At 58.9% G+C, this 57081-nt stretch carries 54 protein-coding genes (2 of these 54 running past the window's edge); 34 read left to right on the top strand and 20 right to left on the bottom strand.

All coding sequences use genetic code 11. From position 1 onward, the window contains the following. Positions 1–595, top strand: partial view of a Na+/H+ antiporter gene (locus G9Q84_RS00520; RefSeq protein WP_181642732.1) — the 3' end only. The gene continues 1049 nt to the left of window position 1, outside the view; 595 of the gene's 1644 nt are visible here — the last part of the coding sequence; the start codon falls outside the window, past its left edge; its stop codon occupies positions 593–595. A 9-nt stretch (positions 596–604) separates the two neighbouring features. Here G9Q84_RS00520 and dapC read toward each other — a convergent pair whose 3' ends face one another. The 3 genes from dapC to map all read right to left on the bottom strand — a co-directional run bounded on the left by dapC (position 605) and on the right by map (position 5508). Further along, positions 605–1804 (bottom strand): succinyldiaminopimelate transaminase, encoded by a 1200-nt coding sequence (dapC, locus tag G9Q84_RS00515; RefSeq protein ID WP_099601271.1) that lies wholly within the window; start codon positions 1802–1804, stop codon positions 605–607. Between the two features lie 154 nt (positions 1805–1958). Beyond that, a complete protein-coding gene (locus tag G9Q84_RS00510) occupies positions 1959–4661 on the bottom strand; it encodes a [protein-PII] uridylyltransferase (RefSeq protein WP_032891658.1) in 2703 nt (900 codons plus the stop codon). Between the two features lie 64 nt (positions 4662–4725). Further along, positions 4726–5508 carry a type I methionyl aminopeptidase gene (gene map / locus G9Q84_RS00505; protein ID WP_032891656.1) on the bottom strand — a complete coding sequence of 261 codons (783 nt, stop codon included), beginning with the start codon at positions 5506–5508 and terminating at the stop codon, positions 4726–4728. Between the two features lie 387 nt (positions 5509–5895). Here map and rpsB point away from each other — a divergent pair, with 387 nt between their 5' ends. From rpsB to ispD, 23 genes are all read left to right on the top strand, one after another. Beyond that, on the top strand, positions 5896–6633 hold the full coding sequence (rpsB, locus tag G9Q84_RS00500; RefSeq protein ID WP_003189158.1) for a 30S ribosomal protein S2: 738 nt from the start codon (positions 5896–5898) through the stop codon (positions 6631–6633). 192 nt (positions 6634–6825) lie between these two features. Beyond that, the gene (gene tsf / locus G9Q84_RS00495) at positions 6826–7689 is read left to right on the top strand and encodes a translation elongation factor Ts (RefSeq protein WP_032891654.1); all 864 of its coding nucleotides are present in this window, start codon (positions 6826–6828) and stop codon (positions 7687–7689) included. 211 nt (positions 7690–7900) lie between these two features. After that, positions 7901–8644, top strand: a complete 744-nt coding sequence (pyrH, locus tag G9Q84_RS00490; RefSeq protein ID WP_003189161.1) for a UMP kinase — start codon at positions 7901–7903, stop codon at positions 8642–8644. Next, a complete protein-coding gene (frr, locus tag G9Q84_RS00485; RefSeq protein ID WP_016974404.1) occupies positions 8641–9198 on the top strand; it encodes a ribosome recycling factor in 558 nt (185 codons plus the stop codon). Before pyrH ends, frr begins: the two co-directional genes overlap by 4 nt. A gap of 16 nt (positions 9199–9214) precedes the next feature. Next, positions 9215–9970, top strand: coding sequence for a polyprenyl diphosphate synthase (gene uppS, locus G9Q84_RS00480; protein WP_032891653.1), 756 nt, complete (start codon positions 9215–9217; stop codon positions 9968–9970). Beyond that, positions 9971–10780: a phosphatidate cytidylyltransferase gene (locus tag G9Q84_RS00475; protein WP_032891652.1), complete on the top strand. Its 810-nt coding sequence runs from the start codon at positions 9971–9973 to the stop codon at positions 10778–10780. Continuing rightward, entirely contained in the window at positions 10777–11967 is a 1191-nt protein-coding gene (gene ispC, locus G9Q84_RS00470; RefSeq protein WP_095184007.1) for a 1-deoxy-D-xylulose-5-phosphate reductoisomerase, read from the top strand. The genes G9Q84_RS00475 and ispC overlap by 4 nt, the downstream gene beginning before the upstream one ends. 53 nt (positions 11968–12020) lie before the next feature. Further along, the gene (gene rseP, locus G9Q84_RS00465; protein WP_095184008.1) at positions 12021–13373 is read left to right on the top strand and encodes a sigma E protease regulator RseP; all 1353 of its coding nucleotides are present in this window, start codon (positions 12021–12023) and stop codon (positions 13371–13373) included. 74 nt (positions 13374–13447) lie between these two features. Beyond that, positions 13448–15835, top strand: a complete 2388-nt coding sequence (gene bamA / locus G9Q84_RS00460) for an outer membrane protein assembly factor BamA (RefSeq protein ID WP_095184009.1) — start codon at positions 13448–13450, stop codon at positions 15833–15835. Positions 15836–15880: 45 nt separating this feature from the next. Next, positions 15881–16384 carry an OmpH/Skp family outer membrane protein gene (locus G9Q84_RS00455; protein WP_003172279.1) on the top strand — a complete coding sequence of 168 codons (504 nt, stop codon included), beginning with the start codon at positions 15881–15883 and terminating at the stop codon, positions 16382–16384. Between the two features lie 3 nt (positions 16385–16387). Next, entirely contained in the window at positions 16388–17443 is a 1056-nt protein-coding gene (gene lpxD, locus G9Q84_RS00450) for a UDP-3-O-(3-hydroxymyristoyl)glucosamine N-acyltransferase (protein WP_122680263.1), read from the top strand. 110 nt (positions 17444–17553) lie between these two features. After that, positions 17554–17994, top strand: a complete 441-nt coding sequence (fabZ, locus tag G9Q84_RS00445) for a 3-hydroxyacyl-ACP dehydratase FabZ (protein ID WP_003172281.1) — start codon at positions 17554–17556, stop codon at positions 17992–17994. Then, a complete protein-coding gene (gene lpxA, locus G9Q84_RS00440; RefSeq protein ID WP_032891646.1) occupies positions 17991–18767 on the top strand; it encodes an acyl-ACP--UDP-N-acetylglucosamine O-acyltransferase in 777 nt (258 codons plus the stop codon). Before fabZ ends, lpxA begins: the two co-directional genes overlap by 4 nt. A 2-nt stretch (positions 18768–18769) precedes the next feature. After that, a complete protein-coding gene (lpxB, locus tag G9Q84_RS00435) occupies positions 18770–19909 on the top strand; it encodes a lipid-A-disaccharide synthase (protein WP_032891645.1) in 1140 nt (379 codons plus the stop codon). Continuing rightward, the gene (gene rnhB, locus G9Q84_RS00430; RefSeq protein WP_122755691.1) at positions 19906–20538 is read left to right on the top strand and encodes a ribonuclease HII; all 633 of its coding nucleotides are present in this window, start codon (positions 19906–19908) and stop codon (positions 20536–20538) included. The genes lpxB and rnhB overlap by 4 nt, the downstream gene beginning before the upstream one ends. Before the next feature lie 75 nt (positions 20539–20613). Then, the gene (dnaE, locus tag G9Q84_RS00425; RefSeq protein ID WP_032891643.1) at positions 20614–24135 is read left to right on the top strand and encodes a DNA polymerase III subunit alpha; all 3522 of its coding nucleotides are present in this window, start codon (positions 20614–20616) and stop codon (positions 24133–24135) included. 128 nt (positions 24136–24263) lie between these two features. Further along, the gene (locus tag G9Q84_RS00420; protein ID WP_003172288.1) at positions 24264–25211 is read left to right on the top strand and encodes an acetyl-CoA carboxylase carboxyltransferase subunit alpha; all 948 of its coding nucleotides are present in this window, start codon (positions 24264–24266) and stop codon (positions 25209–25211) included. 161 nt (positions 25212–25372) lie between these two features. After that, positions 25373–26683, top strand: coding sequence for a tRNA lysidine(34) synthetase TilS (gene tilS / locus G9Q84_RS00415; protein ID WP_181642731.1), 1311 nt, complete (start codon positions 25373–25375; stop codon positions 26681–26683). A gap of 273 nt (positions 26684–26956) precedes the next feature. After that, positions 26957–28588, top strand: coding sequence for a CTP synthase (locus G9Q84_RS00410; protein ID WP_032891641.1), 1632 nt, complete (start codon positions 26957–26959; stop codon positions 28586–28588). Between the two features lie 5 nt (positions 28589–28593). Then, positions 28594–29439 (top strand): 3-deoxy-8-phosphooctulonate synthase, encoded by an 846-nt coding sequence (gene kdsA / locus G9Q84_RS00405; RefSeq protein WP_010563535.1) that lies wholly within the window; start codon positions 28594–28596, stop codon positions 29437–29439. 157 nt (positions 29440–29596) lie between these two features. Then, the gene (eno, locus tag G9Q84_RS00400; protein WP_032891640.1) at positions 29597–30886 is read left to right on the top strand and encodes a phosphopyruvate hydratase; all 1290 of its coding nucleotides are present in this window, start codon (positions 29597–29599) and stop codon (positions 30884–30886) included. A gap of 171 nt (positions 30887–31057) precedes the next feature. Beyond that, complete coding sequence (gene ftsB, locus G9Q84_RS00395) at positions 31058–31336, top strand: cell division protein FtsB (protein WP_003231201.1); 279 nt, start codon at positions 31058–31060, stop codon at positions 31334–31336. Next, positions 31333–32040 (top strand): 2-C-methyl-D-erythritol 4-phosphate cytidylyltransferase, encoded by a 708-nt coding sequence (gene ispD, locus G9Q84_RS00390; protein ID WP_181642730.1) that lies wholly within the window; start codon positions 31333–31335, stop codon positions 32038–32040. Before ftsB ends, ispD begins: the two co-directional genes overlap by 4 nt. A gap of 138 nt (positions 32041–32178) precedes the next feature. Here ispD and G9Q84_RS00385 read toward each other — a convergent pair whose 3' ends face one another. Then, entirely contained in the window at positions 32179–32634 is a 456-nt protein-coding gene (locus tag G9Q84_RS00385; RefSeq protein WP_181642729.1) for a hypothetical protein, read from the bottom strand. A gap of 138 nt (positions 32635–32772) precedes the next feature. After that, complete coding sequence (locus G9Q84_RS00380; protein ID WP_181642896.1) at positions 32773–33699, bottom strand: LysR substrate-binding domain-containing protein; 927 nt, start codon at positions 33697–33699, stop codon at positions 32773–32775. Positions 33700–33809: 110 nt separating this feature from the next. Between G9Q84_RS00380 and G9Q84_RS00375 the strand changes: the two genes are divergently transcribed. The 8 genes from G9Q84_RS00375 (at position 33810) to rpoS (ending at position 40927) form a co-directional block, all read left to right on the top strand. Next, positions 33810–34922, top strand: a complete 1113-nt coding sequence (locus G9Q84_RS00375) for an S-(hydroxymethyl)glutathione dehydrogenase/class III alcohol dehydrogenase (RefSeq protein ID WP_032891635.1) — start codon at positions 33810–33812, stop codon at positions 34920–34922. An 8-nt stretch (positions 34923–34930) separates the two neighbouring features. Beyond that, positions 34931–35776 (top strand): S-formylglutathione hydrolase, encoded by an 846-nt coding sequence (fghA, locus tag G9Q84_RS00370; RefSeq protein ID WP_032891634.1) that lies wholly within the window; start codon positions 34931–34933, stop codon positions 35774–35776. A gap of 54 nt (positions 35777–35830) precedes the next feature. Continuing rightward, on the top strand, positions 35831–36304 hold the full coding sequence (gene ispF / locus G9Q84_RS00365; RefSeq protein WP_181642728.1) for a 2-C-methyl-D-erythritol 2,4-cyclodiphosphate synthase: 474 nt from the start codon (positions 35831–35833) through the stop codon (positions 36302–36304). Next, on the top strand, positions 36301–37359 hold the full coding sequence (truD, locus tag G9Q84_RS00360; protein WP_032891632.1) for a tRNA pseudouridine(13) synthase TruD: 1059 nt from the start codon (positions 36301–36303) through the stop codon (positions 37357–37359). The genes ispF and truD overlap by 4 nt, the downstream gene beginning before the upstream one ends. Then, positions 37347–38096: a 5'/3'-nucleotidase SurE gene (gene surE / locus G9Q84_RS00355; RefSeq protein WP_032891631.1), complete on the top strand. Its 750-nt coding sequence runs from the start codon at positions 37347–37349 to the stop codon at positions 38094–38096. Before truD ends, surE begins: the two co-directional genes overlap by 13 nt. Before the next feature lie 41 nt (positions 38097–38137). Beyond that, on the top strand, positions 38138–38773 hold the full coding sequence (locus G9Q84_RS00350) for a protein-L-isoaspartate(D-aspartate) O-methyltransferase (RefSeq protein ID WP_169899534.1): 636 nt from the start codon (positions 38138–38140) through the stop codon (positions 38771–38773). A 207-nt stretch (positions 38774–38980) separates the two neighbouring features. Further along, positions 38981–39817, top strand: coding sequence for a peptidoglycan DD-metalloendopeptidase family protein (locus tag G9Q84_RS00345; RefSeq protein ID WP_032891630.1), 837 nt, complete (start codon positions 38981–38983; stop codon positions 39815–39817). Positions 39818–39922: 105 nt separating this feature from the next. After that, complete coding sequence (rpoS, locus tag G9Q84_RS00340) at positions 39923–40927, top strand: RNA polymerase sigma factor RpoS (protein ID WP_032891629.1); 1005 nt, start codon at positions 39923–39925, stop codon at positions 40925–40927. A gap of 211 nt (positions 40928–41138) precedes the next feature. Here the strand turns inward: rpoS and G9Q84_RS00335 are convergent, their stop codons facing one another. After that, positions 41139–41348: a cold-shock protein gene (locus G9Q84_RS00335; RefSeq protein ID WP_002554837.1), complete on the bottom strand. Its 210-nt coding sequence runs from the start codon at positions 41346–41348 to the stop codon at positions 41139–41141. 388 nt (positions 41349–41736) lie between these two features. Between G9Q84_RS00335 and dcd the strand changes: the two genes are divergently transcribed. Next, positions 41737–42303 carry a dCTP deaminase gene (gene dcd / locus G9Q84_RS00330; protein WP_003172320.1) on the top strand — a complete coding sequence of 189 codons (567 nt, stop codon included), beginning with the start codon at positions 41737–41739 and terminating at the stop codon, positions 42301–42303. A 107-nt stretch (positions 42304–42410) separates the two neighbouring features. Next, complete coding sequence (locus tag G9Q84_RS00325; RefSeq protein WP_181642727.1) at positions 42411–42608, top strand: hypothetical protein; 198 nt, start codon at positions 42411–42413, stop codon at positions 42606–42608. A 23-nt stretch (positions 42609–42631) separates the two neighbouring features. Here G9Q84_RS00325 and pdeM read toward each other — a convergent pair whose 3' ends face one another. The 14 genes from pdeM to G9Q84_RS00255 all read right to left on the bottom strand — a co-directional run. Next, positions 42632–43285 (bottom strand): ligase-associated DNA damage response endonuclease PdeM, encoded by a 654-nt coding sequence (gene pdeM, locus G9Q84_RS00320; RefSeq protein ID WP_181642726.1) that lies wholly within the window; start codon positions 43283–43285, stop codon positions 42632–42634. After that, on the bottom strand, positions 43282–45756 hold the full coding sequence (locus G9Q84_RS00315; protein ID WP_181642725.1) for a ligase-associated DNA damage response DEXH box helicase: 2475 nt from the start codon (positions 45754–45756) through the stop codon (positions 43282–43284). The genes pdeM and G9Q84_RS00315 overlap by 4 nt, the downstream gene beginning before the upstream one ends. A 58-nt stretch (positions 45757–45814) precedes the next feature. Then, a complete protein-coding gene (locus G9Q84_RS00310; RefSeq protein WP_032891624.1) occupies positions 45815–46579 on the bottom strand; it encodes an ABC transporter ATP-binding protein in 765 nt (254 codons plus the stop codon). Positions 46580–46592: 13 nt separating this feature from the next. Next, entirely contained in the window at positions 46593–47711 is a 1119-nt protein-coding gene (locus tag G9Q84_RS00305) for a succinylglutamate desuccinylase/aspartoacylase family protein (RefSeq protein WP_032891623.1), read from the bottom strand. A gap of 9 nt (positions 47712–47720) precedes the next feature. Beyond that, positions 47721–48431 carry an ABC transporter permease gene (locus G9Q84_RS00300; RefSeq protein WP_032891620.1) on the bottom strand — a complete coding sequence of 237 codons (711 nt, stop codon included), beginning with the start codon at positions 48429–48431 and terminating at the stop codon, positions 47721–47723. Then, complete coding sequence (locus tag G9Q84_RS00295; RefSeq protein ID WP_032891617.1) at positions 48428–49156, bottom strand: ABC transporter permease; 729 nt, start codon at positions 49154–49156, stop codon at positions 48428–48430. The genes G9Q84_RS00300 and G9Q84_RS00295 overlap by 4 nt, the downstream gene beginning before the upstream one ends. A 57-nt stretch (positions 49157–49213) precedes the next feature. Further along, entirely contained in the window at positions 49214–49993 is a 780-nt protein-coding gene (locus G9Q84_RS00290; protein WP_032891615.1) for a transporter substrate-binding domain-containing protein, read from the bottom strand. A gap of 229 nt (positions 49994–50222) precedes the next feature. Continuing rightward, positions 50223–51857 (bottom strand): ATP-dependent DNA ligase, encoded by a 1635-nt coding sequence (locus G9Q84_RS00285; protein ID WP_181642724.1) that lies wholly within the window; start codon positions 51855–51857, stop codon positions 50223–50225. After that, entirely contained in the window at positions 51854–52858 is a 1005-nt protein-coding gene (locus G9Q84_RS00280) for a ligase-associated DNA damage response exonuclease (RefSeq protein ID WP_181642723.1), read from the bottom strand. The genes G9Q84_RS00285 and G9Q84_RS00280 overlap by 4 nt, the downstream gene beginning before the upstream one ends. Positions 52859–53059: 201 nt before the next feature. Further along, positions 53060–55501, bottom strand: a complete 2442-nt coding sequence (locus G9Q84_RS00275; RefSeq protein WP_181642722.1) for a penicillin acylase family protein — start codon at positions 55499–55501, stop codon at positions 53060–53062. Between the two features lie 180 nt (positions 55502–55681). Next, positions 55682–55894, bottom strand: a complete 213-nt coding sequence (locus G9Q84_RS00270) for an SEC-C metal-binding domain-containing protein (RefSeq protein ID WP_099601284.1) — start codon at positions 55892–55894, stop codon at positions 55682–55684. After that, a complete protein-coding gene (locus G9Q84_RS00265) occupies positions 55891–56373 on the bottom strand; it encodes an LEA/WHy family protein (protein WP_032891606.1) in 483 nt (160 codons plus the stop codon). The genes G9Q84_RS00270 and G9Q84_RS00265 overlap by 4 nt, the downstream gene beginning before the upstream one ends. A 19-nt stretch (positions 56374–56392) precedes the next feature. Beyond that, on the bottom strand, positions 56393–56863 hold the full coding sequence (locus G9Q84_RS00260; protein WP_179179434.1) for a YchJ family protein: 471 nt from the start codon (positions 56861–56863) through the stop codon (positions 56393–56395). Between the two features lie 4 nt (positions 56864–56867). After that, positions 56868–57081, bottom strand: the final stretch of a protein-coding gene (locus G9Q84_RS00255) for a DUF6231 family protein (RefSeq protein ID WP_181642721.1). The gene runs 284 nt beyond the window's last position; the window shows 214 of its 498 coding nt (coding positions 285–498); its start codon lies beyond the right edge, outside the window; the stop codon is at positions 56868–56870.

The raw sequence follows: 57081 nt of genomic DNA, 5'->3' as shown, positions 1-57081 counted from the left end.
GGTGCCAACCGCCCGATCCTGTTGGCTCTTGACGGTCGGCGGTGTGCGCGGTGCTGTGACCCTGGCGGGTGTGATGTCGGTGCCTTTGCTGTTGGCGCCAGGCAAAGATTTTCCTGAGCGTGATTTGCTGATCTTTATCGCGGCCGGGGTGATCCTGCTATCACTGGTCGCCGCCTGCATTGCCTTGCCACTGTTGCTGCGCGGTATCGAAAAGAGCCCCGATGAGAAGCGTCATAAGGAAGTGCGGGAGGCGTGGAAAAAGACCGCCGTGGCAGCGATTCACGCACTGGAGGCGGAAGAGCCCGTAGAGTCGCAAACCTCCGACGCCGCACAGGCGGCGCTGGCTACGGAGCTCAAGGCGCGGCTGATGTCGGAATATCGTCATCAGTTGGAGGTGTTCAATGACTCCGCCGAGGCCCAGGCGCTGGCGAGGCACATGGACCTGCTTGAGCGAAAACTGCGGCTCAAGGCCCTGCGCGCGCAACGTTTGGAGTTGTACAGCTTGAGCCGTCATCACCAGATTGGTGATGACGTCTTGAGGGAGGTGTTGGGGGAGCTGGATATGAGTGAGGCGAATCTGGGCCAAGTGAAATGACCCGATTGCTTACCGACGACGCTGAATGAAATCCCGAATCCGTTCAGCTGCTTCCACGCACTCGGCCAGCGGTGCGACCAGCGCCAGGCGTACGCGGCCAGCCCCAGGGTTGACGCCATCCACTTCCCGCGACAGGTACGAACCTGGGACCACGGTGACGTGTTCTTCAACGAACAGGTCGCGGCAGAACGCGGCATCGTCGCCATTCACATTTGGCCACAGGTAGAAGCCACCGTCGGGACTTTGTACATCCAGCACCGGCTTGAGGATGGTCAGCACGGCTTCGAATTTCTCGCGATACAGGTCACGGTTGGCCAGTACGTGCGCTTCGTCCTGCCAGGCGGCAATGCTCGCCAGTTGGGTTTGCACCGGCATCGCGCAGCCGTGGTAGGTGCGGTACAGCAGGAAGGCCTTGAGGATCTCGGCATCACCGGCCACGAAACCAGAGCGCAGGCCCGGCAAGTTGGAGCGTTTGGACAAGCTGTGGAATACCACGCAGCGCTTGAAATCCTGGCGACCCAGTTCAACACAGGCGCTCAACAAGCCCGGCGGCGGGGTTTGTTCGTCAAAGTACAGCTCGCTATAGCACTCGTCGGCGGCGATGACGAAGTCATGTTCGTCGGCCAGGGCGATCAGTTTTTTCAGGGTCTCAACCGGGATCAGTGCGCCGGTCGGGTTGCCGGGGGAGCACAGGAACAGGATCTGGCAGCGTTTCCAGATGTCTGGTGTCACGGCGTCGAAGTCCGGGTTGAAGCCGTTCTCATCCAGGCATGGCAGGTAGTGCGGCTTGGCACCGGCAAGGAACGCGGCGCCTTCGTAGATCTGGTAGAAGGGGTTCGGGCTGACCACCAGTGCATCGTCGCCACGGTTGACTACGGTCTGAGTGAAGGCGAACAGTGCTTCGCGGGTGCCGTTGACCGGCAGGATATTGCGCGCTGGGTCAAGCCATCCCTTGGGCACGTTGAAGCGACGTTCACACCAGGCGCCAATGGCCTCGCGCAGTGCCGGGATGCCCAGGGTGGTGGGGTACACCGCCATCTGATCAAGGTTGCTGCTCAGTGCCTCGGCCACGAACGTGGGCGATTTGTGCTTGGGTTCACCGATGGACAGGGCAATCGGGCGCTTGTCCGGGTTGGGTGTGACGCTGCCCAGCAGGGCGCGCAATTTCTCGAACGGGTAGGGCTGCAACTGGTTCAGGGCGTTGTTCATGAGAATCTCGTTCAATTCATTGGTAATGCGGTCTGTCGGGCGCTGCAGGTCCAACTGTGGGAGGGGGCTTGCTCCCGATTAAGGTGTGTCAGTCAGCTAATAGGTTTCTGATCCGCTGCTTTTGGGGGTAAGCCCTCTCCCATATAAGCCCCGTTCAAAACGTCAGGCGCGTCAGCTCGACACCGGGCTCTTGGGTCACGCTCAACTGCTGGACGATAGCCTCCTGCAAACGGCGGCACAGTTCCGGGTCGGACAGCGGCTGGTTGTCGGCGTCGGTAATAAAGAACACGTCTTCCACGCGCTCGCCCAGGGTCGCAATCTTGGCATTTTGTAATGACAGGTCGAACTCCAGGAAAATCCCGCCGATCCGCGCCAGCAGGCCTGGGCGATCCGGTGCGCTGAGTTCCAGCACCGTCACTGGGCGCTGCGCATCGTTGGAGATGGTCACCTGGGGCGCAAAGGCAAAGTGCTTCAGTTGGCGCGGCACCCGGCGCTGGATGATCGTTGGATAGTCGTCCGGGTTACGCAGGGCTTCGGTGAGGCCTTCGCGGATCTTTTTCACCCGCGTCGGGTTGTCGCCGATGGACTCGCCTTCGGTATCGAGCACGATGTAGGTGTCGAGGGTGAACTGGCTGCTGGAAGTGATCACCCGGGCATCGTGGATGTTCAGATTGAGCTGGTCCATGGCCGCTACCGTCACGGCAAAGAAGTCGTGCTGGTCGGGCGCGTAGATGAAGATCTGCGTGCCGCCTTCGAATTCGCGCTGGGTGGTTTCCTTGATCAGCACCAGCGGGCCGCCATCGGCGGGCTGCTGCAGGATCGCGTCAGTGTGCCAGGCCACATCGCCGGCGGTGTGTCGCAAGAAGTAATCGTCACCCAGTTGCGACCACAGTTGCTCGACGTCATCCGGATCGTTGCCGCCGCGCACCAGGATATCCAGGGCCGCGCTTTGGGTGCGGCGGATCTGCTCTTCGCGGTCCACCGGGTTCTCCAGACCACGGCGCAGGGCGCGCTTGGTCTCTGTGTACAGTTGGCGCAACAGACTGGCGCGCCACGAGTTCCACAGTGTCGGGTTGGTGGCGTTGATGTCGGAAACGGTCAACACGTAGAGGTAGTCGAGGCGGGTTTCATCGCCGATAGCTTGCGCGAAATCGTGGATCACCTGCGGGTCGGACAAGTCCTTGCGCTGTGCGGTGGTCGACATCACGAGGTGGTTCTGCACCAGCCAGACGATCAGGCGGCTATCCCATTGCGGCAACTGGTGGCGCTGACAGAAGGCTGCGGCGTCGACCGCGCCGACTTCCGAGTGGTCGCCATGCCGGCCCTTGCCGATGTCGTGGTACAGGCCGGCCAGGTAGATCAGCTCCGGCTTGGGCAGCTTGGCCATAAGCTTACTGGCCAGCGGGAATTTCTCTGACACCTGGGTGTACTGCAACTTACGCAGGTGCTTGATCAGATTAAGGGTGTGCGCATCCACTGTATAAATGTGGAACAGGTCGTGCTGCATCTGCCCGACGATAAAGCCGAACTCCGGAAGGTAGCGCCCCAGGATGCCGTAGCGGTTCATGCGGCGCAGGTTGCGGTGGATACCAATCTTGCACTTGAACAGCTCGATAAACAGGCTGGTGTTGCGGATGTCGTTGCGAAAATCATCGTCGATCAAGTGACGGTTTTCCCGCAGCAGGCGGATAGTATCCGCGCGCACGCCTTTGATTTCCGGCTGCTGGGCCATCAATACGAAGATTTCCAGCATGGCGAATGGGGTGCGGCGGAACACGTTGTCATTGCGCGCCTCAATATAGCCGTCGTGCAGTTGGAAACGCGCATTGATCGGCTGCGGCGGCGCCTCATCCTCGGGGGCCAGGATCACTTCTTCGAAGTGCTGGATGATCAGGTCGCTGAGCTGGGCGATGCTCATCACCACCCGGTAGTACTGCTGCATGAAGCTTTCGATGCTGGTCTTCGCGTCCTCGCCCTCAAAGCCCAGCAGCGTGGCGATGGAGCGCTGATGATCGAACAGCAGGCGATCTTCGGAGCGCCCGGCGAGCATGTGCAGGGCGTAGCGCACTTTCCAAATGAATTCCTGGGACGAGGCTAGCAGGGCGTTTTCGCTCTCTACCAAAAAACCTTCGCCGGCCAGGGCGCGCAGGTTAAGGGTGCCGTACTGGCGACGGGCGACCCACAAAATCGTCTGGATGTCGCGCAACCCGCCGGGCGAGCCTTTGACGTTGGGCTCCAGGTTGTATTCGGTGTCGTTGTACTTGTGGTGCCGGGCTTTCTGCTCGGCGCGTTTGGCCAGGAAGAAGTCCTTGCTCGGCCACATATGCGCGGTGCTGGTGACTTCCAGCATCCGCTGGCGCAAGCGCTCTGGGCCGGCGATGGTGCGGCTTTCCATCAGGTTGGTAATGACGGTGAGGTCGGCACGGGCCTCTTGGGCGCACTCGTCCACCGAGCGCACGCTCTGGCCGACTTCCAGGCCAATGTCCCACAGCAGTGTCAGAAAACGCTCGATGGAATCGCGAAAGATCTCATGATCGGCGCTGTCCAGCAGGATCAGCAGATCAATATCGGAGTAGGGGTGGAGTTCGCCACGGCCATAGCCGCCAACGGCCACCAGGGCGATGTCGGCGTCTTCGCTCCAGTTGAACTGTTCCCAGGCCTTTTGAAGGATGTTGTCGACGAACCAGGCACGGTCCTCGATCAGCCGGCGGATGTCGCGGCCGCTACGAAAGCGCTCGTCGAGCACTTCGCGGGCCTGGCGGATCGCCTTCTTGAAGGCGGCGATGGGGCTTGCCTTCAGGGCCAATTCGGCCTGGAACTGGCCACGGTCGAAGAGTTCGGGATCCACCTGGGGCATCGATCGGCTTTCCTTTCTATCTATCAGTCAGTCACAACACGCTTTGGGAAAACCTGGGCAACCTTCAGGCTGAAACGCGTGGGATCGTATCGTCGGCGCGCAGTGTGAAGATCTCGTAGCCGGTTTCGGTGACCAGTAGGGTGTGTTCCCACTGCGCCGAAAGCTTGCGGTCCTTGGTAATGGCGGTCCAGCCGTCGCCCAGCACCTTGGTGTCGGCTTTGCCCTGGTTGATCATCGGCTCGATGGTAAAGGTCATGCCTGCCTTGAGCTCCATGCCGGTGCCGGCGCGGCCGTAGTGCAGGATCTGTGGCTCTTCATGGAACACGGTGCCGATGCCGTGGCCGCAGAAATCACGTACCACCGAGAAGCCGTTCTTTTCAGCGTGCTTCTGGATCACTTCACCGATATCGCCCAGGCGGCAGCCGGGTTTGACGATTTCGATCGCCTTGTACATGCATTCCTGGGTGACTTGGGACAGGCGTTCGGCCCAGACCGGCACGGTGCCGACGTGGAACATGCGGCTGGTATCGCCGAAGTAGCGATCCTTGATCACGGTGACGTCGATGTTCAGGGTGTCGCCGTCCTTCAGGGGTTTGTCGCACGGAATACCGTGGCAGACCACATGGTTGATCGACGTGCAGATTGACTTGGGGAAGCCCTTGTAATTCAACGGCGCAGGAATGGCACCCTGCACATTGACGATATAGTCATGGCAGATCTGGTTGAGGGTGTCCGTGGTGACGCCCGGCTTGACGTGCTCGGCAATCATTTCCAGCACGTCGGCAGCCAGTTTGCCGGCAATGCGCATGCCGGCAATGTCTTCGGCGGTTTTCAAACTAACGGTCATACAGGCTCTCTCTAGCGCGAAGCGCTGAAATCAATACGGTTTACGGGCGCGCGACAAAAGGTTACAGAATTCGCAAAAGCCCCAAAAAACGCGATTCTAACAGACGCGGGCGGCAAATCATGAGCCCCTGACGATCGCTTCTCTCTATAAGGTGGGGCTATATCCGCTCTATTCAAAGGGTTGCGCATAAGCCGCGCACGCCAAATGTGATTGCGGGTTTCGTTTTCGCCCTTCGTGTGGTATAAAATGCGCCGCTTTCCGGGGATGCCCCGAAGAGCTTAAATCCACACACGTGTCGACACGATGACCTGGGTGCCGGAGGCCTTGATGCCGCTGGTTGGTCATTGGGATACGTGGAGGCCAAACCCGACTTATTAAGGAACTATCATGTCCCAAGTCAATATGCGCGATATGCTGAAGGCCGGTGTGCACTTCGGTCACCAGACCCGTTACTGGAACCCGAAAATGGGTAAATACATTTTCGGCGCGCGTAACAAGATCCACATCATCAACCTTGAAAAAACCCTGCCAATGTTCAACGAAGCTCTGACTTTCGTAGAGCGTCTGGCCCAGGGCAAAAACAAGATTCTGTTCGTCGGCACCAAGCGTTCCGCTGGCAAGATCGTTGCTGAAGAAGCAGCACGTTGCGGTTCGCCGTACGTCGATCACCGCTGGTTGGGCGGCATGCTGACCAACTTCAAAACCATCCGTGCTTCCATCAAGCGTCTGCGTGACCTTGAAGTGCAAGCCGAAGACGGTACTTTCGCCAAGCTGACCAAGAAAGAAGCGCTGATGCGCTCCCGTGACCTGGAAAAGCTCGATCGTTCCCTGGGTGGTATCAAGGACATGGGCGGTCTGCCTGACGCACTGTTCGTTATCGACGTTGATCACGAGCGCATCGCGATCACCGAAGCCAACAAGCTGGGCATCCCTGTTATCGGCGTAGTCGATACCAACAGCAGCCCGGAAGGCGTTGACTACATCATCCCAGGCAACGATGACGCAATCCGCGCTATCCAGCTGTACATGGGTTCGATGGCTGACGCTGTAATCCGTGGTCGTAACCACGTTGCTGGTGGTACCGAGCAGTTCGTTGAAGAAGCTCCGGTAGCCGCAGCTGAGTAATTGACGCCCTGGCGTTGACTCAGTAAGCAAAAAGGGGGCTTGGCCCCCTTTTTGCCCCCTCGAAAACCATTTGTGCGCAGCGCAGCTACATCATCTGTAACGTGCAGCGGCCTACAAGGGTGGTTCGGGAAGAATTGATCCCCCGTTCGATCGGGTGGAATGGTTGAAAACCTATCCAAGAGGAATTTGAAAATGGCAGCAATTACTGCAGCGTTGGTTAAAGAACTGCGTGAGCGTACCGGCGAAGGCATGATGGATTGCAAGAAAGCCCTGGAAAAGGCTGACGGCGACATCGAAAAAGCAATTGATGACATGCGTGCTTCCGGCGCAATCAAGGCTGCCAAGAAAGCAGGCAACGTGGCTGCTGAAGGCGCTATCGCTCTGAAAGAAGACGGCAAATCTGCTGTTCTGCTGGAAGTGAACTCGCAGACCGACTTCCTGGCTCTGCAAGACGACTTCAAGGCATTTGTTGCTGCCAGCGTTGATAAAGCGTTCGACGACAAACTGACTGACGTCGCTCCGCTGATCGAAGCACAAGAAGCTGCACGCCTGGTACTGGTCGGCAAAGTTGGCGAAAACGTCAACATCCGTCGCCTGGTACGCGTTGAAGGTGACGTTGTTGGTGGTTACCTGCACGGCAACAAGATCGGTGTTGCAGTTGTCCTGAAGGGCGGCAACGTTGAGCTGGCTAAAGACATCGCTATGCACGTAGCGGCCAGCAACCCAGAGTTCCTGCTGCCTTCGGAAGTTTCTGCCGAAGCGATCGAGCGCGAAAAGGCTGTGTTCCTGCAGCTGAACGAAGAAAAAATCAAAGGCAAGCCAGAAAACATTGTTGAAAATATGGTCAAAGGCCGTATCAGCAAGTTCCTGGCCGAAGCAAGCCTGGTTGAGCAGGCGTTCGTTAAGAACCCTGAAATCAAGGTTGGCGAACTGGCTAAGAAAGCCGGTGCTGAAATCGTTTCCTTCACTTACTTCAAAGTAGGCGACGGTATCGAGAAGCCGGTCGACAACTTCGCTGAAGAAGTTGCTGCCCAGCTGGCTGCCGCCAAGCAATAAGACAGTTTTCAACTGTCGCCCGAAAGAGGCTGCCCGCTCACGCGCGCAGCCTCTTTTCAAATGGGCAGGCCGAATTAATTTGGCTTACCCTCGGAACTGGCTTACAAAGCCGTGTTCCGATGGCGCTGTGAGAGCGTCCAGCTAGAGTGAACGCAAGCCGTAAACGGCTCGCCAAGAATTTTTAAAAAATACGCCGCAGGAGAGATTCGCAATGGCTCAGCAGGGCAGTGGTTATCAGGCTCGCTATAAACGCATTCTACTCAAGCTCAGCGGCGAGGCCCTGATGGGCTCGGAAGAGTTCGGGATCGATCCCAAGGTGCTCGACCGCATGGCGCTGGAAGTCGGCCAACTGGTTGGTATCGGCGTGCAAGTCGGCTTGGTGATCGGCGGCGGTAACCTGTTCCGTGGCGCGGCGCTGAGTGCGGCCGGTATGGATCGGGTCACTGGCGACCACATGGGCATGCTGGCCACTGTGATGAACGCCCTGGCGATGCGTGATGCCCTGGAGCGTGCCAATATCTCGGCTATCGTGATGTCGGCTATTTCCATGGTGGGTGTGACCGATCACTATGATCGTCGCAAAGCCATGCGCCATTTGAACTCAAAAGAAGTGGTGATCTTCGCCGCTGGTACCGGTAACCCATTCTTTACCACTGATTCGGCGGCGTGCCTGCGTGCCATCGAAATTGACGCTGACGTGGTTTTGAAGGCAACCAAGGTAGACGGTGTGTACACCGCAGACCCATTCAAAGACCCGCATGCCGAGAAGTTCGATCATCTGACCTACGATGAAGTGCTGGATCGCAAGCTGGGTGTCATGGACCTGACGGCTATTTGCCTGTGCCGCGACCACAAGATGCCGCTGCGCGTATTTAATATGAACAAGCCCGGCGCCCTGCTGAATATCGTACACGGCGGCGCGGAAGGGACTCTGATCGAGGAAGGCCAACAATGATCAATGAAATCAAGAAAGACGCCCAAGCGCGTATGCAGAAATCCCTGGAATCTTTGAGCCATGCATTCGGCCAGATTCGTACTGGCAAGGCGCACCCGAGTATTCTGGGCAGCGTGATGGTGCCTTACTACGGCGCTGACACTCCGCTGAGCGGCGTGGCAAACGTTACCGTTAAAGATTCGCGCACCCTGCAGGTCGTGGCTTTCGAGCGCAACATGCTCGCTGCGGTCGACAAGGCGATTCAGAGTGCCGGCTTGAACCTCAATCCGACCAACCTGGGCGAACTGCTGCTGATCTCCATGCCTGCCTTGACCGAAGAAACCCGCAAGGGCTTCACCAAGCAGGCACGTAGCGCGGCTGAAGATGCACGCGTTGCTGTGCGCAACATCCGTCGTGATGCCCTGGGTGACCTGAAGAAACTGGTTAAGGACAAGGAGATCAGCGAAGACGAAGAGCGTCGTGCCGTCGCTGATATCGACAAGCTGACCAAAGATGCCGAGGCCCAGATCACCAAGGCCACGGAAGAAAAAGAAAAGGACCTGATGGCCGTATAAGGGTCAGGACGCCTTCATGGAAAAGACCAAGCAGACTGTACCCTCTTTGGTGCCGCGCCATGTCGCGATCATCATGGATGGGAATAATCGCTGGGCGAAGAAACGCTTTATGCCGGGTGTCGCCGGGCATAAAGCGGGTGTCGATGCGGTGCGGGCTGTGATTGAGGTGTGTGCCGAGGCCAAGGTCGAGGTGTTGACCTTGTTCGCCTTCTCCAGTGAGAACTGGCAGCGGCCCGCCGAAGAAGTCAGCGCCTTGATGGATCTGTTCTTCAAGGCGTTGCGTCGTGAGGCGAAGCGCCTTAATGACAACAATATCAGTCTGCGCATCATCGGTGATCGCTCGCGATTCCACCCGGAGCTGCAGGCGGCCATGCGCGAGGCGGAGGCCATCACGGCTGGCGCCAACCGTTTTGTGCTACAGATCGCAGCCAATTACGGCGGCCAGTGGGATATCGCCCAGGCTGCACAGCGGCTGGCTCGCGAAGTGCAAGCCGGTCATCTTCGACCGGACGACATCACGCCTGAACTGTTGCAAACCTGCCTGGTGACCGGTGATCTGCCATTGCCTGACTTGTGCATCCGTACCGGCGGTGAACATCGCATCAGCAATTTCCTGCTGTGGCAGTTGGCCTACACCGAGCTGTACTTCTCCGACCTGTTCTGGCCGGACTTCAAACACGATGCCATGCGTACTGCGCTGGCCGATTTCGCTTCCCGCCAGCGTCGCTTCGGTAAAACGAGTGAGCAGGTCGAAGCTGGAGCCCGGGTTTAAATGCTTAAACAACGAATCATCACAGCGCTCATCCTGTTGCCGATCGCCTTATGTGGGTTTTTCCTGCTCGATGGGTCCGGTTTTGCCCTATTTATCGGGCTGGTCGTAACCTTGGGCGCCTGGGAATGGGCACGCTTGGCAGGTTTCAACGCGCAATTGCCGCGCTTGGTGTATGCCGCTGTCGTAGCGGTGTTACTGTTTCTGATGCACACCCTGTCGAGCATCATCGTGCCTTGGGTGCTGGGTGCTGCGGTGCTGTGGTGGGCGCTTGCGACCTATCTGGTGTTGACGTTTCCGCGCAGCAGTGGTCATTGGTCCAGTGTTGCCAGCAAGTTGGTGATTGGCTTATTGATTCTGTTGCCAGCCTGGCAAGGGTTAGTGGAGATCAAGAACTCGCCGATGGGCAATTGGCTGATCATGGCGGTGATGGTGCTGGTGTGGGGCGCAGATATCGGCGCCTACTTCTCGGGACGGGCATTCGGTAAGCGCAAGCTGGCACCGGCAGTCAGTCCGGGCAAGAGTTGGGAAGGGGTTTACGGCGGCCTGGCATTGACCCTGCTGATCACTTTGGTGGTCGGTGTGGTGCGGGATTGGTCAGTAACGGACATCTTCCTGGCTCTTCTGGGTACGGCTATCGTCGTGTTCATCTCGGTCGTGGGCGACCTCACTGAAAGCATGTTTAAGCGCCAGGCCGGGGTCAAGGACAGCAGTAATCTGCTGCCAGGGCACGGTGGGGTGCTGGACCGTATTGATAGCCTTACCGCTGCTATTCCGATCTTTGCCGTGCTGTTGTGGATGACTGCTTCGTGAGCCGTCTGCAGCAAGTAACCGTGTTGGGCGCAACCGGCTCGGTAGGGTTGAGCACCCTCGATGTGATCGCTCGTCACCCTGATCGCTATCAAGTGTTTGCCCTGACGGGATTCACCCGTCTGAGCGAGCTGCTGGCGCTGTGTGTGCGTCATGCGCCTCGCTTTGCTGTGGTGCCTGAAGCAGCGGCAGCGCAGGGCCTGCAGGATGACCTGCGGGCTGCCGGACTTGCCACACAGGTGCTGGTAGGCGAGTCGGGATTGTGTCAGGTCTCGGCCGATGCCGAGGTGGACACTGTAGTCGCCGCTATTGTCGGTGCCGCCGGCTTACGCCCAACCTTGGCTGCCGTCGACGCGGGCAAAAAAATCCTGCTGGCCAATAAAGAAGCGCTGGTGATGTCTGGCGCGCTCTTTATGCAGGCGGTGCGTAAAAGCGGTGCGGTGCTGTTGCCGTTAGACAGTGAGCACAACGCAATCTTTCAGTGCATGCCCGGAGACTATGCTCGTGGCTTGAGTCAGGTAGGCGTTCGTCGGATTCTGCTGACCGCTTCCGGTGGGCCTTTCCGGCAAACTCCGTTGGTAGAGCTGGAGCATGTGTCTCCGGATCAAGCATGCGCCCATCCGAACTGGTCCATGGGCCGCAAAATCTCCGTGGATTCGGCAAGCATGATGAACAAGGGCCTGGAATTGATCGAGGCCTGCTGGTTGTTCGATGCGCGGCCGGATCAGGTCGAGGTGGTTATTCACCCGCAAAGCGTGATTCATTCCTTGGTCGACTACGTGGATGGTTCAGTCTTGGCCCAATTGGGCAATCCCGATATGCGTACGCCGATCGCTAATGCCCTGGCGTGGCCGGAGCGGATTGATTCCGGCGTGGCGCCACTCGACCTGTTTGCAGTTGCTCGCCTGGATTTTGAAGCGCCGGACGAACAGCGCTTTCCTTGTCTGCGCTTGGCGCGGCAGGCGGCGGAGGCGGGTAACAGTGCGCCAGCGATGCTCAATGCGGCCAATGAGGTGGCCGTGGCGGCGTTTCTCGAACGGCGCATCCGCTTTCCGCAGATCGCGAGTATTATCGAGGACGTTTTGAGTCTTGAGCCTGTGGTGGCTGTAAATGACCTCGGGGCGGTATTTGAGGCAGATACCAAGGCGCGGACCTTGGCCGAGCAATGGTTGAGCCGCAACACGCGTTAGTCTGTGGGCGCGCTTGAGCCTTCGGGTACTGGATCGGATTGCGGAGAAATTAGATGAGTGCGCTTTACATGATTGTCGGCACCCTGGTTGCTCTGGGTGTGCTGGTCACCTTCCACGAATTCGGCCACTTCTGGGTGGCGCGTCGTTGCGGCGTCAAGGTACTGCGTTTTTCCGTCGGTTTCGGCATGCCGCTGGTTCGCTGGCACGACCGTCGTGGCACCGAGTTTGTGATTGCGGCCATCCCGTTGGGTGGCTACGTCAAGATGCTCGATGAGCGCGAAGGCGAAGTGCCGGCTGATCAGTTGGACCAATCCTTTAATCGCAAGACCGTTCGTCAGCGTATCGCTATCGTTGCCGCTGGTCCGATCGCCAACTTCCTGCTGGCGATGCTGTTCTTCTGGGTGTTGGCCATGCTGGGCAGCCAGCAGGTGCGTCCAGTTATCGGCGCGGTTGAGGCGGACAGTATCGCTGCCAAGGCTGGCCTGGTCGCTGGCCAGGAAATTGTGTCTATTGATGGCGAACCGACCACGGGTTGGGGGGCGGTCAATTTGCAGTTGGTGCGTCGTTTGGGTGAAAGCGGCACTGTTAATGTTGTGGTGCGTGAGCAGGACTCCAGCGCCGAAATCCCGCGGTCGTTGGCCTTGGATCATTGGCTCAAAGGCGCTGATGAGCCTGATCCGATCAAGTCCTTGGGTATTCGTCCGTGGCGTCCGGCACTGCCGCCGGTCCTTGCCGAGCTGGATCCGAAGGGGCCAGCCCAGGCTGCAGGTCTGAAAACCGGCGATCGTCTGTTGGCCCTCGATGGCCAGGCGCTGGGTGAATGGCAGCAAGTGGTCGATCTGGTTCGTGTACGCCCTGATACCAAAATTGTGCTGAAAATTGAGCGCGACGGTGCTCAAATCGACGTTCCCGTTACTCTGGCGGTGCGTGGCGAAGCCAAGGCAGCCGGGGGGTACTTGGGTGCTGGCGTCAAGAGTCCGGAGTGGCCGCCATCAATGGTGCGCGAGGTCAGCTTCGGGCCGTTGGCGGCGATTGGCGAGGGTGCAAAACGCACCTGGACCATGAGCGTACTGACCCTGGAATCCCTCAAGAAAATGTTGTTCGGCGAGCTCTCGGTAAAAAACTTGAGTGGACCGATAACCATTGCTAAAGTGGCGGGCGCTTCTGCCCAGTCGGGTGTCGCGGATTTCCTGAATTTCCTGGCTTATCTGAGTATTAGCCTGGGTGTTCTGAATTTGCTGCCCATTCCTGTACTGGATGGGGGGCATCTGTTGTTTTATCTGGTCGAGTGGGTGCGTGGTCGCCCCTTGTCAGATCGAGTGCAGGGTTGGGGGATACAGATCGGTATCAGTTTGGTTGTCGGGGTGATGTTATTAGCCTTGGTCAACGATCTGGGTCGACTGTAACGCTTCGCTGAATTGCGAATCTGCCGCATTTTGCGGCAGTTTGTTTATTGCCAGTTGGAATAAGAAAGGACTTCATGAAACGTCTGCTGCTAACTGCGGTTCTCACCGTATTGATGATCGCCGAAGTTCACGCCGAGTCCTTCACCATCTCCGATATTCGCGTCAACGGCCTCCAGCGGGTTTCCGCGGGTAGCGTCTTTGGTGCATTACCGTTGAACGTCGGTGAACAGGCTGATGATCGTCGCCTGGTGGAATCCACTCGTGCGCTGTTCAAAACCGGTTTCTTTCAAGACATCCAACTGGGGCGCGAAGGTAACGTCTTGGTCATCACCGTCGTCGAGCGACCTTCTGTCGCCAGTATCGAGATCGAAGGTAACAAGGCGATCTCTACTGAAGACCTGATGAAGGGCCTCAAGCAGTCCGGCCTGGCCGAGGGCGAGATCTTCCAGCGCGCCACTCTTGAAGGTGTGCGTAACGAACTGCAGCGTCAGTACGTTGCCCAGGGCCGCTACTCGGCGACCGTGGAGACGGAAGTGGTCCCGCAGCCTCGTAACCGTGTCGGCCTCAAGGTCAACATCAACGAAGGCACCGTGGCGGCCATTCAGCACATCAACGTGGTGGGTAACACCAAGTTTGCTGATGACGACCTGATCGACCTCTTCGAGCTCAAGACCACCAACTGGCTGTCGTTCTTCAAGAACGACGACAAGTACGCCCGTGAAAAACTCTCCGGTGACCTGGAGCGTCTGCGCTCGTACTACCTGGACCGTGGCTATATCAATATGGATATCGCGTCGACCCAGGTGTCCATCACCCCGGACAAGAAGCACGTCTATATCACCGTTAACGTCAACGAAGGCGAGAAGTACAAGGTTCGTGACGTCAAGCTGAGCGGCGACTTGAAAGTGCCTGAAGACCAGGTCAAGTCCCTGCTGCTGGTGCAGAAAGACCAGGTGTTCTCGCGTAAGCTGATGACCACCACGTCCGAACTGATCACCCGTCGTCTGGGTAACGAAGGCTATACCTTCGCCAACGTCAACGGCGTACCGACCCCGCACGATGATGATCACACAGTGGACATTACCTTTGTGGTCGACCCAGGTAAGCGTGCCTACGTGAACCGTATCAATTTCCGTGGCAACACCAAGTCTGCGGATGAAGTGCTGCGCCGTGAAATGCGTCAGATGGAAGGTGGCTGGGCGTCGACGTACTTGATCGACCAATCCAAGACCCGTCTTGAGCGCCTGGGTTTCTTCAAGGAAGTCAACGTTGAAACCCCGGCTGTACCGGGCGTGGATGACCAGGTTGACGTTAACTACGCAGTAGAAGAGCAAGCATCGGGTTCTATCACTGCCAGCGTCGGCTTTGCACAAAGCGCAGGTCTGATCCTCGGTGGTTCCATCACCCAGAACAACTTCCTCGGTACCGGTAACCGTGTGTCTATCGGCCTGACTCGAAGCGAATACCAGAGCCGATATAACTTTGGTTATACCGACCCCTACTGGACTGCTGACGGTGTGAGCTTGGGCTACAACGCCTTCTACCGCACCACCGACTACAAAGACCTCGATGTTGACGTTGCAAGCTATGCAATCGACAGCCTTGGCGCGGGTGTCAACGTCGGTTATCCGATCAGCGAAACCTCGCGTTTGACCTTCGGCCTGACCGCGCAGCAGGATGAGATCAAGACCGGTGTCTACACCGTGGACGAAATCTTCGACTTCACTCGTCGTGAAGGTGACAAGTTCCTGAACTTCAAGGCGTCTGCTGGCTGGTCCGAGTCGACCCTGAACAAAGGTGTACTGGCAACCCGTGGCCATTCCCAGAGCCTGACTCTGGAAACCACTACGCCGGGCAGCGACCTGTCGTTCTTCAAGCTCGACTACCGTGGTCAGTTGTTCCAGCCGCTGAGCGACAACTACACCATGCGCCTGCACACTGAGCTGGGGTATGGCGACGGTTATGGTTCGACCAATGGTTTGCCGTTCTATGAGAACTACTATGCGGGTGGCTTCAACTCCGTACGTGGCTTCAAAGACAGCACCTTGGGTCCTCGTGGTACTCCGAGCCGAGGTGCTGGCGTAACCGGTAACCAAGGCACTGTGGCTGACTCCGACAACGACCCACTGCCGTTCGGTGGTAACGTGTTGATCCAGGGCGGCGCGGAGATTTTGTTCCCGCTGCCATTCGTCAAGGATCAGCGTTCGCTGCGTACGTCCGTGTTCTGGGACGTGGGTAACGTGTTCGACTCTAAGTGCGAGCAGATTAGAAACCCGAGCGGTGTTAAATCCAACACTCAGTGCAACGACGTGAGCCTGACCAACCTGGCGAGCTCCGTGGGTGTAGGTGTTACTTGGGTGACTGCGCTTGGTCCGTTGAGCTTTGCTCTGGCCATGCCGATCAAGAAACCGGATAACGCTGAAACCCAGATTTTCCAATTCTCCCTCGGCCAGACGTTCTAAGCGTCTGACCCAAGATAACGACAACGGATTCTGTAGGAGTACATCGTGCGTAAGTTGACTCAATTGGTTCTGCTGGCCACCGTGCTGGTGACCACCCCGGCCTTCGCCGAAATGAAAATCGCCGTTCTGAACTATCAGATGGCATTGCTGGAATCCGATGCGGCCAAAAAATACGCCGTGGATGCCGAGAAGAAATTCGGTCCGCAACTGACCAAGCTTAAGACGCTGGAAAGCAGCGCCAAGGGCATCCAGGATCGTCTGGTAGCGGGTGGGGACAAAATGCAGCAAGGCGAGCGCGAGCGTCTGGAGCTTGAGTTCAAGCAAAAGGCCCGTGACTATCAGTTCCAATCCAAGGAGCTGAACGAAGCCAAGGCTGTTGCCGACCGTGAAATGCTCAAGCAGCTCAAGCCGAAACTCGACAGCGCTGTGGAAGAAGTCATCAAGAAAGGTGCCTTTGACTTGGTGTTCGAGCGTGGCGCAGTAATTGACGTCAAACCTCAATACGACATCACCCGCCAGGTGATCGAGCGCATGAACCAGCTGAAGTAAGCCATGACCGCGACTATCAAACTCGGCGAGTTGGCCGAGTTCCTGGGGGCCACCTTGCGTGGCTCCCAGGAGAAGGAAATTACTGGGCTAGCCACCTTGCAGGAGGCTGGCCCATCTCAGTTGAGCTTCCTCGCAAACCCTCAATACCGTAAATACCTCGTCGATAGCCAAGCCGCAGCCGTATTGCTCAAGGCAGCTGACGCCGAAGGGTTTGCTGGGGATGCGCTGGTGGTAGCTGACCCGTATCTGGCCTATGCACAGGTTTCGCACCTATTTGATCCAAAACCCAAGGCAGCCAGCGGGATTCACCCGTCGGCGGTGATCGCCGATGATGCCCGGGTTGATCCTGCGGCGAGCATTGGCGCTTTTGCGGTGATCGAGAGTGGTGCGCGCATTGCGGCCGGTGTAACTGTTGGTGCGCATTGCTTTATTGGTGCGCGTTGTGAAATCGGTGCCGATGGTTGGCTGGCACCTCGCGTGACCCTTTACCACGATGTGCGTATCGGTGAGCGGGTGGTTATCCAGTCAGGTGCGGTGATCGGAGGGGAAGGCTTCGGCTTTGCCAACTCCAAAGGTATCTGGAACAAGATTGCCCAGGTCGGCGGCGTTTTGATCGGCGACGACGTGGAAATTGGTGTTAATACAGCTGTCGATCGCGGGGCCTTGGCCGATACCGTGATCGGCAACGGTGTGAAGCTCGACAACCAGATCCAGATTGCTCACAACGTACAGATTGGCGATCACACCGCCATGGCTGCATGCGTGGGGATTTCCGGCAGCACCAAAATCGGCAAGCATTGCATGCTCGCCGGTGGCGTCGGTCTGGTGGGGCATATTGATATTTGCGACAACGTTTTTATCACCGGAATGACCATGGTCACTCACTCGATTACCGAGCCTGGGGCCTATTCATCCGGTACCGCCATGCAGCCTGCGGCTGAATGGCGCAAGAGTGCGGCACGTTTGAGGCAGCTTGACGACATGGCTCGACGTCTCAAACAGCTGGAAAAGCGTGTTGGGGACGTGACCCCTGGCGGTAATGCTTCATCTGAAGGCTGATACCATTTCCATATCAAGTGTGCACAGCCGCTAGACTGCCTCCTTGATTTGCTAGCGGGGCGTGCGTTTAGTCGTCCGCCCCCAATCTTTATTACAGGCTTCCCCCCGAAATGATGGACATCAACGAGATTCGCGAATACCTGCCTCACCGTTACCCGTTCCTGCTGGTGGACCGCGTAGTGGACCTCAATGTTGAGGAAAAGCGCATTCGTGCCTACAAGAATGTCAGCATCAACGAACCGTTCTTCAACGGTCACTTTCCCGCGCATCCCATCATGCCGGGCGTGTTGATCATCGAAGCGATGGCCCAGGCTGCCGGTATCCTTGGTTTCAAAATGCTTGACCTTAAGCCTGCCGACGGCACGCTTTACTATTTCGTGGGCTCCGACAAGCTGCGCTTTCGCAACCCGGTTACTCCGGGTGACCAGTTGATCCTGGAAGCCAAATTCATCAGCTGCAAGCGCCAGATCTGGAAGTTCGAATGCCAGGCCTCGGTAGACGGCAAGCCAGTGTGCTCTGCCGAGATCATCTGCGCGGAACGCAAACTATGAGTTTGATTGACCCTCGCGCAATCATCGATCCGTCGGCCGTACTGGCCGCCGACGTTGAGGTCGGCCCCTGGTCGATCATCGGCGCAGGTGTGGAAATCGGCGAGGGGACTGTCATCGGGCCGCACGTGATCCTCAAAGGTCCGACCCGCATTGGCAAACACAACCGCATCTACCAGTTTTCCTCGGTAGGCGAAGACACCCCGGACATGAAGTACAAGGGTGAAGAAACACGCTTGGTAATCGGTGATCACAACATCATCCGTGAAGGCGTGACCATTCACCGTGGCACCGTGCAGGATCGTGCCGAGACCACACTGGGTGATCACAATCTGGTTATGGCCTATGCCCATATCGGGCATGACAGCGTGATCGGCAACCACTGCATCCTGGTCAACAACACGGCGTTGGCTGGCCACGTGCACGTCGACGATTGGGCAATCCTTTCAGGCTTCACGCTCGTCCATCAGTACTGCCACATTGGGGCCCACAGCTTCTCCGGCATGGGCACCGCCATCGGCAAGGACGTCCCGGCGTTCGTCACGGTGTTCGGCAACCCCGCTGAAGCTCGCAGCATGAACTTCGAAGGCATGCGCCGTCGTGGTTTCAGCGAAGAGGCCATTCACGCCCTGCGTCGTGCCTATAAGGTCGTTTATCGCCAGGGGCTGACAGTAGATCAGGCGTTGACCCAACTGACCGAGCCGGCAGCGTTGTTCCCGGAAGTCGCGGTGTTCCGTGATTCGATCCAGGCGTCGACTCGCGGCATCACTCGCTGATCATGGCTAATCTGCGAATTGCGCTGGTGGCCGGAGAAGCTTCCGGCGATATCCTGGGCGCAGGTCTTATGCGGGCCCTCAAGGCCCAGCATCCGGCGGTTGAATTCATCGGTGTTGGTGGCCCATTGATGCAGGCTGAAGGCCTCACTTCCTATTTCCCCATGGAGCGCCTGTCGGTTATGGGGTTGGTGGAAGTGCTGGGTCGCCTGCGTGAGCTGTTGGCGCGCCGCAAGCTGCTGATTCAGACCCTGATCGAAGAAAAACCCGACGTCTTTATCGGAATCGATGCACCGGACTTCACCCTCAATATCGAACTCAAGCTGCGTCAGGCCGGGATCAAAACCGTGCACTACGTTAGCCCCTCCGTGTGGGCGTGGCGACAAAAGCGTGTGCTGAAGATCCGTGAAGGCTGTGACCTGATGCTCACCCTGTTGCCGTTCGAGGCCAGGTTCTACGAAGAAAAGGGCGTGCCGGTACGGTTCGTTGGGCATACGCTCGCGGACGACATCCCTTTGCAGGCCGATCGCGTGGCGGCCCGTGGGCAGTTGGGCTTGCCCGATGGCCCGCTCGTCGCGTTGATGCCGGGCAGCAGGGGGGGAGAAGTCGGTCGGCTGGCCAGCGTGTTCTTCGATGCCGCCGAGCGCCTGCAAGCCTTGAAGCCAGGTGTGCGTTTCGTACTGCCCTGTGCAAGCCCACAGCGTCGCGCACAGATCGAAACGCTGCTGGAAGGTCGTAACCTGCCGTTGACATTGCTTGATGGTCAATCGCACCTGGCATTGGCGGCCTGCGATGCGGTGCTGATTGCTTCAGGCACGGCAACCCTGGAAGCCTTGTTGTACAAGCGTCCGATGGTTGTGGCGTATCGCCTGGCACCGCTGACGTTCTGGATTCTCAAACGCATGGTCAAAAGCCCCTATATCTCTTTGCCCAATTTGTTGGCCCAGCGCTTGTTGGTGCCGGAGTTGCTGCAGGACGATGCGACACCGGAGGCCTTGGCGCAGACACTGCTGCCCCTGATCGATGGCGGCGAAGAGCAGACCCGAGGGTTTGATGAGATTCATCGCACCCTGCGCCGTGATGCGTCGAACCAGGCAGCAGACGCCGTGTTGAGTTTGATCGGCCACAAACAGGAAACGTTATGAGTACGCAGATGGGCCTGGATTTCAGCCTGGTTGCACAAGCCCATGAACTGGTGGCCGGTGTTGATGAAGTAGGGCGCGGTCCCCTCTGCGGTGCGGTGGTCACCGCAGCTGTGATTCTTGACCCGAACCGTCCGATCCTTGGCCTCAACGATTCGAAGAAGCTCACCGAAGCTCGTCGCGAAAAGCTCTACGACGAGATTTGTGAAAAAGCCCTGAGCTGGCATATCGCCCGGGCCGAAGTCGAAGAAATCGACGAGCTGAACATTCTCCACGCCACCATGCTTGCCATGCAGCGTGCTGTTGAAGGCCTGCACATCACACCCAAACTGGCGATGATCGACGGTAACCGCTGCCCTAAATTGGCGATGCCGGCCGAGGCAGTGGTCAAAGGTGACAGCAAGGTTCCGGCCATCGCAGCGGCATCGATCCTGGCCAAGGTCAGTCGTGACCGGGAAATGGCCGCGTTCGAGTTGATCTATCCCGGCTACGGCATCGGTGGTCACAAAGGCTATCCGACGCCCGTTCATCTGGAAGCCCTGGTCCGCCTCGGCCCCACGCCTATCCACCGCCGCTCGTTTGCCCCGGTGCGCCTGGCTTACGAAGCGCGGGAGAGTCTCAGCGAGGTGTAGTCGCGAGGCTGATGTTTTTGCCAAGGCCCGGTACAATCCGGGCCTTGTTGTTTCCACGTATAAGACAGGATCACTATGCCGGCTTCATTCGTTCACCTACGCCTGCACACTGAGTACTCCCTGGTCGACGGCCTGGTACGGATCAAGCCTCTGGTCAAAACCCTGGTGGGCATGAACATGCCCGCGGTGGCGGTTACCGATCAGAACAACATGTGTTCCCTGGTCAAGTTCTACAAGAACGCCATGGGGGCCGGCATCAAGCCTATCTGCGGTGCCGACCTGTGGCTGTCCAACAAAGATCCGGATAACGCGCTGAGCCGCATCAGCCTTTTGGCGATGAACGGCGTGGGTTATCGCAACCTCACTGAACTGATCTCCCGTGGCTTCATCGATGGTCAACGCAACGGTTCGATCATTATCGAGCGTGAATGGGTTGCCGAGGCCAGCGAAGGCCTGATCATGCTGTCGGCCGCTAAAGAGGGGGAGATTGGTCTCGCACTGCTGGGGGGCAATCCCCAGGAAGCCGAAGTGCTGGCGAAGGAGTGGATGCAGGTCTTCCCCGACCGTTTCTACCTTGAAGTGCAGCGCACCAACCGCCCCAATGATGAAGAACATCTGCACGCCGCCGTTGCCCTGGCCGAAAAGCTGGGCGCGCCACTGGTCGCCACCAACGACGTGCGCTTTATCAAGAAAGAAGATTTCGAAGCCCACGAAACCCGTGTTTGCATCGGTGAAGGCCGGGCCCTGGATGACCCGCGCCGCTCGAAAAATTACAGCGAAGAGCAATACCTCAAAAGCGCCGAAGAGATGGCCGAGTTGTTCAGCGACTTGCCCGAGGCCCTGGAAAACTCTGTCGAGATCGCCAAACGCTGCAACATTGAAGTGAAGCTGGGTACGCACTTCCTGCCCAACTTCCCGATTCCCGATGGCATGACCATCGATGAATATTTCCGCAAGGTGTCGTTCGATGGCCTGGAAGAACGGCTTTCCGTGCTGTTGCCCAAGGACACCACTGAAGATTACGAAGCCAAGCGCCAGGTGTATGTCGACCGGCTGAATTTCGAGCTGGATATCATCATCCAGATGGGGTTCCCCGGTTACTTCCTGATCGTAATGGACTTCATCCAGTGGGCGAAAAGCAACGGCGTGCCCGTAGGCCCTGGCCGTGGGTCGGGTGCCGGCTCGCTGGTGGCTTATGTGCAGAAGATCACCGACCTCGACCCTCTTGAATATGACCTGCTGTTCGAACGGTTCCTGAACCCGGAACGGGTTTCCATGCCCGACTTCGACGTCGACTTCTGCATGGACGGTCGCGACCGCGTGATCGAATACGTGGCCGAGAAATACGGCCGCAACGCGGTAAGCCAGATCATCACTTTCGGTTCCATGGCGGCCAAGGCGGTAATCCGCGACGTGGCCCGGGTGCAGGGCAAGTCCTACGGCCTGGCCGACCGGCTGTCGAAGATGATCCCGTTCGAAGTCGGCATGACCCTGGAAAAGGCCTACGAGCAGGAAGAAATCCTGCGTGACTTCATCAAGATCGATGAGGAAGCCGCCGAGATCTGGGACATGGCGCGCAAGCTCGAAGGTATCGTGCGTAACGTCGGTAAACACGCCGGTGGCGTAGTGATCGCGCCGACCAAACTCACTGACTTTTCGCCGATCTATTGCGATGAAGAAGGCGGCGGCCTGGTTACCCAGTTCGACAAGGACGACGTTGAGGCGGCCGGCCTGGTGAAGTTCGACTTCCTCGGCCTGCGGACCCTGACGATCATCGACTGGGCGCTGAAGACCATCAACCGCGAGCGCGCCAAGGTCGACGAAGAGCCGCTGGATATTGCGTTCATCCCGTTGGATGACAAGCCGACTTACCAATTGCTGCAAAAAGCTGAAACAACAGCTGTGTTCCAGCTTGAGTCGCGGGGCATGAAAGAGCTGATCAAAAAGCTCAAGCCCGACTGCCTGGAAGACTTGATCGCACTGGTGGCCCTGTTCCGTCCGGGCCCGCTGCAGTCTGGCATGGTTGACGACTTCATCAACCGTAAGCACGGCCGCGCCGAACTGGCCTACCCGCACTCCGACTACCAGTACGAAGGCCTCAAGCCTGTGCTGGCGCCAACCTACGGCATCATCCTGTACCAGGAACAGGTGATGCAGATCGCTCAGGTGATGGCGGGCTACACCCTCGGCGGTGCGGACATGCTGCGTCGAGCCATGGGTAAAAAGAAACCCGAGGAAATGGCCAAGCAGCGCGGCGGTTTCATTGAGGGTTGCGCCACCAACAATATCGACGCCGATCTGGCCGGTAACATTTTTGACCTGGTGGAAAAATTCGCCGGTTATGGTTTCAACAAATCTCACTCCGCCGCCTACGGCCTGGTGTCTTACCAGACCGCCTGGCTGAAAGCCCACTACCCGGCGCCGTTCATGGCTGCGGTACTTTCTGCGGACATGCACAACACCGACAAGGTTGTGACCTTGATCGAGGAAGTGCGCACCATGAAGCTGCGCCTCGACGCGCCTGACGTGAACGCCTCGGAGTTCAAGTTCACGGTGAATGACGAAGGCCGCATCATCTATGGCCTGGGCGCGATCAAAGGCGTGGGCGAAGGCCCGGTGGAGGCGATTACCGAAGCGCGTCAGGATGGGCCGTTCAAGGATCTGTTCGACTTCTGCGCGCGGGTTGACCTCAAGCGCATCAACAAGCGAACCCTTGATGGCTTGATCCGCAGCGGTGCGCTGGACCGTCTCGGCCCTTACTTTCACGATGAGCCGAAGGCCTACCAGGCAAATATCGACCGCAACCGCGCGGTGCTGCTCACTGCCATGGAAGAAGCGATCAAAGCTGCCGAGCAGACCGCCCGTACCCATGACAGCGGCCACGCCGACCTGTTTGGCGGGTTGTTCGTCGAAGAAGACGCGGACGTGTACGGCAATCACCGCAAGGCCAAAGAGTTGACTCTCAAGGAGCGCCTCAAGGGTGAAAAAGACACCTTGGGCCTGTACCTCACCGGTCACCCGATTGACGAATACGAAGGCGAGATCCGCCGTTTCGCCCGTCAGCGCATCATCGACCTGAAACCGGCGCGGGACACCCAAACCGTCGCCGGCATGATTATCGCCCTGCGGGTGATGAAAAATAAGAAGGGCGACAAGATGGGTTTCATCACTCTCGATGACCGCTCGGGCCGTATCGAAGCTTCGCTGTTTGCCGATGCCTTCCATTCGGCGCAGTCGCTGCTGCAGACCGATGCCATGGTGGTTGTGGAAGGGGAGGTCAGCAACGATGACTTCTCCGGTGGCCTGCGCCTGCGTATCAAGCGGGTGATGAGCATGGAAGATGCGCGCACCAACCTGGCTGAAAGCCTGCGCTTGAAGGTCAAGACCGAGGCGCTCAAGGGTGATCAGCTACGCTGGCTGGGTGACTTGCTCAAGCGTCACCGTGGCGCATGCCCGGTGACCATGGAGTACACCGGCGACGACGCCAAGGCGATGTTGCAGTTCGGCGAGACCTGGCGAATTGATCCGGCTGATGGCTTGATTCAAGCTTTGCGTGACCAGTTCGGTCGAGACAACGTCTTCCTCCAATACCGCTGACGGTCAGAACGTCTGACCTCGGCTGAACATTTAATCTCGACCTGAACGCGCCTCTCCCTTAAGGTAGGGCGCGAACAGACAACCGGCTGGCCAGGCACTCCCTGGCCGTCGACCCAAGACGGACGCTTATGAACCCGAATTTTCTTGATTTCGAACAGCCGATCGCTGACCTGCAAGCCAAGATCGAAGAACTGCGCCTGGTCGGCAATGACAATTCGCTGAATATCGGCGATGAGATCGCTCGCCTGCAAGACAAGAGCAGCACGCTCACCGAAGACATCTTCGGCAAGCTGACCAGCTGGCAGATCGCGCGCCTGGCCCGCCACCCGCGCCGTCCGTACACCCTGGACTACATTCAGCACATTTTCACCGAGTTCGACGAGTTGCATGGCGATCGCCACTTCTCCGACGACGCGGCTATCGTGGGCGGTATCGCTCGCCTGGACGACCAGCCGGTAATGGTGATTGGTCACCAGAAAGGCCGTGAAGTGCGCGAGAAAGTCCGCCGCAACTTCGGCATGCCGCGTCCGGAAGGCTATCGTAAGGCTTGCCGTTTGATGGAAATGGCTGAGCGCTTCAAGATGCCGATCCTGACCTTCATCGACACGCCGGGTGCATACCCAGGTATCGACGCTGAAGAACGCAACCAGAGCGAAGCGATTGCCTGGAACCTGCGCGTCATGTCTCGTCTGAAAACCCCGATCATCGCCACGGTGATTGGTGAAGGCGGTTCCGGCGGTGCATTGGCCATTGGCGTCTGCGACCAACTGAACATGCTGCAATATTCGACCTACGCGGTGATCTCGCCAGAAGGTTGCGCCTCGATCCTGTGGAAGACTGCAGAAAAGGCACCGGACGCTGCCGAAGCCATGGGCATCACTGCTGATCGCCTCAAGGGCCTTGGTATCGTGGACAAAGTGATCGCCGAGCCATTGGGCGGCGCCCACCGCGACCCGGCTGCTGCCGCCGCGACTATCCGTGCCGAGTTGGGTTCGCAGCTTGCGATGCTCAAAAAACTGGACAACGAAGCGCTGCTGGCCCGTCGTTACGAACGCCTGATGAGCTACGGCCTCTAAGGCCGCAGCGGTACTAATGTGGGAGGGGGCTTGCCCCCGATTGCTGAGTGTCAGTCACTGTATTCACTGGCTGATGCTCCGCTATCGGGGGCAAGCCCCCTCCCACATTTGCTTTGTGTATGCTTGGCTTGGGTATTCCAGATTTGCGGCGGTAACCTGTGATGAAACCGACTTTATCCGCCAAACTCCTGCACGCCCTAGCCCCTTGGCGCAAAGCCCCGGCTTGGCATATCGCCTTCTCTGGTGGTCTTGATTCCACTGTCCTGCTGCATCTCCTGGCCAGCGCCGAAGCCCTTCCGCCTCTAAGCGCTGTCCATGTCCACCATGGCCTGCAATCCGCCGCCGACACCTGGCCGAGCCATTGCCAGTCCATTTGCGACAGGCTGGGCGTGCCCCTGCGCGTAATGCGTGTGCAGGTACAGCCCGGCGCCAGCCTTGAGCGTGCAGCGCGTGATGCACGTTACAGGGCGTTTACCGAGGTGATCGGGGCAGGGGAGGTGTTGCTCACGGGCCAGCATCGCGACGATCAGGCTGAAACCCTGCTGTTTCGCCTGTTGCGCGGGGCCGGCGTGCGGGGGGCGGCGGCAATGCCTGTGCACCGTCCATTGGCGGGCGGCCATTTGGTGCGGCCGTTGTTGGATGTCTCGCGCACCGAGCTGGTGGCCTACGCCGATGAACATCAACTCAAGTGGATCGAAGACCCTTCCAACGCCGACATGCAGTTCTCCCGTAATTACCTGCGTCACTGCGTGATCCCGACGCTGACGGAGCGTTGGCCCCAAGCCGTCTCCAGCCTGGCCCGCACTGCCGAACACTTCGGTGAAGCCCAGGCATTGCTGGGTGAGTTAGCCAGCATGGACCTACAAGTCGCGGATCAACCTTCACGGTTTCCTTGGCTGCCTTTGCCGTCATTGGCCCTCGGCCCACTGCGCGATCTTTCCGATGCCCGTCAGCGCAACGTCCTACGCCATTGGCTGGCGCCGCTGACCCGGTTGCCCGACACCGACCACTGGGCTGGCTGGTATTCCCTACGCGATGCCAAGGGCGACGCACAGCCCTTGTGGCGCCTGGCCGATGGAGAATTGCACCGTTGTGGCGAACGCATCTGGTGGTTGTCTCGCGCCTGGTCGGAATTTTCCCGCGCGTCGGTGAGCTGGCCTCGCCCGCAAAACCCACTAGAGTTACCCGGCAATGGCCTGCTGGAAATTATCGGCAAGGTGCCCGAAGTCCCGCTGGAGGTCCGTTATCGCCAGGGCGGTGAAATGCTTGAAGTGCCAGGCCGAGGCCGGCGTGACCTGAAGCGCCTGCTCAATGAGTATGGAGTGCCGGGCTTCGTCCGTGGCAGATTGCCGCTGCTGTATCAGGGCGAGCAATTGCTCGGCGTGCCCAACCTCACTGGACTCTGGGCCTCACCGAGTGATGGCTGGAAATTACATTGGATGCCACAGAGCTGCGATCAAGGTTTGAGCTGATAGAGCCTTTCCGGTAGACTACGCTCCCTTCTTGATACAACTTCTGTGGATTCGCCTGAATCGCAGCAGTTGCCGATTACCAAGCCGTCTTTGCTGGGCGATTCCAAAAAATGTGTAGCGATCAACGCACCGGTGTTTCACTGCTGGTCTGTCACAACGCGGCGGTTTTTTTGAAAGGTGCACTGTGATTAATGCTGGTGATCGGGGGCTTCGGCCTCTCTTCGCTTTCCCCGGCGGCTCGGACCGCTTTAACGCAGACTTCTAGGGTTTTTCATGACGCGCTACATATTCGTCACGGGCGGTGTTGTTTCTTCATTGGGGAAAGGCATTGCCTCCGCTTCATTGGCGGCCATCCTGGAGGCGCGGGGGCTTAAAGTCACCATGCTCAAGCTGGACCCGTACATCAACGTCGACCCGGGCACCATGAGCCCGTTCCAGCATGGTGAAGTGTTCGTCACACACGACGGCGCCGAGACCGACCTGGACCTGGGCCACTACGAGCGGTTCATCCGCACGACCATGACCCAGAACAACAACTTCACCACCGGCCGTGTCTACGAGCACGTTCTGCGCAAAGAGCGCCGTGGTGACTACCTGGGTGCAACCATCCAGGTGATTCCGCACATTACCGATGAAATCAAGCGCCGCATCATCAAGGGTGCAGGCGATGCCGACGTGGCGATGGTCGAGATCGGTGGCACCGTGGGTGACATCGAATCCCAGCCATTCCTCGAAGCTATCCGCCAGTTGCGTTTCGAAGTCGGCGCCAAGCGCGCGATGCTGATGCACCTCACGTTGGTGCCGTACATCGCCACCGCTGGCGAAACCAAAACCAAGCCTACGCAGCACTCGGTCAAGGAACTGCGTTCCATCGGCCTGCAGCCGGACGTGCTGGTGTGCCGCTCCGATCACCCGATCGACATTTCCTCGCGTCGCAAGATCGCGCAGTTCACAAACGTTGAAGAACGTGCGGTGATCGCCCTGGAAGACGCCGACACCATCTACAAGATCCCGGGCATCCTGCACTCGCAAGGCCTGGACGATTTTGTGGTCGAGCGTTTCGGCCTGCAATGCAACGGTGCGGACCTGTCCGAGTGGGAAGCTGTGGTTGACGCCAAGCTCAACCCTGAGCACGAAGTCACCATCGCCATGGTCGGCAAGTACATGGAGCTGCTGGACGCTTACAAGTCGCTGATCGAAGCGATGAGCCACGCGGGTATCAGCAACCGTACCAAGGTCAATCTGCGCTACATCGACTCCGAAGACATCGAGAACCAGGGCACCGCGCTGCTCGAAGGTGTTGACGCAATCCTCGTTCCAGGCGGTTTCGGCCTGCGTGGCGTGGAAGGCAAGATCACCGCCGTACAGTACGCTCGTGAGAACAAGGTGCCGTACCTGGGTATCTGCCTGGGCATGCAAGTGGCGGTTATCGAGTTCGCCCGCAACGTGCTTGGCTGGAAAGACGCCAACTCCACCGAGTTTGACAGCAAGAGCGGTCACCCGGTCGTGGGCCTGATTACTGAGTGGGAAGACGCCACCGGCGCTGTTGAAACCCGTACCGAAAGCTCCGACCTGGGCGGCACCATGCGCCTTGGCGCGCAGGATTGCCTGCTGGAGCCGGGCTCGCTGGTTCACGATTGCTACGGCAAGGACGTGATCGTCGAGCGTCACCGTCACCGTTACGAAGTGAACAACAACCTGCTGCCGCAAATCAAAGAAGCCGGCCTGAAAATCTCCGGTCGCTCCGGTGATGGCGCGCTGGTTGAGGTGGTCGAAGCACCGGATCATCCATGGTTCGTCGCTTGCCAGTTCCACCCGGAGTTCACCTCGACTCCACGCGACGGTCACCCGCTGTTCAGCGGTTTTGTCAAAGCTGCACTGACGCAACATCAGAAGAAGGCGTAAACCTGATGGCCCAGAAGATCATTCGCGTAGGCGACATCGAGATTGCCAACGACAAGCCCATGGTGCTGTTCGGCGGCATGAACGTGCTGGAAAGCCGCGACATGGCGATGCAGGTCTGTGAAGAGTACGTCAAGGTTACCCAGAAATTGGGTATCCCTTACGTGTTCAAGGCCAGCTTCGACAAGGCCAATCGCTCGTCCGTAACGTCCTACCGCGGCCCAGGCCTTGAAGAAGGCATGCGGATCTTCCAGGACATCAAACAAGCCTTCGGCGTGCCGATCATCACCGACGTCCACGAGCCTGAACAGGCTGCCGTGGTCGCCGAGGTGTGCGACATCATCCAGTTGCCGGCCTTTCTGTCGCGCCAGACCGATCTGGTCGTCGCGATGGCTAAGACCGGCGCAGTGATCAATATCAAGAAAGCCCAGTTCCTCGCACCTCAGGAGATGAAGCACATCCTGAACAAGTGTGTGGAAGCGGGTAACGACCAGTTGATCCTCTGCGAGCGTGGTTCGAGCTTCGGCTACAACAATCTCGTGGTGGACATGCTCGGTTTCGGCATCATGAAGCAGTTCGAATACCCCGTGTTCTTCGACGTGACCCACGCGCTGCAAATGCCCGGTGGTCGCGCCGATTCCGCAGGCGGGCGCCGTGCCCAGGTGCTGGACCTGGCCAAGGCCGGCATCAGCCAGTCCCTGGCTGGCCTTTTCCTGGAGGCCCACCCGGACCCGGATAATGCCAAATGCGACGGTCCATGCGCCCTGCGCCTGGACAAGCTGGAGCCATTCCTGGCCCAGCTCAAGCAGTTGGACGAACTGGTCAAGAGTTTTCCGACAGTAGAGACCGCGTAAGCGTCGTTTCTCCGGTAGACTTTCCCACGTTTTCTGTTCAGGCCCTCGGGCCTGAGCCTTGTCGCCTGCAAGCCTGCCCCGTTGTTCCACCCTTGCGGTCGGTCAAAAGTTTCCCTTCAGCTGCGTCGTTTTCGTCAACTTTGGAGTGTTTACAACAATGGCAAAAATCGTCGACATCAAAGGTCGTGAAGTTCTCGACTCCCGTGGCAACCCCACCGTCGAAGCCGACGTGCTTCTCGATAACGGCATCATCGGCAGCGCCTGCGCGCCGTCCGGTGCTTCTACCGGTTCGCGCGAAGCGCTGGAACTGCGTGATGGCGACAAGAGCCGTTACCTGGGCAAGGGTGTACTCAAGGCTGTAGCCAACATTAACGGCCCGATCCGTGACCTGTTGCTGGGCAAGGATCCGCTGGACCAGAAAGCTCTGGACCACGCGATGATCAAGCTCGACGGCACCGAAAACAAAGGTAGCCTGGGCGCTAACGCTATCCTCGCCGTCTCCCTGGCCGCTGCCAAGGCTGCTGCCCAGGACCAGGACTTGCCGCTGTACGCTCACATCGCCAACCTGAACGGCACTCCGGGTGTTTACTCGATGCCGGTGCCGATGATGAACATCATCAACGGTGGCGAGCACGCTGATAACAACGTCGACATCCAGGAATTCATGGTGCAGCCGGTTGGCGCCAAGACCTTCTCCGAAGGCTTGCGCATGGGTACCGAGATTTTCCATCACCTGAAAGCTGTTCTGAAGGCCCGTGGGCTGAGCACTGCTGTAGGCGACGAAGGTGGCTTCGCTCCAAACCTGGCATCCAACGAAGATGCGCTGAAAGTGATCTCCGAAGCCGTGGCCAACGCTGGCTACAAGCTGGGCACTGACGTGACCCTGGCCCTGGACTGCGCGGCCAGCGAGTTCTACGAAGACGGCAAATACAATTTGTCCGGCGAAGGCCAAGTGTTCAACTCCGAAGGTTTTGCTGAGTACCTGAAGGGCCTGACCCAGCGCTATCCGATCATCTCGATCGAAGACGGCCTGGATGAGTCCGATTGGGACGGCTGGAAAATCCTCACCGACAAGATCGGCGAGAAAGTCCAATTGGTGGGCGATGACCTGTTCGTGACCAACACCAAGATCCTGAAAGAAGGCATCGATAAAAAGATCGCCAACTCGATCCTGATCAAGTTCAACCAGATCGGCACCTTGACCGAAACCCTGGAAGCCATTCAGATGGCCAAGGCTGCGGGCTACACCGCCGTGATCTCCCACCGCTCCGGCGAAACCGAAGATTCGACCATCGCCGACCTGGCTGTAGGCACTTCGGCGGGCCAGATCAAGACCGGTTCGCTGTGCCGTTCCGATCGCGTTTCCAAGTACAACCAATTGCTGCGTATCGAAGAGCAACTGGCTGGCAAAGCCAAGTACAACGGTCGCGGCGAGTTTCGCGGCTAATCTGTAAATGGTAAAAAGTCGGCGGATTGCGTCGGAAAGTTCACGATAGTGAACATTTCGGCGCTAATCTGATGGCTATCAAGCACAAGCCTGGTTCTTCCAGGCTTCGTGCTATCAGTTGCTTCAAAAGTTATGCATGGCTGTCTTTTTTCACTGGATACCCGATATTCGATGCGCAGTCCCAATTGGTTGTTCCTCGTCTTGCTCTTGTTGCTGGCTGGCCTGCAGTACCGCCTGTGGGTGGGTAATGGCAGCTTCGCGCAGGTAAAAGACCTGACTGAGCAAATTGCTGCACAGCACGCCGAAAACGAGATCCTGCTGGAGCGCAACCGCGTCCTGGACGCTGAAGTGCTTGAGTTGAAAAAAGGCACGGAGACCGTTGAAGAGCGGGCTCGTCACGAACTGGGCATGGTCAAGGAGGGCGAAACCCTCTACCAGTTGGCCCAATGAACAACAGTTTGCCGGCCTTCTGGGCCGTAATTCCCGCCGCGGGCGTCGGTGCCCGTATGGCTGCGGACCGTCCCAAGCAATATTTGCAACTGGGCGGGCGCACTATTCTTGAACACAGCCTCTACTGTTTTCTGGACCACCCCAATCTCAAGGGGTTGGTGGTCAGCCTTGCCGTGGATGACCCTTATTGGCCCAACCTGGCATGCGCCATTGATCCACGTATACAGCGTGCTGACGGCGGTTCGGAGCGCTCGGGTTCGGTGCTAAACGCTCTGTTGCACCTCAATGCCCTGGGCGCGAGCGATGACGACTGGGTGCTGGTGCACGACGCCGCCAGGCCCAATTTAAGCCGCGATGATCTCGACAAACTGTTAAGCGAACTGGCCGATGATGCTGTCGGTGGCCTACTGGCCGTCCCGGCCCGCGATACCCTTAAGCGCGCCGACAAGCACGGTCGCGTCGATGAAACCGTCGACCGCAGCCTGATCTGGCAAGCGTACACGCCGCAGATGTTCCGACTCGGTGCGTTGCATCGTGCCTTGGCCGATAGCCTGGTAGCGGATGCGGTCATCACCGATGAGGCCTCGGCAATGGAATGGTCCGGTCAGGCGCCGCGGTTAATTGAGGGGCGCTCGGACAATATCAAGGTGACCCGGCCTGAGGATCTGGAGTGGTTACGGTTACGCTGGGCAAATCGGCAGTGATTGTTGGCTGAGAGGCTGTGCCAGGCAAACGCTGCTCTCGGCGGCGTCTTCATCTTCGGTCTGTTTGACCTGAAAGTGCCCATACCGCTGTCATGGGCACCGGTCGCGCGTAGCACCGATTATTGATACGTCGTCTTCCTATGGTTTTGTGATCGCGAATGCCGTGTTCATTTTAAGTTCAAGGTGTTCATGGGTGAACTCGCAGCTGAGTTGGCCATTTAGTTGTCTATCTTCTACTGTCAGTACCAACTGCCCATGCTTCATTTTGGCGTCGCGTAGCAAAGGATGGTGAACGTTTAGCCGGATGGGGAATCCGGTGATGAGATCGAACCTTCCCGATTCAAAGGGTGGGCTAAAAGAAAGAATATCCATGATTACCGGATGACCGGGGGCTTCAGGGTCTGTTGCGGGCACTGCTATCTGAATCACTTCATGATTGTTGAATTGATAAAAATGTGCGTCTTTGGTCGCATAGTGTTCAGTGCTTTCGATCCTTAAGTCGGCTGAACCCTCTGAATCGAAGTTGTGCTTTTTATATGCAGCTATGTTCTGTTCAAGCTGCTTTTCGATATCTGCGGTGTTTACATTTTTCATGGCAGTTTCCCTGCGTCATCTTGATAGGCCTCACTGGGCAGCGCCGTAAAATTGATGATGCAGCGCCAGCAGTGAAACCGTAGGGAGGCACCATTCATCTTTGTCCACTACTGTCAGAGTTGACAGTAGTGCTGGTCATCAAATGAAGTCGTGGGAGAGCAGGGGGTCAGAGGCTTTGTATTCTGTCCTGTTTGATAGGCCTTCTTTTAGGTAATCCACCAAACTGCGCACCTTTGGCGACAAATGCCGTTGCTGCGGATACAGCGCCCACACCGCTGTATTCGGCGGCTGATGCGCTTCCAGCAGCGACACCAGTGCACCATTGCGCAAATGTTCCAGCACGTAATAATCCGGCAGTTGGCACAATCCCACGCCCTGCAATGCAGCATCCAGCACCGCTTGTCCACTGTTGCAACGCCAGTTTCCCTGCACCCGCTGGGAAAACTCCCGGCCGTCCTGAGCCAGTTGCCAGATATCCGAGCTGCCAATCAGGCAGTTATGCCGACTCAATTCCGACAAGCTATGGGGGCGCCCATAGCGTTCGAGATAGGACGGCGATGCACACAAGTACATGCGCCGCGGCGCGAGACGGCTGGCAACCATTCTTGAGTCTGAGAGGCGCCCCAAGCGAATTGCCAGGTCCAGGCCTTCGTGTACCAGATCGAGCTGGCGGTTGCTCAGTTCGATATCCACCCGCAACTGCGGGTACAGCCCCATGAACCGCGTCACCAAAGGCACGATAAATCGCTCGCCATAAGCCACGGCGCACGTCATGCGCAACATGCCTTTTGGCTCGCTGGTCAAGTCGCCCACCGCTCGCAATGCTTCTTCGCGGCCGTCCTGCAAGCGTTGGCAATGCTGGAGGAAGGTTTGCCCGGCTTCGGTCAGGGTCACTTTGCGTGTACTGCGATAAAGCAACCGTGTCTGCAGCCGTTCCTCCAAGCGTGCGACTTGGCGACTGATATGGGACGACGACACACCCAGGCGCTCGGCGGCAGCTGTAAATTGACTGCATTCAGCCACGGCGACGAACTCGTCGATGCCTTCCCAGCGGTTCTCCGACATCATGATTGTCCCTGTACAGCAATAATGTTTTGCTTTTGGCTGGATTATTAATCAGTACGCCATGTTTTACACTCTCCCTCTCAATTTTTAACGCCCTGGAGAAATACCGGATGATTAAGTCCCGCGCCGCCGTCGCCTTCGAAGCCAAGAAACCCCTTGAGATTGTTGAAGTGGATGTCGCCATGCCCAAGGCTGGCGAAGTCCTGCTGCGCGTTGTGGCCTCCGGCGTATGCCACACCGACGCTTACACCCTGTCGGGTGCTGACCCGGAAGGCATCTTTCCATCGATTCTCGGCCACGAGGGCGGTGCGGTGGTTGAAGCGATTGGCGAGGGTGTGACTTCAGTTGCCGTCGGCGACCATGTGATCCCGCTGTACACCCCGGAATGTGGCAAGTGCAAATTCTGCCTGTCGGGCAAGACCAACCTGTGCCAAGCCATTCGAGCCACCCAAGGCAAAGGCCTGATGCCAGATGGCACCACGCGTTTTTCCTACAAGGGTCAGCCGATTTTCCACTACATGGGCACCTCGACCTTCTCCGAGTACACCGTGCTGCCGGAAATTTCCGTGGCCAAGATTCCTAAAGAAGCGCCGCTGGAAAAAGTCTGCTTGCTGGGCTGTGGCGTTACCACCGGTATTGGCGCGGTGATCAACACTGCCAAGGTCAAACCGGGCGACACCGTGGCCATTTTCGGTCTCGGTGGAATTGGTCTGTCGGCCATTATTGGCGCGGTGAAAGCCAAGGCCGGTCGCATCATTGCCATCGACATCAACCCGGCCAAGTTCGAAATCGCCAAGCAATTGGGCGCCACCGACTGCATCAACCCGAAAGAATACGATCGCCCGATCCAGGACGTGATTGTTGATTTGACTGACGGCGGTGTGGATTTTTCCTTCGAGTGCATCGGCAACGTGCAACTGATGCGTGCTGCCCTTGAGTGCTGCCACAAAGGTTGGGGCGAGTCGGTGATCATCGGTGTGGCCGGTGCGGGCCAGGAAATCGCTACGCGCCCATTCCAGTTGGTGACCGGTCGCGTCTGGCGCGGTTCGGCATTCGGCGGCGTACGCGGTCGTAGCGAGTTGCCAAGCTACGTGGAAATGGCCCAGACCGGCGAAATCCCGCTGGACACGTTCATTACCCATACCATGGGCCTGGAAGACATCAACAAAGCGTTTGACCTGATGCATGAAGGCAAGAGCATTCGTACCGTCATCCACTTCTGAGGTCTCCCATGAGTCTGGAAAACCTGTCCTGCCAGAAGAGCTTCGGCGGCTGGCATAAACGCTACAAGCATCATTCCGATGTGCTCGATTGCGACATGACCTTCGCCGTTTACCTGCCGCCGCAAGCGGAGCAGGGCGGCAAGCTGCCGGTGTTGTATTGGCTCTCCGGGTTGACCTGCACCGATGAGAACTTCATGCAGAAGGCTGGCGCGCAACGCATGGCCGCCGAGCTGGGGCTGATCATCGTGGCGCCGGATACCAGCCCTCGCGGTCCCGGTGTCCCGGGTGATCCAGATAACGCCTGGGACTTTGGCCTGGGCGCTGGCTTTTACCTGAATGCCACCCAGGAACCATGGGCCAAGCATTATCGGATGCATGACTATGTGGTGCAGGAATTGCCTGCTTTGGTTGAAGCGCATTTCCCCGCTTCGGACAAGCGTGGTATCAGCGGCCACTCCATGGGCGGACACGGCGCACTGGTGTGTGCGTTGCGCAACCCCGGACGTTATCTGTCGGTGTCGGCGTTTTCGCCTATCAATAACCCGATGGATTGCCCGTGGGGCCAGAAAGCCTTCTCCCGTTACCTGGGTGAAGAGCGCTCTAAGTGGCGTGAATGGGATGCCTGCGTATTGATCAGCGAAGCCTCGGAAAAGCTGCCCTTGCTGGTTGATCAGGGCGATCGCGATGATTTCCTCGCGGTGCAGCTCAAGCCTGAGGCCTTGCAGCAAGCGGCCAAGGCGGCCAAGCATCCGCTGGAACTGCGCCTGCAACCCGGCTATGACCACAGCTACTTCTTCATCGCCAGCTTCATCGAAGACCATTTGCGACACCATGGCCGCGCTTTGCTCGGTTAATGTGAGGCAAAAGTAGGTAGAATCACGCCCTGAATTAAATCGGGGCGTTTTTTTATGCGTATTGGCCACGGCTACGATGTGCACCGTTTCGCTGAAGGCGATTTCATCACCCTGGGCGGCGTGCGCATAGCACACCACCATGGGTTGCTGGCTCATTCCGACGGCGACGTTGTCTTGCATGCCTTGAGCGATGCCTTGCTCGGCGCGGCGGCGTTGGGTGATATCGGCAAGCATTTTCCGGACACCGACCCCACCTTCGAGGGCGCTGATAGCCGTGTATTGCTTCGCCACGTGGTCAGCCTGATCCACGCCAAGGGCTGGAAGGTCGGTAACGTCGACAACACTATCGTGGCCCAGGCGCCGAAGATGGCGCCCCATATCGAATCAATGCGTGCACTGATTGCCGCAGACCTGCAAATTGAATTGGATCAAGTGAACGTGAAAGCCACCACCACCGAAAAGCTCGGGTTTACCGGTCGTGAAGAGGGCATTGCGGTGCACTCCGTCGCCTTGTTGCTGCGCGCATGAATGATCTGGAACTGCTGGGCCCGCGTGCCTACGGCGAAGCTTTGGGCAGCGCCGTCCTGAAGGCCACTGCCGAAGATTTTCAGGTGGACGAAGTGCTGGATATCCCGCTGACCGGCGAGGGCGAGCACCTTTGGCTGTGGGTGGAAAAACGTGGCCTCAACACCGAGGAAGCTGCGCGCCGTATCGCCAAGGCCGCCGGCGTGCCGTTGCGCACCGTCAGCTATGCCGGGCTCAAGGACCGTCAGGCGCTGACCCGCCAGTGGTTCAGCGTGCAACTGCCGGGCAAGGCCGACCCGGACATGAGCACTGCTGAAAACGACACGCTCAAGATCCTCAAGACTGCCCGTCACAAGCGCAAGCTGCAGCGCGGCGCGCACGCGGCCAATGGATTCACCTTGCGCCTGACCCAACTGGTGGGTGATACCGCCGCCATCGACGCGCGCCTGCAACTGATTGCCCAGCACGGCATTCCCAACTATTTCGGCACCCAGCGTTTCGGCCACGACGGTGGCAACGTTGTCGACGCCCGTGGATGGGCTGCGCGCAAGGCCCTGCCGGAGCAGCGCAATGTGCGTTCGCGGTTGTTGTCTACGGCGCGTAGTTTCCTCTTCAACAAAGTACTGGCGGCGCGCGTCGCCGACGGTTCCTGGCAGCGTGCGCAAGTGGGTGATCTGCTGGCGTTTACTGACAGCCGCAGTTTTTTTCCGGCGGGTGAGGCTGAGTGCAGCGACCCGCGCCTGGCGATCCTGGATCTGCACCCCACCGGCCCGCAGTGGGGCGAGGGTGATTCTCCGGCGACTGGCGCCACGTTTGAGTTGGAGCAGGCGGTTGCCGCCGGTGAAGCCGACCTGCGGGATTGGCTGGTGAATGCCGGCATGAGCCAGGAACGTCGCATTCTGCGACTGCCCATTGGCGGGTTGACGTGGCATTATCCCGGGCCTGACATTCTGCAATTGGAATTCGTCCTACCGGCCGGATGCTTCGCCACTGTCTTGGTGCGCGAGCTCGTTGATCTGGTGCCGGTGGGGCAGACGGACAGCCCATGCGTATTCTGATATCAAACGATGACGGTGCCACCGCACCCGGTCTTGCTGCGCTCTATGCTGCGCTGGAAGATTACGCCGAGTGCGTGGTGGTTGCCCCCGACCAGGACAAGAGCGGCGCCAGCAGTTCGCTGACGCTCGACCGCCCCCTGCACCCGCAGGTTCTGGCTAATGGCTTTATCAGTGTCAACGGCACGCCCACCGACTGCGTGCACCTGGCGATCAACAGCCTGTTGGATCAAGAGCCGGACCTGGTGGTGTCGGGCATCAACCTCGGCGCCAACCTGGGCGATGATGTGCTGTATTCCGGCACCGTGGCGGCAGCGCTTGAAGGGCGCTTTCTGGGTCGTACCTCGTTCGCTTTTTCGTTTGCCTCGCGGCAACTGGACAATTTGCCCACCGCCGCCTATTTCGCACGCAAGTTGGTGGAGGCTCATGCCTCCCTGGACCTGCCGCCGCGCACGGTGCTCAACGTCAATATTCCCAATTTGCCCCTCGATCACATTCGCGGCATCAAGCTGACACGTCTTGGCCACCGTGCCCGTGCGGCGGCACCGTTGAAGGTGGTCGACCCGCGTGGCAAGGAAGGCTATTGGATAGCGGCAGCTGGCGATGCCGAAGACGGTGGCGAGGGCACGGACTTTCACGCGGTGATGCAGGGTTATGTGTCGATTACTCCGTTGCAATTCGACCGCACCTTCAGCGATGCCTTCAGTGGTCTTGAAGTCTGGCTGGAGGGATTGCGCTGATGGCTCGTGAACAAGACGACCTGCTGCGTCGTGGCATCGGTATGACCTCCCAGCGCACCCGTGAGCGTTTGATTCAGCGCCTTTATGAAGAGGGGTTGTCCAACGCTCAGGTGTTGGAAGTGATCCGCCGCACCCCTCGTCATTTGTTTGTCGATGAAGCCCTGGCCCATCGCGCTTATGAAGATACGGCGTTGCCGATTGGCCATAACCAGACCATCTCCCAGCCCTACATGGTGGCGCGCATGAGCGAGCTGCTGCTGGCGGCGGGCCCGCTGGACAAGGTGCTGGAGATCGGCACCGGTTCCGGCTACCAGACCGCCGTGCTGTCGCAGTTGGTGGAGCGCGTGTTCTCGGTGGAGCGCATCAAGGTGCTGCAAGACCGTGCCAAGGAGCGCCTGGTGGAGCTGAACTTGCGCAACGTGGTATTTCGCTGGGGCGATGGCTGGGAAGGCTGGCCGGCGCTGGCGCCGTACAACGGCATTATCGTCACCGCCGTGGCCACCGATGTTCCGCAAGCGTTGCTCGACCAATTGGCCCCAGGCGGGCGCCTGGTCATCCCGGTCGGTTCCGGCGAAGTGCAACAATTGATGCTTATTGTCCGTGAGGACGACGGTTTTTCCCGGCATGTATTGGGCGCAGTGCGTTTTGTTCCGTTGCTCAACGGACCGCTGGCCTGACGAATTTTCGACGCTACTGAATTCTGCGGACGGGGATTTGTCTTACGGCGGGGTCTATCAAGTCAACATGATAGGTGCGGTGATTCAACACGCTGAATGATTCGTTTCAGTCGCGTGCCGGTAAAACTTCAGTGCCCATTTATACTTGCGACATATTTCAAGCCTGATACAGGCATTCATGTTCAGCCACCACAAAGGGAGCGGCGGGTGAGTCTCACAGGTCTTGCGCAGCGTATGGGTAAAACAAGTTTTCAACGACTGGTGCTTGGCCTTGTCTTCGGTTCCTTGTTGGTCGGCTGTTCCAGCTCGCCAAGCAGCGGCGCACGGGTCGTTGACCGTAATAGTGCGGCACCGCAAAAGCCCACGGTAACCACCGGGCAATATGTGGTGCGCAAGGGCGACACGATGTTCTCAATCGCCTTCCGTTACGGGTGGGATTACAAGGCACTAGCAGCTCGTAACAATATTCCTGTGCCTTACACCATACATCCGGGTCAGACGATTCGCTTTGACGGTCGCACCGGTTCCACGCCTACGACGGTTGTGACAAACACAGGATCTTCGCCGTCGTCTTCTAGCAAAACCACCATCATTACACGCCCTGCCGGCACTGCTGTCCCGGCGGCCTCAGGCAAGCCAACAGCCGCGCCGTTGCCGCCTGCCGGGCCTGCTCCGACGGGCTGGGGATGGCCCTCAAACGGAGTATTAATTGGAAAATTCTCTTCAAACGGTAGTTTGAATAAAGGCATTGATATCGCCGGTGATTTGGGACAGCCTGTTTTAGCTGCGTCTGATGGGACGGTGGTGTACGCCGGGAGTGGTTTACGGGGCTACGGCGAGCTGGTCATCATCAAACACAGCGATACCTACGTCAGTGCTTACGGTCATAACCGCAGGCTGTTGGTTCGGGAGGGGCAGCAGGTCAAAGTCGGACAGACAATTGCCGAAATGGGTTCAACGGGTACAGACCGGGTGAAACTGCACTTTGAGATTCGCCGTCAAGGGAAGCCTGTAGATCCGCTGCAATTCTTACCCCGTCGTTGATGTGTTGCCAGCCTGTTCCCTCACGTAGAAGGAACAGGCTCCAGCGTTGCCAAGGATAAAGGCGTCGCTTGAGCTTGAGGTCGAACTCACCAAAGGACTATAACAATGGCTCTCAGTAAAGAAGCGCCGGAGTTTGACATCGACGATGAGGTTCTCCTTATGGAGACCGGTATCGCTATGGAATCGATGTCGAATGAGGGACCTGCAACACCTTCAGTTCGTACCAAATCCAAGAACTCTACCGCTTTAAAGCAGCATAAATACATTGATTACACACGGGCGCTCGACGCGACCCAGCTGTATCTCAATGAAATCGGCTTTTCCCCCCTGCTTACCCCCGAAGAAGAAGTCCATTTTGCGCGGTTGTCGCAAAAGGGGGATCCGGCTGGGCGCAAGCGCATGATTGAAAGCAACCTGCGCCTGGTGGTGAAAATCGCCCGACGCTACGTCAATCGTGGGTTGTCCTTGTTGGACCTCATCGAGGAGGGCAATCTGGGCTTGATCCGCGCGGTGGAGAAGTTTGACCCAGAGCGGGGCTTCCGCTTTTCAACCTATGCTACCTGGTGGATCCGCCAGACCATCGAACGGGCGATCATGAATCAAACCCGCACGATCCGGTTGCCGATCCATGTGGTTAAGGAGCTCAACGTCTACCTGCGGGCAGCGCGTGAGCTCACTCAAAAACTCGATCATGAACCCTCGCCCGAAGAAATCGCCAACCTGCTGGAAAAACCGGTAGGGGAGGTCAAGCGCATGCTGGGCCTTAACGAGCGTGTGTCTTCGGTCGATGTCTCGCTGGGTCCGGATTCGGATAAAACCCTGTTGGACACCCTGACGGATGATCGGCCTACAGATCCCTGCGAGCTGTTGCAGGACGATGATCTGTCCCAAAGTATTGACCAGTGGTTGTCGGAGCTTACGGACAAGCAGCGTGAGGTGGTGATTCGCCGCTTCGGCCTGCGCGGCCATGAGAGCAGCACCCTGGAGGACGTAGGCCTGGAGATCGGCCTGACCCGTGAGCGGGTGCGGCAGATCCAGGTGGAAGGGCTTAAGCGCTTGCGCGAGATCCTGGAGAAGAATGGCTTGTCGAGTGAGTCGTTGTTTCAATAACGACACGGCTTGAATGCTTGAATGTGGGAGGGGGCTTGCCCCCGATGGCGGCGTAGCAGTCGATACTTGCATTGACTGACACACCGCTATCGGGGGCAAGCCCCCTCCCACATTTTTTGTGCCGGGCATAAAGTTGGTGCGAATACCAAATCCCAGGCATAAAAAAACCCCGCTTTTAAGGGCGGGGTCTTTTCGACTAAGTCAGTACAAGTTAGATAACTTGAACTTCTTCAGCTTGCATGCCTTTCTGACCGCGGGTAGCGATGAAAGAAACCTGTTGGCCTTCTTTCAGGCTTTTGAAGCCGTCGGATTGGATAGCTTTGAAGTGAACGAACAGGTCGTCACCGGATTGTGGAGTGATGAAGCCGAAGCCTTTTTCATCGTTGAACCACTTAACGGTACCAGTTTGGCGATTAGACATGGTGTATCTCCTTGGACAAAGTTAACTGCGACTCAGGAAAAGCCCTGGCCGAGACTGAGTGCAAAGAGCAGGAAAAATTCTTGGAGATGGTTGGATCGAAATTCAACATATCGTGTAGAGATTCTCAGTGACACAAGCAGCACAGTGGCGCCACCTTAACCCTTTTTCCGGAACGTGCCAATGGTATTTCCGAAGGTTTCTCTATTTTCGTGACTGGCGGTGGTGTTTACAGACCCCTGATCCGGCAGTTCGGCCCCGGCCCCGTTGGTTGCGCCTTATAAACGGCGGGGTATTGATCAAGAAAAGCCCCACGGCCTTTGAACCCCAACGCCGGCCCCGGTAAGATGCCACACAGAATTTTTCCACCTCGCTATTCAGGACACCCGCCATGAGCATCAAATCGGACAAGTGGATTCGCCGCATGGCGCAAGAGCACGGCATGATCGAACCGTTCGTCGAGCGCCAGATTCGTGGTGAAGGCGATGACCGAGTGATTTCGTACGGCGTTTCCAGCTACGGCTACGATGTACGTTGCGCCGATGAGTTCAAGGTGTTCACCAACATCAACTCGGCAATCGTCGATCCGAAGAACTTCGACGAAAAGAGTTTCGTCGACGTCAAGAGCGACGTGTGCATCATTCCGCCAAACTCCTTCGCCCTGGCGCGCACCGTGGAGTTCTTCCGTATTCCGCGTGACGTACTGACCATCTGCCTGGGTAAAAGCACCTACGCGCGTTGCGGCATTATCGTCAACGTGACGCCGCTTGAGCCTGAGTGGGAAGGTCACGTGACCCTGGAGTTCTCCAACACCACCACGCTGCCGGCCAAGATCTACGCCAACGAAGGCGTAGCGCAGATGCTGTTCCTTCAGTCTGATGAGGCCTGTGAAGTGTCCTACAAAGACCGCGCAGGCAAGTACCAAGGCCAGCGCGGCGTCACCTTGCCACGCGCTTGATCGAAAGGTCCTACGCGTAAAGGGAATTAGTCCGAAGAAAGTGACTCTATTGGGTGTACTGCCTCGGCGCGTGCAAAACGCGTCGGGCCACGCTTGAGGAGTACCTTATGAAGATCGACCCGCGAATCAGCGCAGAACTTGCCCGGCTTGAACCCAACCAGATTGGTGTTCTGGCCTGGGCCCTGATGGCCGATCCCGCTTACGCGGGCGGCATCCCTGGCCAACCCGAGCCGGATTACCCGCAGCCCACCGAACCCGGCGAGCCGACTCTTCCGGACGAGCCGCCACCCGCACCTGTCGCTTGATACCAGCCAGGCCAGTCGGTGTTTCAGCCAACTGGCCAGACCTGACGGTCGCCAATCACAAAGATTTGGTGATCATTGTCTTGCTCCACGGTATATCCGCCCGTAAACGCGCCAAACGCCGGCAACAGGCTGACGCTCGAGCTCAGCAGGAAGCACGGTAGGCGTAGGCTTTGCCGGCCCTTGCCGCGCAAGCGATACTCCGGGTGCACATGCCCCGCCAACACAAGGTGGCTGGCATGGGCGTCCGGTTCGTGTTGCAGGGCGAATGGGCCCATCAGCAGGGGTTCAGGAACCACTTCGATCCTCAAGTCGGCAGGCGGGTCACCCGCGCGTTTATCGTGATTGCCGCGGATTAAGGTCATCGCCAGGTCGCTGTGGCGCGCTCGCCAGCTTCTCAGTGCGCTCAGCGTGCCGCTGGCGTGGGAGCCTGGACCATGCAGAAAGTCGCCGAGAAAGATCACCTGCGCGCACGGCAGGGCGTTTAACACGCGGTCCAATCGTTGCAGATTGTCGGAGGTCGTGCCTTGTGGCACCGGTTGCCCCAGGCTTCGATAGGCCGATGCCTTGCCAAAGTGCGCATCGGCAATCAACAGGCACTGGCGCGCAGGCCAGTAAACCGCTTTCTCCGCCAGCAACCACAGCTCTTCGCCCCCAAGCGTCACCGAGTAATGCGTCATCGTTTCTCCGCAACTTTTTCCAAGTCCTTGACCATCCGCGCAATGCGCTCTGAAAGTTTTTCCGAACTCATGCTTTCGCGCATCCGCTCCACCAGCAGCGGGAACGCCAGGGGCGTTGGACGTTCGATCACATACACATCCATTTTCAGCGCCGATAACCGAAGCAAGGTCTCTTCGAGTCGGCGAATATCCAACTCGTCACGCAGGACTTCTTCCCCTGCCTGGGCCAGCAACAGGTTTTGCGGGTCATATTGCTTGAACACTTCAAAGAACAATCCACTGGACGCCTGCACCTGCCGCGTACTTTTCGGCGCACCGGGGTAACCGGCAAACACCAGCCCGGCGATACGGGCGATTTCACGAAAGCGCCGCAGCGCCAGTTCCCCGGCATTCAGGCTGGCGGCTACATCCGTCAGCAAATTCGCCGGACTAAGCAGGGTCTCGTTCAGCAACACTGTCCAATCCAACGGTGTGGCGCTCAGTAGCTCCAGACCATAGTCATTGACGGCAATCGAGAAGGTCACCGCCTGCCCTTGGCTGACCCGCCAGGCGAGCAAACTCGCCAACCCCAAATGCACCTGACGCCCGGCAAACGGGTATAAAAACAGATGCCACCCCTCCCGGGACTTCAGCACTTCGGCCAACAAGTGTTCCCGTGTCGGCAGGCCGGACCAGCGCAACTGCGCCTGCAACAACGGTTGCACCGCCCGCATCTCGGGGCCTTCGAAACGCCCATGGGCCGCAGCGTCAAAGCGCTCCACCACGGCCTGGGCCAGTTCATTGGAAAGCGGCATACGCCCGCCATTCCAGCGCGGTACGGCTGCCTTTTTTGCGGTACTGCGGCGTACGTAAGCGGTCATGTTTTCTACCCGCACCAGCTCCAGCAGACGTCCGGCGAACAAAAAACCATCGCCGGGCTTGAGCCGTGCGATAAAACCTTCCTCAACACTGCCCAGATTCTTGCCGCCGCCGCCTTTGCTCCAGAACTTCAGCTGGATACTTGCGTCGCTGACAATGGTGCCTACGCTCATGCGATGGCGCCGCGCCAACCGAGCGTCGGGGACGCGCCAGATGCCATGCTCGTCGGGCTCCACACGGCGGTAATCCGGATAAGCGGTGAGCGACAAGCCGCCATGGCGCACAAATCCCAGCGCCCAGGCCCAGTCCGCATCCGTAAGGTCGCGATACGCCCAGGCGCCGCGCACTTCCGCCAGCAAGGCATCCGGTGTAAAGCCACCGCCCAAGGCCATGCTCACCAAATGTTGTACGAGTACATCCAACGGTTTGTAGGGCGATTCGCGGGCTTCGATGCGTCGAGCTGCAATTGCATCCTGGGCTGCCGCAGCCTCAACCAGCTCCAGGCTGTGGGTCGGCACCAGCGTCACCCTCGACGGTCGCCCCGGCGCGTGGCCGGAGCGCCCGGCGCGTTGCATCAGGCGGGCGATACCTTTGGCCGAACCGATCTGCAGCACACGCTCCACCGGTAAAAAATCCACCCCAAGGTCCAGGCTGGAAGTGCACACCACCGCTTTAAGCTGGCCGTCTTTCAGGGCGCGTTCTACCCAATCGCGGGTTTCCCGGGACAACGAACCATGGTGCAGGGCAATCACCCCGGCCCAATCGGGCCGCGCCTCAAGTAGGGCCTGGTACCAGATTTCAGACTGCGCCCGCGTATTGGTAAACACCAGGCAACTGCTGCTGGCCTCCACCTCGGCGACCACCTGCGGCAACATCTTCAAACCGATATGCCCGGCCCAGGGAAAACGCTCGGTAACCAGCGGCAACAAGGTGTCGACTTTTAGGGATTTGGCCGTTTGCCCCTGCACATTGATTGCACCGCCTTGTGGGACCAAAACCTCAAGCGCGTGGGCCTGATTACCCAGGGTCGCCGAAATGCCCCACACCATCAGATCCGGATGCCAGCGCCGCAGCCTCGCCAACGCCAATTGCAACTGCACGCCGCGCTTGTTACCGATCAGCTCATGCCATTCATCCACCACCACCATGCGCAGGTGCGCCAGGCTCGACTCGCTGTCGGCGCGGGCGAGCATCAGCGTCAGGCTTTCCGGGGTGGTGATCAGTGCGGTGGGTTGGCGGCGGGTTTGCCGGGCGCGCTCGCTGCTGCTGGTATCGCCCGTGCGCAGGCCGACACTCCAGGGAATCTGCAAGGTCGCCAGCGGCGCTTCAAGGGCGCGAGCCGTGTCGGCGGCCAGCGCACGCATCGGCGTGATCCACAGGACGGTGAGGGGCTCGGCAGGCGGTTTGCGTTTGCCCGTAGCAGGCGGGCGGATGTTGGCGAAGCGATTGAGGGCGGCAAACCACAGCGCATAGGTTTTACCGGCGCCGGTGCTGGCGTGCAGCAGCCCTGACTGGCCATCTTTGACCGCCGTCCAAACCGCTTTCTGGAAGTCGAACGGCTTCCAGCCCTTGGCGGCGAACCATGTCTTGGCGAAGTCGTGGGGTTTTGCCATGCGGTGCCTGACGCTCTGGAGGGTCTATTCCCACAGACCCTCCCGGCACCGCAAAGGTTTACTTCAGATTGCCACTCAGGAACTGCTGCAAGCGCTCGCTCTTCGGGTTGCCCAACACATCCTCAGGCGCGCCTTGCTCTTCGACCATGCCCTTGTGCAGGAACAGCACTTGGTTCGACACCTTGCGCGCAAAGCTCATCTCATGGGTGACCATGATCATGGTGCGGCCTTCCTCAGCCAGCCCCTGGATCACCTTCAACACTTCACCCACCAGTTCCGGGTCCAGGGCTGAGGTGGGTTCGTCGAACAGCATCACTTCCGGCTCCATGGCCAACGCGCGGGCGATCGCCACGCGTTGCTGCTGACCACCGGAGAGAAACGCCGGGTACTGGTCGGCCACCCGCGCCGGCAGGCCGACCTTGTCCAGATAGCGGCGAGCACGGTCCTCGGCGTCTTTCTTGCTGCAACCCAATACCCGGCGCGGGGCCATGGTGATGTTTTCCAGCACGCTCATATGGCTCCACAGGTTGAAGTGCTGGAAGACCATCGCCAGCCGCGTTCGCAGGCGCTGCAATTCGGCGTCGTCGGCCACGCGCATGCCGTGGCGGTCGTTGACCATGCGGATCTGTTTGCCGTCGAGGGTCATGGCGCCGTCGTTGGGGGTTTCCAGGAAATTGATGCAGCGCAAAAAGGTGCTTTTGCCCGAGCCGCTGGCGCCGATCAGGCTGATCACATCTCCGGTCTTGGCCTTGAGCGAGACACCTCTGAGCACCTCATTGTCGCCATAGCTTTTATGCAGGCCTTCAACGGTCAATTTGTACATGGGGCGTGCATCCTCAAGGCGAAAGTAGATAGCCGCTGCGGTAGGCCTCTGAGCCTGCGACATGGCCGATGACCATCCCCGCAGTGGCCATGCGGCGTAGCGAACGGGCGTAAAGCAGGCCTGCGTTGTGGCAGTGCACGGGCGTTACGCGGTCGGTAATGGGGTCGATGATCTCAGCGATCAGTTGCCCGGCTTCCAGGTATTCACCGGGCAGGGCGCTGAACACCAACAGGCCGCCCACCGGCGTCGCCACGGGTTCGACGCCTGCTAGGGGCGTGGCCGGGTAGGGGAGGTCGGGCAGCGGTGCCGGGTCGCCGGCAATTGCGCCGAAGTGAATCAGGTAATCGATGATCGCCTGGCAATCGAGGCTGGCCAGGCCGTGGTTGACGTCGCCCTGGCCGCGCAGTTCGACGGTTACCGAAAAGCTGCCCATGGGAATCGGAAAGCGTCCGGCAAAACGTTGCTGCAACTGCCACCAGACCAGGGTGAAGCACTCATCGAAAGACTGCCCGCCGGAGTCGGTGGCCAGCAAGTTGGCTTCCGAGCCTATATAGCGCGCCAACGGCTCCACCCGCGGCCAGGCCTCTGGTGTGGTGTACAGGTGCGCAACGGCTTCGAAGTCGCAATGCAGGTCCAGCACCATGTCGGCGTCGCAGGCCAGGCGCTGCAGTACCAGTCGTTGAGACTGCAACTGGGTTGCGGCGGTTTGCCCGGCCAAGGCGGTGCTCAATGCGGCGCGAATCAGTTCGACATTGTGTTGCGGATCATCTCCGAGCAGCGCCTCGACCTGGTTGCCCACCTCATCACTGAGGTCGACAAACAGGCGATTGAAGTTCTGCCCGCTCTCCAACTCGTAGCGGCCCAGGGGGATATCCATCAACACCTGTTCCAGGCCCACCGGGTTGGCGATGGGCACCAACACGATCTCGCTCAACAGCCGCCCAGCCGCCGCCAATTCGGCGAGGCGCATCTTCAAGTGCCAGGCCACCAGCATGCCGGGCAGCTCATCGGCATGCAGCGACGACTGGATGTAAACCTTGCCTGCGGCCTGCTGCGGGCCGAAGTGGAAACTGTGGATTTGCCGCGCCGTGCCTGGCACCGGCGCAATCAGTTCATGTAGCTGATGACGCATGAAGGCTCCTTAATGGCTCGGCCCGAGAAAGGCCAGCCAGCGACGTTCCGCCAGCCGAAACAGGCCGACCAGGGCAAAGGTCACGGCGAGGTAGATCAGCGCGGCAATGCCGAACGATTGAAAGGTCATGAAGGTCGCCGAGTTGGCATCTCGTGCCACTTTGAGGATGTCCGGAATCGTCGCGGTAAACGCCACGGTGGTCGAATGCAGCATCAGGATCACTTCGTTGCTGTAGTACGGCAGCGAACGGCGCAGTGCGGACGGCATGATCACATAGGCGTACAGCTTCCAGCCGCTGAGCCCGTAGGCCTTGGCCGCCTCGACTTCGCCGTGGGCCATGCTGCGGATGGACCCGGCGAAAATCTCCGTGGTGTAGGCGCAGGTGTTAAGGGCGAAGGCCAGGATCGTGCAGTTCATTGCATCGCGAAAGAACGCATCCAGTACCGGTTGTTCGCGCACGGCGGCGATGCTGTAGATGCCGGTGTAGCAGATCAGCAACTGAATATAGAGCGGTGTGCCACGAAACAGGTAGGTGTAGAACTGCACCGGCCAGCGTACCAGCGGGTTGCGCGACACGCGGGCGATGGACAGCGGGATCGACACTAGAAAGCCGATCACCAGTGCGGCGCTGAGCAACCACATGGTCATGGCCAGGCCAGTAATGTGTTGGCCGTCGCTGTAAAGGAACGGGCGCCAGTATTCCTGCAAGAGTTCGATCATCGCACCGCCTCCCGGGAGCCTGCGGAGTAGCGACGTTCAAGACGGCGCAAGACAAAGTTGGAGACGCTGGTGATCACCAGGTAGATCAGCGCGGCCAGCACCAGGAAATAAAACAACTGATAAGTGCTTTTACCCGCGTCCTGGGCCGCCTTGACCAAGTCCGCCAAGCCGATGATCGATACCAGCGCGGTGGCCTTGAGCATCACCATCCAGTTATTGCCGATGCCCGGCAGGGCGAAGCGCATCATCTGCGGGAAGGTCACGTAGCGAAAGCGTTGCCCGCGCTTGAGCCCATAGGCAGTGGCGGCTTCCAACTGGCCACGGGGCACGGCGAGGATCGCGCCGCGAAAGGTCTCGGTGAAGTAGGCACCGTAGATAAAGCCCAGGGTGATCACCCCGGCGCTGAATGGGTCGATCTCGATGTATTCCCATTCCATAAAGTCGGTCAGGCCGGTCAGCCAGGTTTGCAGGCTGTAAAAAATCAGCAGCATCAGCACCAAGTCGGGTACGCCACGGATCAACGTGGTGTAGAGCTGGGCGGGAATGCGCAGGAAGGGCAGGCTGGAGAGTTTGGCGCTGGCGCCGAGCAGGCCCAGCAACACGCTGACGGCCAGGGACAACACCGACAACTTGAGGGTCATCCAGGTGCCTTGCAGCAACAGCGGGCCGAAACCCTTCAAGCTGAACGCGCTCAGCCCGAGGGTTTGCAACAGATCTTCGAACATAAATCAGGACCTATGGCGATAAAAAAGCGCCCCTCCACTGGAGGGGCGCCCCGGGCATTATTTGCCGCTGTACAGGTTCAGATCGCCAAAGTGTTTCTTCTGGATAGTGGCGTAGGTGCCATCATCGTGTAACGCTTTGATACCTTTATCCAAAAGCGCCTTGAGTTCAGTGTTACCTTTTTTGATACCGATCGCGGTTTTCGACGGCAGCAATGGGTCGTCAATAGCCGCGCTGACTTCGTAGCCGGCACCGGCTGGCGACTTCAGGAAACCGAGTTCGGCTTGCAGCATGTCCTGTACGGAAGCGTCGAGACGGCCGGAAGTCAGGTCAGCATAAACCTGGTCCTGGTTGGCGTAGGCCTTGGTGGTCACACCGGCCTTGTCCAGCACAGCCTTGGCATAGGCTTCCTGGATGGTGCCTTGCTCGTAGCCCACGGACTTGCCCTTGAGCGACTCAGGTGTCGAGAAGCCAGCGCCTTTCTTGAACACCAGCGAGGTTGGGCCGGAGAACAGCTCGTTGGAGAAGTCGATGGCCTTTTCACGCACCGGGGTCACGGTCATGGACGAGATCACGCCGTCGAACTTGTTGGCCTTCAGGCCTGGGATCATGCCGTCGAAGTCGCTTTCGACCCACTTGCACTTGACCTTCAGCTCGGCACAGATGGCATTGCCCAGATCGATATCGAAGCCCACAAGGCTGCCGTCAGCAGCTTTGGATTCGAAGGGCGCGTAGGACGGATCGACACCAAAACGCAATTCCTTGTATTCCTTGGCCAGCGCGGTACCGGCGGCCATGCACAGAGCCAGTGCAGAAAGGGTCAGCAATGCTTTTTTCATTATGTAATCCCTGGAAACCAAGATAAGCGCTTGTGGCGCGTTTAGGACTGTTACTGAACGGTGTCAGACGGAACACAAGTAGCAATTTCTGCACCATAGTTCCGAATGATCGTTTTAAAAGGTGGGAAGAGGGAATCTTGAGTGTAGGAGATGCCCGAAAGTGGGCATCGGAAAATGAGTGCACCATTACGAGTCATACGGAAATTAAAACCTGAGAGCGGGCGTAACGTCAGGCCAGTAGATCTTGCAGAGTGGCGAGGCTGTCGGCTTCCTCTACCGCCTTGTCCTGGCGCCACCGCAACATCCGCGGAAAGCGCACCGCAATCCCGCTTTTATGCCGCTTGGACAGGGCGATCCCCTCAAACCCCAGCTCGAACACCATACTTGGCGTGACGCTGCTGACCGGGCCGAACTTCTCCACCGTAGTCTTGCGCACAATCGCGTCGACCTTGCGCATCTCCTCGTCGGTCAGTCCGGAATAGGCCTTGGCAAACGGCACCAGGCTGCGCTCGCTGCCGGGCGGGCCGTCCCACACGGCAAAGGTGTAGTCGCTGTAGAGGCTGGCGCGCCGGCCATGGCCGCGCTGGGCGTAGATCAACACGGCGTCGACGCTGAACGGGTCGACTTTCCACTTCCACCACAGGCCCATGTCCTTGGTGCGGCCGACGCCATACAGGCCTTGGCGATTCTTGAGCATCATGCCCTCGACGCCGAGGCTGCGGGAGGCTTCGCGTTGCTGCGCAAGGTCCTGCCAAGTTGCACCCGTCAGCAGCGGTGAGGGCTGCAATACCGGTTGGTTGCACCCAGCAATCACCTGTTCCAACTGTGCGCGGCGCTCGGCCTGGGTGTGGTTGCGCCAGTCGTCGCCCGCATGTTCCAGCAGGTCGTAGGCCAGCACCGCCACCGGCGCATCCTCAAGGACTTTTTTGCTCAGGGTCTTGCGACCGATACGCTGCTGCAACAGAGCGAAGGGTTGCACTGAGTCTTTCCACACCACGATTTCGCCGTCGATCACCGTGCCATCGGGCAGGCCACTTACCAGGCTGTGGAGTTCGGGAAAACGGTCAGTCACCAATTCTTCACCCCTGGACCAGACCCACAGGCGCCCCTCGCGCTTGACCACTTGCGCTCGAATGCCGTCCCACTTCCACTCCACCTGCCAGTCGGCTGGGGAGCCAAGCAATGCATCGAATTGCTCTACCGGCTGCGACAACCCGTGAGCAAGAAAAAACGGATACGGCTGACCGCCGCGTTGCGCATGTTCGTCGGACGATTCTGCGGCGATCAGTTTGAGGTAGCCCTGGGGTGTCGGGCGGTTGGACAGATCGGTGTAGCCCACCAGCCGCTGGGCCACGCGTTTGCTGTCCAGCCCGGCCATGGCGGCAAGGGCGCGGGTGACCAGCAATTTGGAGACGCCCACACGAAAGCTGCCGGTGATCAATTTGATGCACACCATCAGGCTCGGTTGATCCAGCTGTGCCCATAACGCTGGCAGGCGCTCTGCCAGGTCCTGAGGTGAGAGGCCGCGCAAGGGCAGGAGTTTTTCTTCCAGCCATACGGCAAGGCCGTCTTCTGAGGTGTAGGTTGATTCCGGCAGCAGCAGGGAAATCGTTTCGGCCAGGTCTCCCACCGACTGATAGCTCTCTTCGAACAGCCAAGGCTCGATGCCGGACGCTTCGGTGGCCATGTCCCGCAGCAGGCGCGTCGGCACCAGTTGTCGAGGGCGTCCGCCGGACAGGAAATACACTGCCCATGCCGCATCCTCAGGCGGCGCCTTCAGGACGTAGGCTTGCAGGGCCGCGAGCTTGGCGTTACTGGAAGTGGTGGCGTCGAGGTTGGCGTACAGCTCGGCGAAGGCCTTCATGCGCTGACCTCTTCTTCGTCGTCACCGTACTCGGTGGTGAAACCCTGGGCGTCCAGGCCTTTTTCCCGCAAGTGGCGCACCAATACGCCGACTGAGCCGTGGGTCACCATCACCCGTTCCGCGCCGGTTTGTTCGATGGCCCACAACAAACCGGGCCAGTCGGCGTGGTCCGAGAGCACAAAACCTCGGTCCACACCGCGCCGCCGCCGTGTGCCGCGCAGGCGCATCCAGCCGCTGGCGAACGCGTCGCTGTAGTCGCCGAAACGCTTGATCCAACTGCTGCCGCCGGCGGAGGGCGGGGCAATGATCAGGGCTTGGCGCAGCAGCGGGTCGGTCTTGGTGAAGTCACCGGCGTAGAGCGTCTCGGGAATGTAGACGCCGGCCTCGCGGTACACCCGGTTCAGCGGTTCGACTGCGCCGTGGCTGAGGATCGGGCCGATGCTGGCGTCGATGCCATGCAGGATGCGCTGGGCTTTGCCGAAGGAATAGCAGTACAACACGCTGGCCTTGCCGGCAGTGATATTGGCCTGCCACCAATCGTTGATCCCGGCAAAAATCTGCGCCTGGGGCTGCCACCGGTAGATCGGCAGGCCAAAGGTGGATTCGGTGATAAAGGTGTGGCAACGCACCGGTTCGAAGGGCGCGCAGGTGCCATCAGGCTCGACTTTGTAATCGCCAGACGCCACCCAGACTTCACCTTGGTATTCCAGGCGCACCTGGGCTGAGCCGAGCACATGCCCGGCCGGATGGAAACTCAACGTCACGCCGTGATGCTGCAGTTTCTCGCCGTAAGCCAGGGTTTGCAGGTTGATGTCCTGTCCCAGGCGCGAGCGCAGGATGCCTTCGCCGGGCGCGGCGGCCAGGTAATGCTGGTTGCCGGTGCGGGCGTGGTCGCCGTGGGCGTGGGTGATGACGGAGCTTTCTACCGGGCGCCAAGGGTCGATGTAGAAATCACCGGCGGGGCAGTAGAGACCTTCAGGGCGGGCGATGACAAGGTCCATGGGGTGTGCCGTGGGCGATGGGCTTATCAGTAGGAGGAGAATGAACCTGGAGAAGTTCTATCTAAATGCAGAGAGCCAAATGTGGGAGGGTGCTTGCTCCCGATGGCGGTGGATCAGTCAAATTTGTATTGGCTGACCCACTGCTATCGGGAGCAAGCACCCTCCCACATTTTGACCCGGTTTCTTCAGGAGAAAGCTGGTTTATTTGCCTGGAGTCAGGGTCAACCGAGCTTTCCCATAGACCTTCTCAAAGTTCTGCGGCTGCATCGGGAAGCTCAGGTATTGCGCCTTGAGCGACGGGTCGATGCCATTGGCGTAGCTCGGGCTGGCGGGATTGCCGGATTGGCCGATGCCGCCCTGGCCCATCATCGGTTCCACCTGGCCGAAGTCGACGATCATGCGCAGCGCCGGGACTTGAGTGGTGTTGAAATCCTGGCCCCAGCTATACGGCGCCGGATTCAAGGTGTTGTGGTCACCGCCGGACGCCAACGGGCCGCGAATGACTTGGCCAGCAGTGTTCTTCCAGGTGGTGATGTGCAGCTTGCCCCACTGCCAGGCCTTGTGATCGGCGCCCAGCTGGTTGTCGCCCGCGGTGATCGCGGCCGCGAGGCTGCGGGCCAGGATCGCCGGTTTGTCTTCTTTCTGCGGTGTGCGCACGTCGTCCCAGAACGGGCTGTCTTCGCGGCTCAGCAAGTGGTCGGCCTGGGCGGCGTAGGAGAGGTTGGCGTTGCTGACAAACGCTTTCCAACTGGCGCTGTTTTCCGGGCCGAGTTCGTCGAGGAAGATCTGCTTGGTACTTTCCTGCAGGAATAACTCATAGAGGGCCGCGTCGGCGGATGTCGCGACGAGGCGACCGTCGAAGGCCATCAGGCGATTCAGCGCTTCACGCGCTTTAGTCTGTTCGGCCGCAGGCAACCCATCAATCGCCTGTTTCAGCGGCTGGGCCATGCCCGGAGCCTGGAACATGGTCTTGAGCTTGGCGGCGAACGTGGTGGTCTGGTCGTATTGCATGGCGATCATGCTACGACTGTCGTGCTTGCCGGCATTGGCCAATTGCGCCAGGCGCTCGCTGCGCTCCGGGGCGTCCCAGGAGTTGGACAACTGCATGCCATAGCCACGCGGCGCGGTGCGCTGGTTGGCGGTGCCGATCCAGCCTTGGGCCGGGTCCTGGTCATAAGGATGCAGCATCGCGTCGGCGTAGCCGTCCCAGTCAAAACGCGTATCCCAGCCTGGCGACGGCAGCAGACCCTCGCCTTCGCGGCGGTTGGGGAAGCGGCCGGTGACCTGCCAGCCGATATTGGTGGCGTCGGCGAACACCATGTTTAAGGCAATGGCGCGAATCTCGCGGGTCGCATCCGAGGCTTTGGCGACGTTTTGCGCGCGGGACAGGTCGAAGAACGCATCCAGGCTCTTGTCGTCTTTAAAGTCGGCTGTTTGCAACGCCAGGCCCAGACCGCTTGTGAGCGCCTGGCTGCTGTTGAGCAGGGCGCCGTGACGGGTTTCGTAGACAACTTCGCGAGTCGAGCGCTGGCCTTTGACGAAGAAGGTTTCATTCCGCACGCCGGCCGGCAGCCATTTGCCGTTGTTCTCGTAGTACAGCGCGTTGCCTTGGCGTTTGACCTTTTCCAGGAACAGGTCCTGGGTATCGCCCTTGACCGTGCTCATGCTCCACGCGACTTTGCCGTTGAACCCGGAGAGCAGCGTTGGCAAGCCGGCAATCGAGGCGCCGACGGCCTGGTATTTCGGGGCGCGAATCTGCACGTAGCTCCATGGCGACGGTGCTTGCGGTTGGGCGGCGAGATCGTTGGCCAGCAGGCTCTTGCCACTGCGGCTGCGCTGCGGGCCGATGGCCCAGTTGCTCGACGTGGTCACGGCCAGGGCATTGAGGCTGCCCAGTTGCTGGCTGACGGTGTCCAGCCCCGCCAGGCCGGTGATCTGGCTGAAGTTCACGCCCTTGAGCTTCTCGGCTTCGGCCAGTGGGATTGGCTCATCCGGTGCGCTTGGGGTAAGCCAGGCGAGTTTGTCGACGCCGACTTTTTGCGCGAGCACCAGAGAGGCGAGCTCTTCTTGCAGGTTGGCCGACTCGCTGAAATTCAGCAGGCAGAACAACAGCGCCGAATCTTCCGGCTTCCAGTATTCGGGCTTGTAGCCGGTCTGGGCCAGGTCCGGCGGCAGCTTGTCGCGGTAGCGGAACAGGTAGGCGTTGACGCCACGGGCATACACTTCGAAGAAGCGCTTGAGGCGCGGCGATGAGGCGTTGTACAGCTCGCCGGCGCTTTTTTTCAGGTTGACCGCACGCATGAAGCGGTCGACATCCAACACCTCTGGGCCGGACATTTCTGCCAGACGGCCTTGGGCCAGCAGGCGCAGGGTGACCATCTGGGTGATGCGGTCACTGGCGTGCACATACCCAAGGCTGAACAGTGCGTCGTGGAATGTGTTGCTTTCGATCAGCGGCATGCCTTGGGCATTGCGGCGCACCGACACGTTTTGTGCCAGGCCTTTGATCGGCTGTACGCCCGCAACGGGCGGCAAGGTGTCCTGGGTGCTCTGGAGCTGGCAACCGGCCAGGCTTAATGCACTGGCCACTGCCGCGGCAACGCCGAACCGGGGGAGAAAATGTGAGAGGGCTGGCGAGGCCATGGCAAAGCTCCTGCGGGGGGTAGCGTCAGTAAAGGCGCTACGTTAGTGAGCGCGGCGAACCGACGCAAGCAGGAGCTCAGCCTTATTTTCATGAACGGCCCAAGAGGACTTGGGCGGATTGGCCTTCCGTGCCCATTCATATGCCCGAACCGTCGCCGGGCGCCTATTACAGTATCGAGCTTACGCCCCGTGGCACTTCTTGAATTTTTTCTCGCTGCCGCATGGGCAAGGATCGTTGCGGCCAACGTCCTTCAACGCGTTGCGCACTGGCTCTTGATGAGCGTGGCCGCAGTTCGGGCCGTGGACATGGCCGTGATCGTGGCCGTGGTCGTGATCATGGTGATCGTGATCGTGGTTGCAGTCAGGACCATGGACATGGGGTTGCTGAGTCATTGATGTCGCTCCGGAATAAAATCGCCGGGGATTATCACGCCATTGTGGGCCACCTGCACGTCATAACCGATGAATAATCCGGTTTTGAGCTCGCCTTCCAAGCGATAGGGCACGGGTTGGTCGGGTTTTTTCAACAGCTGCACGACACTGCGTATCTGCGGCCAGAGGTTGGTGCGTACGGAAACTTTGAAAAACGCATGGCTTCGGGGCGGCACGGTGAGCCATTCGTTGGACTCGCCTTCGGTCAGCACAAAATCATCCAGGGTGACCTTGTAGATCAGGCCGCGCACGGTCAGGTCGGCGTCGTCGCGGTTGTCTACGCGAAAGTACAGTTTGAATTTCTGTTCCAGCAACTTGGCCCGCACCACTTCGACCTTAACCAGAGAGACGTGGGGCGGCGGCGCGTCGTCCTCGAACCACGACGCACAGCCGCTTAGACCGAAGATTAACGCCAGCATCAAGCTGTAGATCCGGAGCATGGCGTTGGTCCTATTGTGGTTAGAAGTAGCTGGAGCAGCACTTCTTGAATTTTTGCCCGCTGCCGCACAGGCACGCGTCATTGCGCCCAGCCTTCACCTCCACCGTCGGATCGATGAAGTACCAGTGCCCGTCATTCTGTACGAAAGAAGACTGTTCGCGGTGGCTATGTTCGCCGGTGCTGTCGTGCCAGCGCGCTGTAAAGGTCACGAAGGCATGTTCCGGCTGGCCGCCGAACACCTCCGAGCTTTCCACCTCAAGGCCGAGCCAGGTGCTCTGGGCACTCCAGGCGCTGATGGATTCGCGATCCAAACCCGCCTGTTGCGCGGGCAATGTGGTCGCCACCAAATAGTCCACCAGGCCCAGCACATAGGCGCTGTAGCGCGAGCGCATCAACGCGCTGGCGCAGGGCGCCGGGTGACCGGCGTGATAATGACCGCAGCAGGCATCCAGCAGGTTGCCACTGCCGCAGGGACAAATGGATGTACTCATTGGGTTACCACCAATACTTACCGAAATTTTCCGGGTTGGCCCAGAAGCGGGCATTGAGCCAGTCCGGCACCTGTTTATAGTCAAGCAGATCGTAGGTAAACAGCGTCAGCACCTGCTCATCGCGCTGGAAGCGTTCGCCGGCCTGCAGGGCCAGAGAGAAGAAGTCTGTGTCCTTCCAGTCGCAGGCGCCCAGATCCACCAGCACCGCAATGCGGCTG

Origin of the sequence: Pseudomonas sivasensis (genome assembly GCF_013778505.1) — a bacterium.
Lineage (GTDB): Bacteria > Pseudomonadota > Gammaproteobacteria > Pseudomonadales > Pseudomonadaceae > Aquipseudomonas > Aquipseudomonas sivasensis.
This window is presented reverse-complemented; position numbering and strand designations above follow the sequence as displayed.

Excerpts from the sequence above, each read along its gene's own strand:
- G9Q84_RS00375 (WP_032891635.1), top strand. The coding sequence starts at position 33,810 with ATGATTAAGTCCCGCGCCGCCGTCGCCTTCGAAGCCAAGAAACCCCTT.
- dnaE (WP_032891643.1), top strand. The coding sequence starts at position 20,614 with ATGCCGGCTTCATTCGTTCACCTACGCCTGCACACTGAGTACTCCCTG.
- G9Q84_RS00385 (WP_181642729.1), bottom strand. The coding sequence starts at position 32,634 with ATGAAAAATGTAAACACCGCAGATATCGAAAAGCAGCTTGAACAGAAC.
- G9Q84_RS00310 (WP_032891624.1), bottom strand. The coding sequence starts at position 46,579 with ATGTACAAATTGACCGTTGAAGGCCTGCATAAAAGCTATGGCGACAAT.
- bamA (WP_095184009.1), top strand. The coding sequence starts at position 13,448 with ATGAAACGTCTGCTGCTAACTGCGGTTCTCACCGTATTGATGATCGCC.
- G9Q84_RS00270 (WP_099601284.1), bottom strand. The coding sequence starts at position 55,894 with ATGACTCAGCAACCCCATGTCCATGGTCCTGACTGCAACCACGATCAC.
- dapC (WP_099601271.1), bottom strand. The coding sequence starts at position 1,804 with ATGAACAACGCCCTGAACCAGTTGCAGCCCTACCCGTTCGAGAAATTG.
- frr (WP_016974404.1), top strand. The coding sequence starts at position 8,641 with ATGATCAATGAAATCAAGAAAGACGCCCAAGCGCGTATGCAGAAATCC.
- G9Q84_RS00260 (WP_179179434.1), bottom strand. The coding sequence starts at position 56,863 with ATGAGTACATCCATTTGTCCCTGCGGCAGTGGCAACCTGCTGGATGCC.
- G9Q84_RS00290 (WP_032891615.1), bottom strand. The coding sequence starts at position 49,993 with ATGAAAAAAGCATTGCTGACCCTTTCTGCACTGGCTCTGTGCATGGCC.
- surE (WP_032891631.1), top strand. The coding sequence starts at position 37,347 with ATGCGTATTCTGATATCAAACGATGACGGTGCCACCGCACCCGGTCTT.
- G9Q84_RS00420 (WP_003172288.1), top strand. The coding sequence starts at position 24,264 with ATGAACCCGAATTTTCTTGATTTCGAACAGCCGATCGCTGACCTGCAA.
- ispF (WP_181642728.1), top strand. The coding sequence starts at position 35,831 with ATGCGTATTGGCCACGGCTACGATGTGCACCGTTTCGCTGAAGGCGAT.
- truD (WP_032891632.1), top strand. The coding sequence starts at position 36,301 with ATGAATGATCTGGAACTGCTGGGCCCGCGTGCCTACGGCGAAGCTTTG.
- G9Q84_RS00315 (WP_181642725.1), bottom strand. The coding sequence starts at position 45,756 with ATGGCAAAACCCCACGACTTCGCCAAGACATGGTTCGCCGCCAAGGGC.
- G9Q84_RS00510 (WP_032891658.1), bottom strand. The coding sequence starts at position 4,661 with ATGCCCCAGGTGGATCCCGAACTCTTCGACCGTGGCCAGTTCCAGGCC.
- rpsB (WP_003189158.1), top strand. The coding sequence starts at position 5,896 with ATGTCCCAAGTCAATATGCGCGATATGCTGAAGGCCGGTGTGCACTTC.
- rnhB (WP_122755691.1), top strand. The coding sequence starts at position 19,906 with ATGAGTACGCAGATGGGCCTGGATTTCAGCCTGGTTGCACAAGCCCAT.
- pyrH (WP_003189161.1), top strand. The coding sequence starts at position 7,901 with ATGGCTCAGCAGGGCAGTGGTTATCAGGCTCGCTATAAACGCATTCTA.
- G9Q84_RS00475 (WP_032891652.1), top strand. The coding sequence starts at position 9,971 with ATGCTTAAACAACGAATCATCACAGCGCTCATCCTGTTGCCGATCGCC.
- lpxD (WP_122680263.1), top strand. The coding sequence starts at position 16,388 with ATGACCGCGACTATCAAACTCGGCGAGTTGGCCGAGTTCCTGGGGGCC.
- G9Q84_RS00335 (WP_002554837.1), bottom strand. The coding sequence starts at position 41,348 with ATGTCTAATCGCCAAACTGGTACCGTTAAGTGGTTCAACGATGAAAAA.
- tsf (WP_032891654.1), top strand. The coding sequence starts at position 6,826 with ATGGCAGCAATTACTGCAGCGTTGGTTAAAGAACTGCGTGAGCGTACC.
- kdsA (WP_010563535.1), top strand. The coding sequence starts at position 28,594 with ATGGCCCAGAAGATCATTCGCGTAGGCGACATCGAGATTGCCAACGAC.
- ftsB (WP_003231201.1), top strand. The coding sequence starts at position 31,058 with ATGCGCAGTCCCAATTGGTTGTTCCTCGTCTTGCTCTTGTTGCTGGCT.
- ispD (WP_181642730.1), top strand. The coding sequence starts at position 31,333 with ATGAACAACAGTTTGCCGGCCTTCTGGGCCGTAATTCCCGCCGCGGGC.
- G9Q84_RS00280 (WP_181642723.1), bottom strand. The coding sequence starts at position 52,858 with ATGGACCTTGTCATCGCCCGCCCTGAAGGTCTCTACTGCCCCGCCGGT.
- pdeM (WP_181642726.1), bottom strand. The coding sequence starts at position 43,285 with ATGACGCATTACTCGGTGACGCTTGGGGGCGAAGAGCTGTGGTTGCTG.
- fghA (WP_032891634.1), top strand. The coding sequence starts at position 34,931 with ATGAGTCTGGAAAACCTGTCCTGCCAGAAGAGCTTCGGCGGCTGGCAT.
- G9Q84_RS00410 (WP_032891641.1), top strand. The coding sequence starts at position 26,957 with ATGACGCGCTACATATTCGTCACGGGCGGTGTTGTTTCTTCATTGGGG.
- G9Q84_RS00285 (WP_181642724.1), bottom strand. The coding sequence starts at position 51,857 with ATGAAGGCCTTCGCCGAGCTGTACGCCAACCTCGACGCCACCACTTCC.
- G9Q84_RS00350 (WP_169899534.1), top strand. The coding sequence starts at position 38,138 with ATGACCTCCCAGCGCACCCGTGAGCGTTTGATTCAGCGCCTTTATGAA.
- rseP (WP_095184008.1), top strand. The coding sequence starts at position 12,021 with ATGAGTGCGCTTTACATGATTGTCGGCACCCTGGTTGCTCTGGGTGTG.
- G9Q84_RS00275 (WP_181642722.1), bottom strand. The coding sequence starts at position 55,501 with ATGGCCTCGCCAGCCCTCTCACATTTTCTCCCCCGGTTCGGCGTTGCC.
- G9Q84_RS00325 (WP_181642727.1), top strand. The coding sequence starts at position 42,411 with ATGAAGATCGACCCGCGAATCAGCGCAGAACTTGCCCGGCTTGAACCC.
- fabZ (WP_003172281.1), top strand. The coding sequence starts at position 17,554 with ATGATGGACATCAACGAGATTCGCGAATACCTGCCTCACCGTTACCCG.
- G9Q84_RS00300 (WP_032891620.1), bottom strand. The coding sequence starts at position 48,431 with ATGATCGAACTCTTGCAGGAATACTGGCGCCCGTTCCTTTACAGCGAC.
- lpxB (WP_032891645.1), top strand. The coding sequence starts at position 18,770 with ATGGCTAATCTGCGAATTGCGCTGGTGGCCGGAGAAGCTTCCGGCGAT.
- tilS (WP_181642731.1), top strand. The coding sequence starts at position 25,373 with ATGAAACCGACTTTATCCGCCAAACTCCTGCACGCCCTAGCCCCTTGG.
- eno (WP_032891640.1), top strand. The coding sequence starts at position 29,597 with ATGGCAAAAATCGTCGACATCAAAGGTCGTGAAGTTCTCGACTCCCGT.
- G9Q84_RS00265 (WP_032891606.1), bottom strand. The coding sequence starts at position 56,373 with ATGCTCCGGATCTACAGCTTGATGCTGGCGTTAATCTTCGGTCTAAGC.
- dcd (WP_003172320.1), top strand. The coding sequence starts at position 41,737 with ATGAGCATCAAATCGGACAAGTGGATTCGCCGCATGGCGCAAGAGCAC.
- G9Q84_RS00305 (WP_032891623.1), bottom strand. The coding sequence starts at position 47,711 with ATGCGTCATCAGCTACATGAACTGATTGCGCCGGTGCCAGGCACGGCG.
- G9Q84_RS00295 (WP_032891617.1), bottom strand. The coding sequence starts at position 49,156 with ATGTTCGAAGATCTGTTGCAAACCCTCGGGCTGAGCGCGTTCAGCTTG.
- lpxA (WP_032891646.1), top strand. The coding sequence starts at position 17,991 with ATGAGTTTGATTGACCCTCGCGCAATCATCGATCCGTCGGCCGTACTG.
- G9Q84_RS00380 (WP_181642896.1), bottom strand. The coding sequence starts at position 33,699 with ATGTCGGAGAACCGCTGGGAAGGCATCGACGAGTTCGTCGCCGTGGCT.
- rpoS (WP_032891629.1), top strand. The coding sequence starts at position 39,923 with ATGGCTCTCAGTAAAGAAGCGCCGGAGTTTGACATCGACGATGAGGTT.
- map (WP_032891656.1), bottom strand. The coding sequence starts at position 5,508 with ATGACCGTTAGTTTGAAAACCGCCGAAGACATTGCCGGCATGCGCATT.
- uppS (WP_032891653.1), top strand. The coding sequence starts at position 9,215 with ATGGAAAAGACCAAGCAGACTGTACCCTCTTTGGTGCCGCGCCATGTC.